At 70.9% G+C, this 41,094-nt stretch carries 35 protein-coding genes; 30 read left to right on the top strand and 5 right to left on the bottom strand.

Going from position 1 to position 41,094, the window contains the following annotated elements; genetic code table 11:
* The 6 genes from AOK17_RS07390 to AOK17_RS07365 all read left to right on the top strand — a co-directional run.
* A partial coding sequence (locus tag AOK17_RS07390) for a zinc-binding dehydrogenase (protein WP_157881279.1) occupies positions 1–490 on the top strand: 490 nt, incomplete at its 5' end.
* 127 nt (positions 491–617) lie between these two features.
* On the top strand, positions 618–1,952 hold the full coding sequence (locus AOK17_RS07385) for an FAD-dependent oxidoreductase (RefSeq protein WP_055611517.1): 1,335 nt from the start codon (positions 618–620) through the stop codon (positions 1,950–1,952).
* A 251-nt stretch (positions 1,953–2,203) separates the two neighbouring features.
* A complete protein-coding gene (locus AOK17_RS07380; protein WP_055611516.1) occupies positions 2,204–3,073 on the top strand; it encodes a branched-chain amino acid ABC transporter permease in 870 nt (289 codons plus the stop codon).
* A gap of 12 nt (positions 3,074–3,085) precedes the next feature.
* Positions 3,086–5,602 carry an ATP-binding cassette domain-containing protein gene (locus AOK17_RS07375; protein ID WP_055611515.1) on the top strand — a complete coding sequence of 839 codons (2,517 nt, stop codon included), beginning with the start codon at positions 3,086–3,088 and terminating at the stop codon, positions 5,600–5,602.
* Positions 5,603–5,675: 73 nt separating this feature from the next.
* A complete protein-coding gene (locus AOK17_RS07370) occupies positions 5,676–6,872 on the top strand; it encodes an ABC transporter substrate-binding protein (protein ID WP_055611514.1) in 1,197 nt (398 codons plus the stop codon).
* Between the two features lie 89 nt (positions 6,873–6,961).
* Positions 6,962–8,581: a serine hydrolase gene (locus AOK17_RS07365; RefSeq protein ID WP_063997178.1), complete on the top strand. Its 1,620-nt coding sequence runs from the start codon at positions 6,962–6,964 to the stop codon at positions 8,579–8,581.
* Here the strand turns inward: AOK17_RS07365 and AOK17_RS07360 are convergent.
* Positions 8,568–9,548: a D-2-hydroxyacid dehydrogenase gene (locus AOK17_RS07360; RefSeq protein WP_055611512.1), complete on the bottom strand. Its 981-nt coding sequence runs from the start codon at positions 9,546–9,548 to the stop codon at positions 8,568–8,570. The two genes, AOK17_RS07365 and AOK17_RS07360, sit on opposite strands and share 14 nt — an antisense overlap.
* A 423-nt stretch (positions 9,549–9,971) precedes the next feature.
* On the opposite strand from AOK17_RS07360, the gene AOK17_RS07355 reads away from it, so the two are divergent.
* The 6 genes from AOK17_RS07355 to AOK17_RS07330 all read left to right on the top strand — a co-directional run bounded on the left by AOK17_RS07355 (position 9,972) and on the right by AOK17_RS07330 (position 16,156).
* A complete protein-coding gene (locus AOK17_RS07355; RefSeq protein WP_055611511.1) occupies positions 9,972–11,327 on the top strand; it encodes an MFS transporter in 1,356 nt (451 codons plus the stop codon).
* Positions 11,328–11,400: 73 nt separating this feature from the next.
* Positions 11,401–12,066, top strand: coding sequence for an HAD-IA family hydrolase (locus AOK17_RS07350; protein WP_055611510.1), 666 nt, complete (start codon positions 11,401–11,403; stop codon positions 12,064–12,066).
* A 58-nt stretch (positions 12,067–12,124) separates the two neighbouring features.
* Positions 12,125–13,519, top strand: coding sequence for an NAD(P)/FAD-dependent oxidoreductase (locus AOK17_RS07345; RefSeq protein ID WP_055611509.1), 1,395 nt, complete (start codon positions 12,125–12,127; stop codon positions 13,517–13,519).
* Positions 13,520–13,744: 225 nt separating this feature from the next.
* Positions 13,745–15,376 (top strand): PucR family transcriptional regulator, encoded by a 1,632-nt coding sequence (locus tag AOK17_RS07340; RefSeq protein WP_055611508.1) that lies wholly within the window; start codon positions 13,745–13,747, stop codon positions 15,374–15,376.
* Positions 15,377–15,475: 99 nt separating this feature from the next.
* The gene (locus AOK17_RS07335) at positions 15,476–15,685 is read left to right on the top strand and encodes a heavy-metal-associated domain-containing protein (protein WP_055611507.1); all 210 of its coding nucleotides are present in this window, start codon (positions 15,476–15,478) and stop codon (positions 15,683–15,685) included.
* 54 nt (positions 15,686–15,739) lie between these two features.
* Complete coding sequence (locus AOK17_RS07330; RefSeq protein WP_055611506.1) at positions 15,740–16,156, top strand: ester cyclase; 417 nt, start codon at positions 15,740–15,742, stop codon at positions 16,154–16,156.
* Between the two features lie 18 nt (positions 16,157–16,174).
* Here AOK17_RS07330 and AOK17_RS07325 read toward each other — a convergent pair whose 3' ends face one another.
* Positions 16,175–17,026, bottom strand: coding sequence for a FadR/GntR family transcriptional regulator (locus AOK17_RS07325; RefSeq protein WP_079052844.1), 852 nt, complete (start codon positions 17,024–17,026; stop codon positions 16,175–16,177).
* 165 nt (positions 17,027–17,191) lie between these two features.
* Between AOK17_RS07325 and AOK17_RS07320 the strand changes: the two genes are divergently transcribed.
* From AOK17_RS07320 to AOK17_RS07280, 9 genes are all read left to right on the top strand, one after another.
* Entirely contained in the window at positions 17,192–18,088 is an 897-nt protein-coding gene (locus AOK17_RS07320) for a proline iminopeptidase-family hydrolase (RefSeq protein ID WP_055611505.1), read from the top strand.
* An 80-nt stretch (positions 18,089–18,168) separates the two neighbouring features.
* The gene (locus AOK17_RS07315; RefSeq protein ID WP_055611504.1) at positions 18,169–19,905 is read left to right on the top strand and encodes an ABC transporter substrate-binding protein; all 1,737 of its coding nucleotides are present in this window, start codon (positions 18,169–18,171) and stop codon (positions 19,903–19,905) included.
* 8 nt (positions 19,906–19,913) lie between these two features.
* On the top strand, positions 19,914–20,930 hold the full coding sequence (locus AOK17_RS07310; protein WP_107102322.1) for an ABC transporter permease: 1,017 nt from the start codon (positions 19,914–19,916) through the stop codon (positions 20,928–20,930).
* Between the two features lie 3 nt (positions 20,931–20,933).
* Positions 20,934–21,902: an ABC transporter permease gene (locus tag AOK17_RS07305; RefSeq protein WP_055611502.1), complete on the top strand. Its 969-nt coding sequence runs from the start codon at positions 20,934–20,936 to the stop codon at positions 21,900–21,902.
* Entirely contained in the window at positions 21,895–22,986 is a 1,092-nt protein-coding gene (locus AOK17_RS07300) for an ABC transporter ATP-binding protein (RefSeq protein WP_107102321.1), read from the top strand. The genes AOK17_RS07305 and AOK17_RS07300 overlap by 8 nt, the downstream gene beginning before the upstream one ends.
* Complete coding sequence (locus AOK17_RS07295) at positions 22,983–24,023, top strand: ABC transporter ATP-binding protein (protein WP_079052843.1); 1,041 nt, start codon at positions 22,983–22,985, stop codon at positions 24,021–24,023. The genes AOK17_RS07300 and AOK17_RS07295 overlap by 4 nt, the downstream gene beginning before the upstream one ends.
* Positions 24,024–24,180: 157 nt before the next feature.
* Entirely contained in the window at positions 24,181–26,022 is a 1,842-nt protein-coding gene (locus tag AOK17_RS07290) for a hypothetical protein (protein ID WP_055611501.1), read from the top strand.
* A gap of 26 nt (positions 26,023–26,048) precedes the next feature.
* Positions 26,049–26,462, top strand: coding sequence for a hypothetical protein (locus AOK17_RS07285; protein WP_055611500.1), 414 nt, complete (start codon positions 26,049–26,051; stop codon positions 26,460–26,462).
* Between the two features lie 73 nt (positions 26,463–26,535).
* Positions 26,536–27,330, top strand: coding sequence for a hypothetical protein (locus tag AOK17_RS07280; protein ID WP_055611499.1), 795 nt, complete (start codon positions 26,536–26,538; stop codon positions 27,328–27,330).
* 25 nt (positions 27,331–27,355) lie between these two features.
* Here the strand turns inward: AOK17_RS07280 and AOK17_RS07275 are convergent, their stop codons facing one another.
* Entirely contained in the window at positions 27,356–28,825 is a 1,470-nt protein-coding gene (locus tag AOK17_RS07275; RefSeq protein ID WP_055611498.1) for an FAD-binding protein, read from the bottom strand.
* Positions 28,826–28,984: 159 nt separating this feature from the next.
* A complete protein-coding gene (locus AOK17_RS07270; protein ID WP_055611497.1) occupies positions 28,985–29,995 on the bottom strand; it encodes a LacI family DNA-binding transcriptional regulator in 1,011 nt (336 codons plus the stop codon).
* Positions 29,996–30,138: 143 nt separating this feature from the next.
* On the opposite strand from AOK17_RS07270, the gene AOK17_RS07265 reads away from it, so the two are divergent.
* The gene (locus AOK17_RS07265; RefSeq protein ID WP_055611496.1) at positions 30,139–31,293 is read left to right on the top strand and encodes a Gfo/Idh/MocA family protein; all 1,155 of its coding nucleotides are present in this window, start codon (positions 30,139–30,141) and stop codon (positions 31,291–31,293) included.
* A gap of 34 nt (positions 31,294–31,327) precedes the next feature.
* Here the strand turns inward: AOK17_RS07265 and AOK17_RS07260 are convergent, their stop codons facing one another.
* The gene (locus AOK17_RS07260; protein WP_107102320.1) at positions 31,328–32,755 is read right to left on the bottom strand and encodes a carotenoid oxygenase family protein; all 1,428 of its coding nucleotides are present in this window, start codon (positions 32,753–32,755) and stop codon (positions 31,328–31,330) included.
* A gap of 84 nt (positions 32,756–32,839) precedes the next feature.
* Between AOK17_RS07260 and AOK17_RS07255 the strand changes: the two genes are divergently transcribed.
* From AOK17_RS07255 to AOK17_RS07220, 8 genes are all read left to right on the top strand, one after another.
* On the top strand, positions 32,840–33,355 hold the full coding sequence (locus AOK17_RS07255) for a PadR family transcriptional regulator (protein WP_055611494.1): 516 nt from the start codon (positions 32,840–32,842) through the stop codon (positions 33,353–33,355).
* A 67-nt stretch (positions 33,356–33,422) separates the two neighbouring features.
* Positions 33,423–33,806, top strand: coding sequence for a cupin domain-containing protein (locus tag AOK17_RS07250; RefSeq protein ID WP_055611493.1), 384 nt, complete (start codon positions 33,423–33,425; stop codon positions 33,804–33,806).
* A 12-nt stretch (positions 33,807–33,818) separates the two neighbouring features.
* Positions 33,819–34,583: a formylglycine-generating enzyme family protein gene (locus AOK17_RS07245; RefSeq protein ID WP_055611492.1), complete on the top strand. Its 765-nt coding sequence runs from the start codon at positions 33,819–33,821 to the stop codon at positions 34,581–34,583.
* 166 nt (positions 34,584–34,749) lie between these two features.
* Positions 34,750–35,352 (top strand): hypothetical protein, encoded by a 603-nt coding sequence (locus AOK17_RS07240; protein ID WP_055611491.1) that lies wholly within the window; start codon positions 34,750–34,752, stop codon positions 35,350–35,352.
* Positions 35,353–35,428: 76 nt separating this feature from the next.
* A complete protein-coding gene (locus AOK17_RS07235) occupies positions 35,429–38,092 on the top strand; it encodes a tetratricopeptide repeat protein (RefSeq protein WP_055611490.1) in 2,664 nt (887 codons plus the stop codon).
* A gap of 64 nt (positions 38,093–38,156) precedes the next feature.
* The gene (gene sthA, locus AOK17_RS07230) at positions 38,157–39,560 is read left to right on the top strand and encodes a Si-specific NAD(P)(+) transhydrogenase (protein WP_055611489.1); all 1,404 of its coding nucleotides are present in this window, start codon (positions 38,157–38,159) and stop codon (positions 39,558–39,560) included.
* A gap of 153 nt (positions 39,561–39,713) precedes the next feature.
* Positions 39,714–40,334, top strand: coding sequence for an L-threonylcarbamoyladenylate synthase (locus AOK17_RS07225; protein WP_055611488.1), 621 nt, complete (start codon positions 39,714–39,716; stop codon positions 40,332–40,334).
* A gap of 217 nt (positions 40,335–40,551) precedes the next feature.
* Positions 40,552–41,094: sulfite exporter TauE/SafE family protein (locus AOK17_RS07220; RefSeq protein WP_055611518.1), on the top strand; the 543-nt coding region annotated here is incomplete at its 3' end.

Here is a 41,094-nt window from a genome sequence, read left to right as displayed (position 1 = left end):
GCATCTGGCGGTGCAGATTCTGCGGGCCACGACGTCGGCGCGGGTCCTCGCCGTGGACGTACGCGAGGAGGCTCTCGCCCTGGCCGACGCGTGCGGTGCTCACTTCGGCACGCTGCTGCGGCCCGACACCGCGGAGGCGCTCCGGCGACGGGCCGGTGGGATCGGTGTGGACGCCGTGCTCGACTTCGTCGGCAACCGCTCCAGCCTGGAACTCGCGGTCGGCGCCCTGCGGTCGGGCGGCGAGCTGGCAGTCGTCGGGAGCGGCGGCGGGGAGCTCACCGTCCGCAAGCCCGGCGCACTGCCTCCCGGGGTGCGGATCTCACTGCCTTTCTGGGGGACGCGGCCGGAGCTCGAAGAGGTCGTCGCCCTGGCACGCAAGGGCGTGGTGAGGGTGGAGACGGAGGAGTTCGCCCTGTCCAGCGCGCCGGAGGCGATCGACAGACTGCGCTCCGGCCACACGCGGGGGCGTACGGTGCTCGTCCCCGACTGACCCGGACCGCCCTGCCCGGCCGAAAGCAGCCCTGCCAAAGCTCGTACCGACACACCTCTCGACTCCAGAAGTGAGTTCAATTAGGGTTCAGGTCACTCAGCGACACGACAAGGCGGTGGGACCCGCTATGGGTGTTGGAACAGTGGATCTGCTGGTGGTGGGCGGCGGAATGGCCGGGCTCTCGGCCGCCGCCCGGGTGGCCGCGGAAGGCGGCTCCGTGGTTCTCGTGGAGAAGGCGGAGCGCCCCGGCGGTTCGGCACGCTTCGCCGGCTTCGTATGGACGACCCCCACCTTCGATGAATTGCGTCGCGTCAATCCCGACGGCGACGCGGAACTCGCCGCGGCCCTGGTGGACGGGTTCGCCGACGCGGTGGACTGGATCCGGTCGCTCGGCGTGGAATGCCGGCCGCCGGTGCCCGTACTCGGCTTCGGCCGGGGACATCAGCTCGACACGAACCACTACCTCGACACCTGCGAGCGGTTGATCCGCGACCGGGGCGGCGAGGTACTGACGGCCACCTCGACGCGCACCCTGCTGACGGAGAACGGCGTGGTCACGGGTGCGGAGTGCATGCTGCCGGACGGATCGACCCGTCGGATCGACGCCACCTGGACCCTGCTCGCCACCGGCGGATTCCAGGGCGATCCGGGCCTGCGCACGGAACACGTACATCCCCAGGCCGCGGACATCGAGCTGCGGGCCAACCCGCACAGCCGGGGCGACGGGCTGTCGCTCGGTCGCGCGGCGGGGGCCGCCTTCGGCAAGAAGGACGCGGGTTTCTACGGGCATCTGATGCCTGCGGGCGTTTCCCTCGCCGACCCGGCCCGATTCGTCGACCTCGCCCTCTACTACAGCGAGCACGCCCTGCTGTTCGACCTCACGGGCGAACGGTTCGTCGACGAGACCGTCGGGGACCATCTGACCACCATGGCGCTGCTGGAGAGACCGCAGGCCCGCGGGCTGCTGGTCGCCGACGCGCGGGTGCACCGCGAGTGGATCTCCGCGTCGTACGTGGAGGGCATCCCGGGCGTGGACAAGTTCCAGCTCTGCCATCGCGCGGGCGCCCGCAGCGCGGTCGCCGACAGCCTGGAGGAGTTCGCGTGGATGCCCGAGGAGTGGGGCTACCCGGGCGCCAGGATCCGTGACCGGGTCGAGGAGTACAACGCCACCGTCGGCGGGGGCGGCGAGCCGGCCCCCGGGCGACTGCTCGACCGGCAACCGCTCGACGAGCCGCCCTTCTACGTGATCGAGGCCGCCCCCGCGATCACCTTCACCTTCGGCGGTCTGCTCATCGACACCGAGGCCCGCGCCCTGGCGGCGGACGGGCGGCACACCGTGCCCGGCCTGCTCGTGGCCGGTGCGGACGCGGGCGGGCTCTACCGGCGCGCCTACGCGGGCGGCCTCGCCCCCGCCCTCGTGTTCGGCCTGGCGGCGGCACGGACCGCGCTGCGCCGGCGCTAGAGCCTGTCGCCGCCTGTCCGCCCGCCTGTCCGGCGGACCGTGCCGGACAGGCGGACCATGCCGGACCCGCACCAGATCACCCGCACTCCGACAAATCCCGTGCACGAGTCTTGCCCGTCCGGCACCGGAGTGCCTAGCTTACTGAATTGAGTTCACTTTACTAAGCGGCGAGTACCGCGCACCCGGCTTTCGAGCACGTGGCGCGAACACGCCGCACGCGCTTCTCGAAGCTCTTCGAAGAAGGAGGGACCGTGAGTCAGTTTCTGCTGGTCCTGGTCAGCGGCGTGGCCAGCGGAGCCGTGTACGGCCTCATCGGACTCGGCCTGGTCATCATCTATCGGGCCACGGACGTCGTGAACTTCGCGATGGCGTCCCTGGCGACCCTGGGCCTGTACGTGGCGGTCTCGCTCCGGGACCAGGGGGTGGCGACGGTGCTCGGCATCGTCGCGGCCGTCACCATCACCGTCGTGGCGGGCCTGCTGGTGCGCGAGACCGTGATCAGGCCGCTGGGCCAGGGACAGTTGTTCTCCGCGCTGGTCGTGACGATGGGCGTGTCCCTGGTGGTCGAGAACATCGCAAGCTCGGTCTGGGGCGACGAGCCGAAGTCGTTCCCCAACCTCGTCAACGGCACGGTGAGTTGGTCGGGCGCGGCACTGCCGGTCCAGAGCCTGGTGACGATCGCCGTCGCCGCGGTGGCGATGGCCGTCGTGGGCTATCTGTTCGCCCGCACGACGCTCGGCTCCGCGATGCGCGCGGTGGCCGAGAACGCGGAAACCGCGCGCGTCGTCGGGCTCGGGGCGCAGCGCCTCGCCCGGATCGCCTGGGCACTCGGCCTCGGCCTCGCCGCACTCGCCGCGTGTCTGTACGCACCGAGGTCGGGGCTGGTCCCGACCGCCCTCGTCGCACCGCTGTTCCGCGCCTTCGCCGGGATCTTCCTGGGCGGCCTGACGAGCATGTACGGCGCTGTCGTCGGCGGACTCACCGTCGGCGTGCTGGACAACCTCGCGGCCAACTACGCCTCCGCCAGCCTCCGGGACACATTCGTCTTCTCGTTCACTGTTCTCGTGCTGCTGATCCGCCCTCAGGGCATCTTCGGCACCCGCACCTTCCAACGGGTCTGAGGGGTCGTATCCATGGTCTTCAACCGTTCCCTCCTCGCGAAGGCCGCGCTCGGGCCGGCCGCCGGCGCGGTACTCATGGCCTTCATGGCCTCCGGCGCGATCCCGGCCTACCAGATGTACTCGGTGGCGCTCGCCGCGATCTACACCATCGTCGTGCTGTCCGTCGGCCTGCTCGCAGGCTGGTCCGGCATCTGGTCGGTGGGCCACCCGGCGTTCTTCGCCATCGGCGCCTACTTCGCCGCGTACGGCAGTGGCCACGGCTGGTCGCTGGAGACGGTGGTCCTGGGAGCAGTGGTCACCGGGACCGTCCTCGGCGCCTTCCTCGGGTACGCGGGTGCCAGGTTCTCGATGCTCTACATCGCCCTGCTGACGCTCGCCTTCACCATGGTGACGCTGGAGCTGGTCAACCGCTGGAGCAGCGTGACCGGCGGCGACCAGGGCGTCGCGGTGCTCCAACTGCGCAGCTCCCTGGGCCTGGGCACCCTCGCGGGCGGCAGCACCGAGTCCCAGTACCTCGCGGTGGGCGCCGCGGCCGTGGTGCTCGCGCTGGCGGTGCCGGCCGCCGCGTCCGGGCTGCGGATGCGGCTGGTGGCCGCGAAATCGCATCCCCTGGCGGCCCGTACGATCGGCATCGCGCCCGAAGCGCAGTCGGCGCTGGCCTTCGCGGTGAGCGCCGCGTTCACCACGTTCGCGGGGGTGCTGCTCGGGCTGATCACCGGTTTCGTCAGCCCGGACCCGTTCTCCCTCAACCTCGGCATCGCGCTCATCGCGGCGTGTGTGCTGGGCGGGGTCGGAACCATCATCGGCGCGGTGGCCGGCGGCGCCTATCTGACCTGGAACCCCTCGCTGTCGTCCGCCGTGGGCCTCCCCCAGCCGGTCGTGCAGGGCCTGGTGCTGGTCGGGGTGCTGCTGTTCCTGCCCGGCGGAGTGGTGCCGTTCCTCAGCGCGCCCCTGCGGTCGGCGCTCCGGCGGGTGTGGCGACGGCCGGCGCCCACGCCCGCGAAGCCAAACCCTGCCGCCGACCTCGCACCGCGGCAACCGGCCACGGCCACCGCCGCCACAGGTGAGGCCGCCGTCGTACTGCGCCTGGAGCACGTGTCGGTCGCGTACGGCGGGCTGAAGGCACTGGAGGACGCCTCGGTGTCGCTGCGGCAGGACGAGGTCCTGGCCGTGATCGGGCCCAATGGGGCGGGAAAGACAACCCTGTTGAACGCGGTGTCGGGCCTGACCGGCAACGGCCGGGTGAGCGGCACGGTCGATTTCGCGGGCGGTTCCCTGCTCAAGGCGCGGGCCACCGCGCGGCGCCGGCTGGGCATCGGCCGTACCTTCCAGCACGCGGAGGTGTTCTCCGAACTCACCGTCGCCGAGAACGTGTTGTGCACGCGCCGCTGGATCACCGCCCGGGACCGGGCCGACGTCGCGCGGCTGCTCGACTCGGTCGGCCTCGCCGACGTGGCCGACCGACGGCCGGGAGAGCTGCCGTTCGGGCTGCAGAAGCGCCTGGACCTCGCCCGTGCGATGGCCGAGGAGCCGAAACTCCTGGTGCTGGACGAGCCGTTCGGCGGCCTCGACGCCGGCGAACGGGCCCTGCTGGCACAGCAGATCAGGCGGCTGCACGCACAGGGCACCGCCGTGCTGGTCATCGACCACGTGCTCGACGACCTGTTCTCCGTCGCACACCGGGTGCTGGCCTTCGACTTCGGCCGCACCATCGGCGAGGGCACCCCCGACACCGTGCTGGACAACCCCGAGGTGCGGTCGTCGTACCTGGGTACGGTCGGCGGCCGGGCCGAGCTTCCCGAGCGGGTCGGTGAGCGGAGCGTGCTGCGGCTGAGCGGGGTCGGTCACACCTACGGCGGGGTGGTCGCCCTGCGGGATGTCGACCTCGACGTACGCGAGGGGGTCGTGCTCGGGATCGCCGGCGCCAACGGCGCCGGGAAGAGCACCCTCGCCGGGATCCTGCACGGCTCGCTGAAGCCCGCGCGCGGGAGCAGGGAGACGGGCGGGACCGTCCGTACGAGCCTGGCGCCCGAGGGACGGGCCCTGTTCAAGACGCTGTCGCTGCGGGAGAACCTCGAGGTCGCGGCCTACGCGGCGGGCATCACCGGGGCCCCGCTGCGCGAGCGCCTTGCGGAGACCACCGAGTGGCTGCCGCCGCGATTGCGCGACCGCATGTCCGTGCCGGCCGCCGGGCTGTCGGGCGGGGAGCAGCAGATGCTCGCCATCGCCCGCGCCCTGATCGTCAAGCCCGACGTCCTGATCGTCGACGAGCCGGCACTCGGGCTCGCGCCCGCGCTGGTCGACGAGGTGTACGACCGGCTGGTGCGGCTGGCCCACGACGGCCTGACGGTCGTTCTGCTGGAGCAGCTGCTCAGCCGTGCCATGTCCGTCTGTCACGAGGTGGCCGTGTTGCACGAGGGGTCGGTCGCCGCTCAGGGGCGGCCCGGGGACCCGTCGTTCGCCGCCCTCGCCGAAGCGGCGTACTTCAGCGGCGCCCGGGAGACCGCCGCGACCACCGCCCGACTGTGAACCAACCCCACTGCGAAACAAACTGAACTCATGTTGTGAACTGTTGTGAACGAGGTGGACCGTGTTCCGGACAATGAGAAAATTCCGCCGCGCCGCGGGAACGACGGCCGTCCTGGCCGTGGTGGCGCTGACCGCCAACGCGTGCGCGGAGCAGGACTCCGCGGGAGCCGGCGGCGACTCGTCGGAGATACACATCGGGGCGTGGCTCCCGACGACCGGTGCCACCGCCTCGTACGGCGTGCCGCAGAAGGCCGGTGCCGAGGCGTACTTCAAGATGATCAACGCATCCGGGGGCATCAACGGCCGCAAGGTCCGGTGGACCGTCAAGGACAACGCGGCCGACCCGCAGCAGACCGTGCAGATCGCCCGCGAACTCGTCGGCCAGGACAAGGTCGTGGCCATCGTGAACGCGAACGGCACCTCCCAGGCGGAGGCGGCCTTCCCGTTCGTCCTCAATCAGTCCAAGGTCCCGATTCTCAACGAGGTGGGCGGCAACGAGTCCTGGTTCAAGCCGCCGCGCCCCGGACTGTTCGGCACCCAGACCCTCTACGAGGACCAGGCCGCGGCGATCGCAGCGTGGACGGTGCAGGACGGTGCGAAGAAGGTCCTCGTCGTGCACAGTGACCCGGCCGCGTTCGTGAACGTGGCCAAGCAGGTCGAGCCCGTCGCGAAGAAGCTGGACCCCTCGGTCGAGGTCGACCGGCTGACGGTCAAGTACCAGACCACCGACTACACCCCGGTGATCAGCAAGGTGAAGGCCGCGAAGACCCAGGCGGTGATCCTGATCCTCACCTCCCCCGAGGCCGCCGCCTTCCTGAAGGAGGCCAAGCTGCAGGGGCTCTCGCTGCCGACGTACGCCTACGCACCGGTCGCCGCGGAGTCGACGGTCTCCCTCGCCAAGGACGCGGCCGAGGGGCTCAAGGCCGTACAGCTGGTCAAGGCGCCCTCCGACTCCGACCCCGCGGTGAAGGAGTTCCGGACCGCGATGGCCAAGTACGAGCCCGGTCAGACCGCCGGATTCCTCGCACTGTGGGGCTGGAGCAACGCGAAGGTGTTCGCCGAGATCGTGAAGACCATCAAGGGGCCCGTCACGGCCGACGCGATCGACAAGGCGTACGAGAAGGCGACGAAGGTGGATACGGGGGTGTCGCCGGTCATGAACTTCAGCCCGAGCAACCACCTCGGCACCCGCAGCGTGCAGCGAGTGGTCGTGAAGGACGGGGTCTGGACGTCCCAGGGCGACTTCTACACGCCTCCGAAGCGCGGCTGAGCCCGGGACCGAAGCGCCGCCGGCCCCTGTTCAGCGGGGCCGGCGGGCTCCGCAGGACAAGGTCCGGTGCCGCGGGTTGAATGGTTGGTATGGGTGTTCGGCGACAGGCGAGGCACCACGGAAGCACGGCGGTGACAGTGGCCGCGGTGGCCTCCCTCCTCGCCGCCGGCTGCACCACCACCGCGTCCGCCGCGGCACCGGCGGCGGACCCACCGCCCCAGCCGCCGCCGCAGCTCACGCAGGCGAAGGTGGACGACGCCGTGGACCGCCTCGACGGGATCGTGCGGGACGGGATGAGGAAGACGGGCGTTCCGGGTGTCGCCGTGGCCGTCGTCTACAAGGACCGGGTCGTCCACCTGAAGGGCTTCGGGGAGCGGCGGGTGGGAGAGTCCGGGAACGTCGGACCGGACACCGTCTTCCAGTTGGCGTCCCTCTCCAAGCCGCTCGCCTCGACCGTCGTCGCGGGCGCGGTCGGCGACAAGGTCATCACCTGGGACGACCCGGTGGCCGAGCACCTGCCCGGCTTCACGCTCAAGGACCGCTGGGTCGGCGACCACGTCACGGTCGCCGATCTCCTCTCGCACCGCAGCGGGCTGCCCGACCACGCCGGGGACCTGCTCGAAGACCTCGGCTACGACAGGGCGTACATCCTGGACCATCTGCGGGAGGAACCGCTGACGCCGTTCCGTGCCAGCTACGCGTACACCAACTACGGAGTCACGGCGGCGGGCCAGGCGGTCGCGAACGCCAAGGACACCACCTGGGAGAAGCTCGCGGAGGACACGCTCTACGCCCCCGCCGGCATGAACTCCACCAGCTCCCTCTTCGCGGACTACGACAAGGCGACGGACAAGGCGGCCACGCATGTGAAGGACGCGGACGGGAGCTGGGAGGCGAAGTACGTACGGGACGCCGACGCCCAGGCGCCCGCGGGCGGCGCGAGTTCCACCGCGAGCGACATGGCCATCTGGCTGCGGCTCCAGCTCGCCGACGGGAAGCTGGACGGGAAGCAGATCGTCCCCGCCGACCAGCTGGAGCACACCCATCTGCCCGAGATCGTCTCCAGCCCGCCGGGGGCTCCCGCGGGCCGTACCGGCTTCTACGGGCTCGGCTGGAACGTCAACTACGACGACCAGGGGCGGCTGCGCCTCAGCCACTCCGGCGCCTTCGAGCTCGGCGCGAACACGAACGTGACGATGCTGCCCGGCGAGGAGCTCGGCATCGCCGTCCTCACCAACGGGGCGCCGGTGGGGCTCGCCGACTCGGTCGCGCTCGACTTCTTCGACATCGCCCAGCAGGGCGAGCCCACCACCGACTGGCTGTCCCTGGTCGACAAGGTGTACCAGCAGCAGCTGGCGGCGGACCGCTCCCCCACCGACTACACCAAGCCGCCGGGGAACGCGGCCTCCGCCCGGTCGGACGACACCTACACGGGCACGTACGAGAACGACTACTACGGTCCGCTGACCGTGACGGCCTCGGACGGCGAGCTCACCATGAGCCTGGGGCCGAAGCCCACGACGTTCCGGCTCACCCACTTCGACGGCGACACGTTCAGCTTCCGCACGGCCGGGGAGAACGCGAGCGGGCTGTCCGGCGTCACGTTCGACGTCGGTTCGGGCTCGGAGAACGCGGGTGGCTCGAAGGCGTCGAAGGTGACCGTCGAGGCCTTCGACGAGAACGGCCTGGGCACCTTCACCCGCCCCTGACCTCCCGCACATAGCCGCGTGCCTTGTCGACCACGTTGCGCAGTTCCCTGCCCTCGGCCCTGCGGGTCAGGTTGTCGAGGAACAGGTCCGCGAGGTCGTCGCGCCAGCCGGTGACCTCGCCGGCCGTGTGCGGGGAGACGATGACGCCGGGCAGGTCCCACAGGGGTGAGGCGGCGGGCAGGGGCTCGTGGGCGAAGACGTCCAGGGCCGCTCCGGCCAGACGGCCGTCGGTGAGGTGCCGGACGAGCGCCTCCTCGTCGACGAGTCCGCCCCGGCCCACGTTCACGAGCCGCGCACCGGGCTTCATCGACGCGAGCACGGACGCGTCGACCATGCCCCGGGTGGCCGCCGTGAGGGGAGCCGCGAGCACCACGTAGTCCGCCCCGGCCAGGGCGGGGCGCAGCCCGGACAGGGCGTGCACGGTGCCGAAGTCGGGGTCGTCCGCGCACTCCGTACGTCCTACGGCGCTCACCCGCATGCCGACGGCGCGCAGCATACGGGCCACGGCACGGCCGATGGGGCCCGTGCCCCACACGAGGACGGTCCGGCCGTCGATGCGTTCGCTGTCGCGGGGCCGCCACTCGCGGCGCCGCTGGTGTTCCCAGGTGCCCGGGAAGTCCTTGGCGAGGGCCAGGATCAGGCCGAGTACGTACTCGGCGATGGGCCGGTCGTAGACGCCGCGCGAGTTGGTGAGCACCACCCGGGGGTTGTCGACCAGGGCCGGGAAGAGGAACGAGTCGACACCGGCGGCGGCCACGTGTACCCAGTTCGGTGCGCTGGACGGGTCCGCGGGCCAGGCCGCCTCGACGGCGGGGGTGATCGAGTGCCAGCAGAGCAGGGCGTCCGCGCCGGGCAGGAGGTGCGGCAGTTCCTCCTCGGTGGCGTACACCGTGTCCGCGAGGCTTTCGATACCGGCGGCGTTGTGCGGCAGGATGCCGCGGTGCAGGACGACGAGTCGGTCGGCCAAGGCGGTTCTCCCACGGCGTGAGACGGTGCGGGGGCAGCTGGTACGAGGTACCGCTCCCACCCTCCGGGGGGTGTGGCGGAAGGGTCAATGACCACGGTGTTCTCCCGGGACGGCCGCTGTGGACGGTGTGTCAACCGGTCGGCGGCCACGGAACACACTGTCCACCCGCCGTCTCCCAAGAGAACACCGTGTTCATTGACGGTGGATCCGCGCTGAACCAGGGTGATGGCCAACCCCGGACCGCTTCGCCCGGCCACCCCGGTGACGACCGGTCCGCACCGCGTACAGCGCTGTGCGCCTTCCCCCCTAAAAAAATCCCCCCACCCCCGCTTTCCAATGCTTGACGTACGAAGCCTCCTTCGCCCGGTCCCCCTGCCGGCGCGCGTCCCCCTCGCCTTCCCGCGTCCCCCAGGAGCCTCAAGCATGTCCCTGACCTCATCAACCACCGGCGGGGCCTCGTCGCTCGACGACGCGCCCGTCAGTTCCTTCCACCGCCGGATCATGGTGGTCGCCATGGGCGGCCCCTTCTGTGACGGCTATCTGCTCGGCGTGATGGGCGTCGCCCTCGGCCTCATCACGCCCGCACTCGCCCTCGACACCCTGTGGACGGGCCTGATAGCCGCCTCCGTCCTGGTCGGCGTGTTCATCGGCGGAGCGGTCTTCGGCCCCATCACCGACCGCGTCGGCCGCCACCTGATGTACGTCCTCAACCTGGCCACCTTCGTCGTCTTCTCGGCGCTCCAGTTCTTCGTCACCGAGGCCTGGCAGCTGCTGGTGCTGCGGCTGCTCATCGGTATCGCGATCGGCGCCGACTACCCCATCGCCTCCGCCCTCACCACCGAGCTGGTGCCCCGCCGGATGCGCGGCCCTGCCTTGTCCGGCCTGGTCCTCGCCTGGTGGGTCGGGTACGGCGTGAGCTACTGGGTGGGCTGGGCTCTGACCGGGCTCGGCGACGACTCCTGGCGCTGGATGCTGGCCTCCGGCACGGTCCCCGCGCTGATCTTCCTGTTCATGCGGGCCGGCATCCCCGAGTCCCCGCGCTGGCTGGCCTCGCGCGGACGCATGGACGAGGCGAAGGCGGTCGTCCGCAAACACCTCGGCCAGGAGGTGAGCGACGAGGAGCTGCTCGCGGAGGGCCGCCAGGAACAGCGGGGCGGCTCCGGACTCGGCAATCTCGTCGAGATCTTCAAACGCGGCTACACCGTCCCCGTCGTCTTCTGTTCCGTGTTCTGGATCTGTCAGGTCGCGCCCGCCTTCGCGGTCCGTTCCTTCCAGCCGCAGATGCTGTCCGCGTTCGGCGTGGGAAGCACGTACGGCGCCAGCGCGCTGATCACCACCATCGCGGTGGCCGGCATCGGGCTCGGCCTGGTGGTCGTCAACCGGATCGGCCGCCGCTCGCTCCTGATCAGCAGCTTCGTGTGCATCAACGTCTCACTGATCGCCCTGGCGGTACTGCCGCTGCACTGGGCCTTCATGGTGGTGGCCCTGTTCGCCGCCTTCCAGTTCTTCGAGGCGGCGGGCAGCGGACTGCAGTTCGTCTACCCGAGCGAGCTGTTCCCGACGGACCTGCGGGCCACGGGCGTGGGCATCGCCACCGCGATGAGCCGCGTGGGCTCCGCCACCTCCACGTTCCTCCTGCCGATCGCCGCCGAGGACCTGGGCGTACGCGGCACGCTGGGCATCGCCGTGGCGATCACGCTGGTGGGACTCGTCGTCTCCTACTTCCTCGCCCCCGAGACCAAGGACCTGGGCCTGACCGAGGCCAGCAGCAGGTCCTGAAAACCCGCTCACCCCGTCACCACCCCGCCTTCATCGCACCTCAACCCCCGTACCACACAGAGGAGTTCACCCCATGCGCAAGGTCGTCAGCTTCGACTGCTACCGGACCCTCATCAACTTCGACACCCGGAGCGCCACGCACGAGATCGTCAAGGACCGCCTTGCCGAGTTCGGCGTCGACCCGGACCAGTTCCACCACGACGCGTACGTCATGCGCTTCCAGGGCGTCGTCGACGACTACCGCCCCTACCGCGAGGTCGTCCGCAGCACCCTGCGCAACGTCATGCTGCTGCACGGCCTGGAGTACCGGGACGAGGACGGCGAGGCGCTGATCGAGGCCATCAAGAAGTTCACGCCGTTCCGCGAGGTCCCGGACGCGCTGCGCCGTCTCAAGGGCGAGTACGACATCGCCATCCTCTCCAACAGCGAGGACGACCTCATCTCGTACGCCGTCGACGAGCTCGGCGTGGAGTGGGACTACGTCCTCACCGCCGAGCAGGCCGGAGCGTACAAGCCGCTGCCGCAGGCCTTCGAGTACCTGATGAAGGCCACCGGGCGCGGCCCCGAGGACATCATCCACACCGCGCAGGGCTGGGAGTACGACATCATGCCGACCAAGCGGTACGCGGGCATGCGGCGGATCTGGGTGAACCGGTACGGCTTCCCGGGGTCGGCCGCCTACCAGCCGTACGAGGAGATCAGCAACCTCTCCGAGCTGCCTCCCCTGCTGGGCGTCTGACCTTCGTCGTCTCCTCGTTCTCTCGTCTCCTCGGCCAGTCGCCGTGAAAGGACATCCCGTGAGCGCCACCACGCTCGGTCAGCCCGGCCCGGTCAACGGCCGGATCTCCCACTGGTTCGCCGAACTGCCCACCCCACGCGCCGCGTTGCCCGGTGACCGCGACGCCGATGTGTGCATCGTCGGCGCCGGACTGACCGGACTGTGGACCGCGTACTACCTCAAACTGGCCGACCCGTCGCTGCGGATCACCATCCTGGAGGCCGAGTTCGCCGGGTTCGGCGCCTCCGGCCGCAACGGCGGCTGGGCGTCGGGGCTCGTGCCCGGCGCCCGCGACCGACTGGCGAAGCAGTACGGGCGGGATGCCGTGCTCGACTACCAGCGCGTGATGAACGAGTCCGTCGACGAGATCGTCGCCGTGGCCGAGCGCGAGGGGATCGACGCCGGCATCGTCAAGGGCGGCACCCTGCGGGTGGCCCGCACCCCCGCACAGGCGACCCGGCTGCGTCACAAGACCGAGGCCGACCACGAGTGGGGTGTACCGGATGCCGTGATGCTCACACCGGAGGAGGCAGCGGACCGCATCCGCATCGACGGCATGACGGCCGCGGCCTGGACCCCGCACTGCGCCCGGCTGCAGCCCGCCGCCCTGGTCAACGGGCTCGCCGAGACGGTCGAACGGCTCGGTGTGACCCTCTACGAGAAGTCCCCGGTCACGGCCATCGAGCCCGGCCGGGCGGTCACCGCGCACGGCACGGTCACCGCGCCCGTCGTCCTGCGTGCGACGGAGGGGTTCACGGCATCGTTCAAGGGGCTGCGCCGCGCCTGGCTGCCGATGAACAGCTCGATGATCGCCACCGAGCCGCTGCCGAAGGAGGTGTGGGAGGAGATCGGCTGGGCGGGCCGCGAGACGCTGGGCGACACCGCGCACGGGCACATGTACGCGCAGCGCACCCCGGACGACCGGATAGCGATCGGCGGCCGAGGTGTCCCGTACCGCTTCGGCTCCCGCACGGACGACGCGGGGCAGGTGGACGCCCGGACCATCGGCCAGCTCACCGACACGCTCTACGGGATGCTGCCGCAGACCGCCGGCGCCCGGGTCGATCACGCCTGGTGCGGTGTCCTCGCCGTGCCCCGCGACTGGTCCGCCACCGTGGGACTCGACCGCGCCACGGGGCTCGGCTGGGCCGGCGGTTATGTCGGACACGGTGTGACCTCCACGAACCTCGCCGCCCGCACCCTCACCGATCTGGTGCTCCGGCGCGAGTCCCGGCTGACCCGGCTGCCGTGGACCGGGCACCGGCCCGGCACCTGGGAGCCGGAACCGCTGCGCTGGCTGGGCGTGCGCGGGCTGTACGTGGCCTACCGGTGGGCGGACCGGCACGAGGCGGGTGGGCGGGCCCGTACGTCTCCGATCGCCACGGTCGCGGATCTGATCGCGCGGCGGCCCTGACGCGTACCACTCCACTGGTCATGGTCGCCTTCTCTCCTCGGGGCGTGTGGTGCGTTCGCGGGTGCGGGTTCTCCGTGGTTGCTCGCGCCGTTCCCCGCGCCCCTACGGGGCGCAGGGCGGCGCTGAGCTGGGCAATCGGGCCTTGCGCCGGTCTGTCTCACCCTTCAGAGTGGTCCGGACATCGTGCCGGGTCGGTCGGCACGTCGTCGGACTGGAGCTGCCCCCATGCCGTTCCTCACGGTCGCGGACGTGCTGCGGCTGCCCGTCATCGCCGCCGGTCTGCCCCGGGTGGCGGCAGGCGAGGACCAGCTGTCACGCACGGTCCGCTGGGTCCATGTCACCGAGCTGCTCGACCCGGCCTCCTTCCTGGAGGGCGGCGAACTCGTCCTCACCACGGGCATGCCGCACCCGGCCGATCCCACCCAACTGCGCGGCTACGTCGACTCGTTGGCGGATGTGGGTGTGGCCGGGCTGGTCGTCGAGCTGGGGCGCCGCTACCAGCACGCGCCGCAGGAGCTGGTCACCGCCTGCCGGGAGAGGGACCTGCCGCTGATCGTGCTGGCGCGCGGGGTGCGGTTCATCGAGGTCACCCAGACCGTCCACGCGCTGATCCTGGACGCGCAGGGCGAGCTGCTGCGCCGCGCCCAGCAGGTGCGCGAGCTGTTCACCTCGCTCACCCTGCGTGGAGCGGACCCGGAGGAGTTCGTGCAGGCCGCCGCGGACCTCACGGGGTGTCCGGTGGTCCTGGAGAACCTGATCCACCACGCGGTGATCTGCCGGACGGCCGGTCCGCGGGACGGACAGGTCCTGGAGGCCTGGCCACGACGCTCGCGCACCGCCCCGACGCCGGACCGGGCGGCGGCGAGCGGGCCCGAGGGCTGGCTCGTGGCGCCGGTGGAGGACCGGGGCAGACCGTGGGGGCGGCTGATCATGCTGCCCCACGCGTCCGGCCCGCCGATCGGCCCCGAGCAGACGATGATCCTCGAACAGGCCGCCACCGCCCTCACCCTGGCGCGGCTGACCGGCAGACCCGAGTGGGACCGGCGCGCGCACAGTTCCGTCCTGCTCGATCTGCTCCACTGGCGCTACCGGAGCCGTACCGAGGCACGTCTGAGGGCCGAGGCGCTCGGGCTGCCCACGACCGGCCACCGCCTCGTCCCGGTCGTCATCGACCACGGGGGCACGGCCGACGGCGACACCACGGTGACCGGGGACACCACGGTCACCGGGCACCTCGCCGCGGAACTGCCCATCTCGGGCGTCAAGGCCCTGGTGGGAGACCTGTCCGAACACCGGACCGGACTGCTGCTCGCGCTGGCCCGCGCCTCGGCCTGGCAGCCGGTGGTGGAACGCGTCGGACGGGATCTGCGCGGCACCTTCGGGGAAGGGCTCGTCGTGGCGGTCGGCCCCGGAGTCACCGAGCTCAGCCAGGTCACCCGGTCGTTCCGCGAGGCCGAGCAGATCGCCGACGCGATCGGCCCCGGGACGCTCGACCGCCCCTTCCATGTCGTCTCGGACATCGGACTGCCGGAACTTCTGTACTCACTTCGCGATGACGTGCGCGTCCAGCGGTACGTGGAACAGCAGTTGGGACGCCTCGTCCAGCACGACGCACGACACGGCAGCGACCTCCTGTCGACCCTGCGCGAATATCTCGTCGCCGCCGGCAACAAGTCGATCGCCGCCAAGCACGTCGGGCTCTCCCGGCAGGCCTTCTACCAACGGCTGCGGACCATCGAGCGGCTCCTGGGCAACGACCTGGAGTCCGGCGCACATCGCACCCAACTGCACGTGGCGGTCACCGCGTTGGACGTACTCGGCGGTGCGGGTGGGACCGCCCGACCTGCTTCCCTGTGAGTCGCCGGCGGGGGTGAACACCGCTGTCGGCGGACGCGTATCTGATCCCGGAGCGGCTCCCACAGCGTGCGCGCGCACGTCGGGAAGAGACGAGGGATCATGACTGAACAGCGGTACCACGTCATCGGAATGACCTGCGGCCGCTGTGCCGACGCCCTGGAGAGCAAAGTCTGCGGGGTGCTGGGCGTCGACCGGGTGGGTGTCGACCTCGACACCGGTTCGGTGACCGTGACGGGCGAGGCGCTCGACGGTTCGAAGGTGTGCGCCGCGATCACCGAGGCGGGCTTCGAGGTGGCCGCCGTGCTCTGACAACCGGCCGGCACACCTCTGGTGGCGGTCGGCCCCGCTGGATACGTTCCTCCCATGCCCGCCGAGCCGACCGCCCTGAGCAAGCTCAACGCCGAGGTCGTCCTCCGCTACCTGCGCGTGTTCGAGACACGGGACCTCGACGAACTCGCGGAACTCGTCGCCGAGGACGTGGCGGTCCATGGCGCCGGGCAGCATGTGCGGGGGCGGCGCTATCCGGAAGGGGCGATATTGAGCCCGGGTCTGTCCAACTGCCGCGTACGAGTGGACGATCTGTTCGCCGCCGAGGACCGGGTGGTCACCGCTTTCACCCTGACGTACACGCACGACCGCACCGGGCGTGACCTGACCATGTCGGGCATCAAGTCCTACCGCCTGAGCGAGGGGCGGATCGTCGAGTTCTGGGGCGAGACCGACCTCTACAGCCTCCTGCGGCAGCTCGGGCTCGTTCCGGAGGAGATCCCGCCCTTCTGACGGTGGGCTCGCAGCGCGTCAGGCCGGTTCGCCGGCACGCACCCGGGCCAGTACCTCGCGGATCATGTCGGCGCTGATGGTGAAGTGGTCGCGGGCGATCTCCTCGGCCTTGGCGGGCTCACCGGCCGCGATCGCCTCGTAGAGCGCCTTGTGGTCCCTGCTGGCCCGGTGGAAGTGGGACCGTTCCCCCTTGCCCCAGGGTTCCGCCGGGAAGCCGAGGCTGATCCGGGTCAGCAGGTCCCGGCTGAGCGTGGCGATCTGCGGGTTGTGCGTGGCCCGGCAGATGCTCTCGTGGAACGCGCTGTCGGCGATCTGTTCCTCGCGGGGTGTCGTCGCGGAGAGGTACGCGCCGAGGGCCTCGCGTATCGGTTCGAGGTCCTCGGGCCGTCGGCGCCGGGCGGCCGTGGCGGCCACCATGCCCTCCACCAGCCCTCGTAGATCGAAGAGTTGCTCGAACTCCTCCCAGCGGGGCAGCAGCGTCCGGCGGACCGCGGCCGCCGAGGACTCGCTCCAGCTTTCGCGCACGAACGCGCCGCCGTTGCGGCCACGGCGGATCTCGATGACACCCACGGCCTGGAGGCGGCCGACGGCCTCGCGCACGGTGGGACGGCTCACCCGCAGGAGCTGGGTGAGCTCGCGTTCGGCCGGCAGCCGCTCCCCCGGCAGGAAGTCCCCGACGGCGATCGCCGTGAGCAGCCGGTCGGAGACCTCGTCGACCGCGGACGTCACACGGACCGGGCGCAGGGACGGTGAAGGGGCACCGCCGAGGAGGACACGGTCGAGCACCCTGGCGAACTCGTCCCCCGGCTCGGGCGGCTGCGGTGCGGATGTCAGCTGGTCCTCCTCAGGTCGGTCGCGGATGCCGGGCATGTAAACGCGCGCTGGACACGTAAACACGCAGTTACGTCTTGCCCTGCCCCCGCTAAAAGGTCTTGTGTCCTGACCATTTGCCCAATCAGTATCGCAGCCACCCGTCACACCCATCTCGTTCCAGACAGGGACCGACCGATTCTCGGCCGGTCCGGGAGGCTCCCAGTGGCGATCCCCGAACCGAACCACACCGGAACCGTCGACTTCAACGGCTGGTCCACCTGGTACCGGATCACGGGCGAACCGGGCAAGACCCCTCTGGTGGTCCTGCACGGCGGACCCGGCGCCGGTCACGACTACACGCTGCGCATCGCGGGCATCGGCCGACAGGGCCGGCCCGTGGTGCACTACGACCAGCTCGGCGTCGGACGGTCCACCCATCTGCCCGACCGGGGCGCCGACTTCTGGACCGTCCAGCTCTTCCTCGACGAACTCGACAACCTCCTCAAGACGTTGGGCATCTCCGACGCCTACCACGTCCTCGGCCAGTCCTGGGGCGGCATGCTCGCCGCCGAACACGCCGTACGACGCCCGCCGGGACTGCGGGGCCTGGTCATCGCCAACTCCCCCGCGTCCATGGAGCTGTGGCTGTCGGGCGCGGCCGACCTGCGCGCCGCCCTCCCGCCCGAGGTGCAGCGGACCCTGCTCGCCCACGAGGACGCCGGGACCACCGACCACCCCGACTACCACGCGGCGGAGCAGGTCTTCTACGAGCGCCATGTCTGCCGCCTGGTCCCGACCCCGCCCGAGGTCCAGGCCACCTGGGACAACATCGAGGCCGACCCGACCGTGTACCACACGATGAACGGGCCGAACGAGTTCCACGTCGTCGGAACCCTCAAGGACTGGTCGGTCATCGACCGGCTGCATCTCGTCGACGTGCCGACCCTGCTGGTGTCCGGGCGGTACGACGAGGCGACTCCCGAGACGGTCCGTCCCTTCGCCGACCACATCCCCGATGTGCGCTGGCACTTCTTCGAGCACTCCAGCCATATGCCGCACGTCGAGGAGGAGGAGCTCTACCTCCAGGTCGTCGGCGCGTTCCTCGACTCGACCGACTGACTCGGCCAGATCCAAAGGCCGACTCGACTCGCCGCCCCGCCCCGCTGTCTCCACCGTTCGATCCACCCACGGGAGTTCGGATGTCCCGCAGCACCAGACTCAGCACCAGACGCAGCGCCCTCGTCGCCGCCACCGCCGCCCTCGCCCTCAGCGCCGCCGCCTGCTCGTCCTCCGACGACGGCAGCGCCTCCGGCCCGACCTCGTCCTCCTCCGGCTCCGGGTCCTCCGCCTTCCGGCCGGAGCACAAGGGAGGCACTCTGCGGATGGTCGCCCACGCGGCGGCCGGCAGCCTGGACCCGCAGGTGAACTACACCCTTCAGTACTGGCAGCTGTACCAGTCGATGTACGACGGTCTGCTGGCGTTCAAGAAGACCGGCGGCCAGCAGTCGTTCACCGTCGTACCGGACCTGGCCACGGCCATGCCCAAGGTGACCAACAGCGGCAAGACGTACACCTTCACCCTGCGCAAGGGCATCAAGTTCTCCAACGGGAAGGCCCTGACCACCGACGACGTGGTGGCGTCCTTCCAGCGCATCTTCAAGGTCTCCAGCCCCACCGCGGGCACCTTCTACAACGGGATCGTCGGCGCGGACGCCTGTATCAAGAAGCCCGCGGACTGCACGCTCGACAAGGGCGTCGTCGGCGACGCGTCGGCAGGCACCGTCACCGTCAACCTCACCGCCGCGGACCCGGAGTTCCCGTACAAGCTGGCCGTCCCGCATGCCAGCGTGGTGCCGAAGGGTTCGCCGGCCAAGGACGCGGGCACAAAGCCACTGCCGACCACCGGTCCGTACATGGCGGCCTCGTACGATCCGAACCGGGCGCTCAAGCTGGTCCGCAACCCGCACTTCAAGGAGTGGTCGCGGGAAGGCCAGCCCCAGGGCTATCCCGACAAGATCGACTACACCTTCGGGCAGACCGTCGAGTCCGAGGTCACCGCCGTCCAGAACGGCCAGGCGGACTGGATGTACGACCCGCCGCCCGCCGACCGCCTGAACGAGATAGGCACCAAGTACGCCTCGCAGGCGCACGTCAACCCGCTGACCGCGTTCTGGTATCTGACGCTCAACGTCAACTCGGCGCCGTTCGACAACAAGTTGGCGCGCCAGGCCATCAACTGGGCCGTGGACCGCGAGGCCGTGGTCCGGCTGTACGGCGGCAAGAACCTCGCCTCTCCCGCGTGCACCATCCTGCCGCCGGGCTTCCCCGGGCACGTCGACTCCTGCGACTACACCAAGGGCGGCGGGAAGACCTGGTCGGCCCCGGACCTGGCCAAGGCCAAGGAACTGGTCAAGAAGTCCGGTACGGCGGGGCAGGAGGTCGGCATCGTCGTTCAGGACGACGAGGTCAACAAGTCGATCGGCCAGTACCTGCAGAGCCTGCTCACCCAGCTCGGCTACAAGGCCACCCTCAAACCGCTGTCGGGCAACATCCAGTTCACGTACATCCAGAACACCAAGAACAAGGTGCAGCTCGCCCTGACGTCCTGGTACCAGGACTATCCGGCGGCCTCCGACTTCCTCAACGTGCTGCTGTCCTGCGCCTCGTTCCACCCGGGCAGCGACTCCAGCATCAACATCTCCGGCTTCTGCGACAAGGGCATCGACGCGCGGATGCGGACCGCGCTGAAGACCGGGCAGACCGATCAGAAGAGCGCCGACCAACAGTGGGGCACGATCGACCAGGACATCATGAAGGAGTCCCCGGTCGTCCCGGTGATCAACCCGAAGATCATCGACTTCACGTCGAAGCGCGTCGGCAACTACCGGTTCAGCAAGCAGTTCTACATGCTCGTCGGGCAGTTGTGGGTCAAGTGAGCCGCGCCGTGGCCCCGTTGCCCACCACCGAGGCCCGGCGCTCGCCGGGCCCCTGGCGGACCGCCGTCGCCGACCTGTCCTGCAACAGGCCGGCGACGGCCGCGGCCGTCGTCCTGCTGATCGTCGTCGTGGTGTGCCTGTGCGCCCCGCTGTACGCGGACCACATCGCCCACACCGACCCGTTCCAGTCCCATGTCTCCGGCACCACGGTCGTCGACGGAAAGACCGTGCCGGTACTCACCCCGAGCAGTACCGGCCTCGGTCTCGGCGTCACGCCCATTGGGCCCACCTGGGACACCGCCCACTACTTCCTCGGCTCCGACAACCAGGGCCGCGACGTCATGGCACGGCTGCTTTACGGCGGCCGTACCAGCCTGTTCATCGGGGTCACCGCCGCCCTGCTGACCGTCGTGATCGGTACGGCCGTCGGCGTCCTCGCCGGCTACGCGGGCGGTGCCGTGGACGCCGTCATCTCCCGGATCCTCGACGTCATCTGGGCGTTCCCGGTGTATCTGCTGGCCATCTGTCTGTCGGTGGTGCTGCTCACCGACGGACTGCGGCTCGGTCCGCTCACGGTGGATGCGGGGAGCCTGTGGCTGCCCGTCGTGATCATCGCGGCGATCTACGTCCCGTACGTCGCCCGGCCCCTGCGCGGCCAGGTACTGGTGCTGCGCAACAAGGAGTTCATCCAGGCGGCCATCGGCTCGGGCGCTCCCGCCCTGCGTGTCATGCGCCGGGAGGTGCTGCCGAACGTCGTGCCCACGGCGATCGTCTTCCTGCCTCTGATGACCGCGCTCGCCATGCTCACCGAGTCGGCGCTGTCGTTCCTGTCCGTCGGGGTCCAGCCGCCCGACGCCAGCTGGGGCACGATCATCGAGGACGGCCTGGGGCTCCTCTACACGCGGCCCGCCGTGACGATCGCTCCGGGACTGCTCATCGCGCTGACCACGGTGGCGCTCAACGTCCTGGGCGACGGCGTGCGTGACGCGCTCGATCCGAGCGCCCGGCTGCGCGGAGGGGTGTGACCCATGCTGTACTTCGCCCTCCGGCGCTTCCTGTCCGCCCTGTTCGTCATGTTCGCGATCAGCGTGCTGGTGTTCCTGATCTTCTTCGCGACCCCCGGCGTGGACCCGGCCGCGCGGATCGCGGGCCGCAACGCCGATCCGGCCACGCTCGCCCAGGTGCGGCACTCCTTCGGGCTGGACCGGCCGATGCCCGTCCGCTACCTGCTGATGATGCAACACCTGCTGATCGACCGGGACTTGGAGTCGTTCGTCAACCGCGGTTCCCGCGTCGTCCCGCAGATCGTCCAGGCGATGCCCGTGACCCTGTCGCTCGTGGTGGGGGCGGCCGTCATCTGGATGACCGTGGGCATCGTGATGGGCACCGCCGCGGCGGCCCTGCGCGGCACGCTCGCCGACCCACTGATCATGCTGGTCGGCGTGGTCGGCGTGTCCCTGCCGGCCTACTGGCTCGGCGAAGTCGTCAACCTGGTCACCCAGAACCGGCTGCACGACACGGTGTTCTCCTGGGTGCCGCCACCCGGTTACGTCGAACTGGGCCATGACCCCGGCCAGTGGGCGCTGCACATGCTCTTCCCCTGGCTGACCCTGGCGCTGCTGTACGCCGGGATCTACGCCCGGCTGCTGCGCGGCGAGGTCGTCACCGCGCTGGGCGAGGACTACGTACGCACCGCCCGTGCCAAGGGTCTGTCCGAGCGGCGCATCCTGGTCCGGCACGCCCTGCGCTGCTCCCTCATCCCGATCGTCTCCCTGTTCGGCCTGGACTTCGGCGCGCTCGTGGGCGGCGCCGCCCTGCTCACCGAGGTGGTCTTCGGACTGCCGGGCGTCGGCAAGCTCACGTTCGACGCCCTGCAGAACCTGGATCTGCCCGTGATCATGGGCACGGTCCTGTACGCGGCCTTCTTCGTCGTCCTCGCCAACGCCCTGGTGGACATCCTGTACGCGCGACTCGACCCGAGGGCCCGCCATGCCTGATCAGCCAGTCAAGGAACTGCCCGACCAACCCCTGCTGGACGTACGCGACTTGAGGGTGACCTTCCGTACCCGCCGAGGCTCTGTCACGGCGGTCGACGGTCTCTCCCTCTCGGTGGCTCCCGGCGAAATCCTGGGCGTGGTGGGCGAGTCGGGCTCCGGCAAGAGCGTGTCGATGCTGGCCGTCCTGCGCCTGCTGACCAACCCGAACGTCACCGTCTCGGGTCAAGTCCTCTTCCGTGGCCGCGACCTGCTCGCTCTCCCCGACAAGGAGATGCGCGCGGTGCGGGGCCGGGAGATCGCCATGGTCTTCCAGGACCCGATGACCGCGCTGACCCCCGTCTACACCGTGGGCTGGCAGATCGCCGAGCAGATACGGGCCCACGAGCAGGTGTCCCGCAAGGCCGCACGGGCCCGCGCGGTGGAGCTGCTGTCCGACGTCGGCATCCCCGACGCGGCCTCGCGGGTGAACGCCTACCCGCACGAGTTCTCCGGCGGTATGCGGCAGCGCGCGGTCATCGCGATGGCCCTCGCCTGCGGCCCCTCACTGCTGATCGCCGACGAACCGACCACGGCCCTGGACGTGACCATCCAGGCGCAGATCCTGGACCTGATGCGGGAGTTGAACGCACGCGGCTCCGCCGTGGTGCTCATCACGCACGACATGGGTGTGGTCTCCGAGATCGCCGACCGGGTCCTCGTCATGTACGGCGGACGCGCGGCCGAGGAAGGCCCTAGCCAGGCGGTGTTCCACGGCCCCCGCCATCCGTACACCTGGGGACTGCTCGACTCGGTCCCGCGCGTCGGCGGAACCCGGCTGCGACGGCTGCCCACCATCGCGGGCATGCCGGTATCGCCGGACAGCCTCCCCGAGGGCTGCGCGTTCGCGCCGCGCTGTCCGGCACGTCACGATCGTTGCGAGGAGCGCCCCGAACTCGCCGCGGGCAACGCCAACACCGCACACCGCGACGCCTGTTGGCTGCCACCGGACGACCGCGCGGCGCAGCGTCTCGCGGCCCGGGCAGGCCCAGAGGCCGGCGCAGGAGCACAGAGGACGGACGAGACGGACAGGGAGATGGCGCCGTGACAGCCCTCGACACAGCGGCAGCGGACGACGACACCCGGCCCGGCGGCGACGTACTGCTGCGCGCCACGGACGTCACCAAGCACTACACCCTGCGCGCCGACTCGCTCGCCCGGCACCGCAAGGTGCTGCGAGCCGTGGACGGAGTCTCGCTGGAGGTACGTACCGGGGAGACACTCGGCATCGTCGGCGAATCGGGCTGCGGCAAGTCCACCCTCGGCCGCTGCCTGGTCAGGCTCACCGACCTCACGAGCGGCCGGGTCGAGTTCGACGGCCAGGACATCAGCACGCTGTCCGCACGCCGCCTGCGTCCCGTACGCCCCGGCATGCAGCTGGTCTTCCAGGACCCGCAGGCCTCGCTCAACCCCCGGCGCCGTGCCGGTGACATCGTCGCCGAACCGCTGCTCATCCACCGTTACGGGGACGCCGGCGCCGTCCGGAAGCGGGTCGCCGAGCTGTTCGACGTCGTGGGGCTCGCCACGGCACACCTGGACCGGTACCCGCACGAGTTCTCCGGCGGCCAGCGCCAGCGCATCGGCATCGCACGCGCGCTCGCCACCGACCCGAAACTGATCGTCGCCGACGAACCGGTATCCGCCCTCGACGTGTCGATCCAGGCCCAGGTGCTGAACCTCTTCGCCGATCTCCAGGACGAGTTCGGGCTGACGTACGTCTTCATCGCCCACGACCTCGGAGTGGTCCGGCACGTGTCGGACCGGATCGCCGTCATGTATCTCGGCGAGATCGTCGAACTCGCCGAAACCGAGGAGCTGTACGCGGCCCCGGCCCATCCCTACACCGAGGCCCTGATGTCCGCGGTCCCGGAGATCGACGACGGCACCGACGCGGCGGCGGCCGGATCGCGCCGGGAACGCATCGTCCTCAGCGGTGATGTGCCCAACCCGGTGGCCAAGCCGACCGGTTGCACGTTCCACACCCGCTGCCCGTACGCCCGGGAGCGCTGCGCGGTGGAACGTCCGCCGCTCACCCGGACCGCTTCGGGCCGTCAGGCCGCCTGTCACTATCCGCTGGTGGGCTGAGGCTTCGAATGGTGGGCCGAGATTTCGAACCTCGCGGCCCTGTCCAGCGGAAACGGCGCCTTTCACCCTAACGAAGTGCCGGTGCCCGAGGACCGGACGGACGGGGCCGATCGTCCACTAGCTTCCTTCCCCTGACACCAGGGGACATAGGAGCGACGTGGCCGGAGTGAGCCTCCCGGAACATCCGTACAGCCGCACGGAGGCGACCCGGCTGTTGTGCGCCGGCGTCTATCAGGACGCCGGCTTCCGACGCCGGGTCATCGATGAACTCGTCGACCACCAGGAGCGGCCCGTGGCCCCTCCGCTGGGGGTCGACGTCCTGCCCGTGCTGGCGCATGCCGTGCGTGTCACCCGGCAAGAGGCGCGCACGGCAGGGCTGATGCTCGTCGCCTGGCTCGGCTTCTTCCTGTCCGACGTCGTGATGTTCTGGGACCGCCTCGCCGACAGCTGGGGCGACGGGGCCGAGGTCGGCTTCGGCGACGTGTTCACGGCGTTCTACACCGGCGACGAGAAGCTCACGGCCGGAATGCCCCTGCCGTGGTTCCAGTTCTACGCGTTCGTCACCCTCGGCCTCTGGTTCGCCCATGCCGTGAGGACGCAGAGCTCCGAGGGGCGTCAGGCGGGTCTCCCCGACCCGGTGGCCAAGGCGGCCCAGGGCTTCGGCCGCACGGTGACGTGGTGTGCGGCGATGTTCGCCCTCTTCTACTGGTACTGGTACGTGGCCGGGGTGCTCCAAGGCACCGTACAGACGCCGTATCCGCTGCTGTTCCCGCTGCTCATCGCGTTGATCGCATGGTGGCACCAGGCCACTCAGCGCCGGTCCCTGTGCCGCTGGCTGTCGCGCTGGACCTTCCAGAAGACGACTCAACCGGCCCTGCCGGCAGGGCCGTTGTACGAGGATCTGCTCGCCAACATCGAGCGCGAGCAGAAGGCCGCCCTGACGCTCTACGAATCGGACAGCCCCTTCGTCGGAATGGGCACACGGCGTCGGGCCTGGTCCTTCGCGATGGAACTGCGCAAGCGCTCCGGGCCGCCGACCGGGTCCGCCGCCCCGGCCGACGCCACCACGAACGGGGCCCTGATCCCGCAGCAGGACAAGGGACCGCTCACCGCCGAGCGCGCACTCGCCATGATCGAGCCCCAGTTGCTGCGACTGCGCGACTCGGCCGCACGCACCGGGAAGGACCGGCTCCGCGAACTGGAGATCGACCGGTTCGTCTATCTGCCGGGCGGTGTCGGCCGTGACGAGGAACTGCACGTCGGCGGCAGCCCGGACGCGAGCGCCACGGCGGCGGGCGGAGCCGGCCGGGACGGTCTGACGGTTTACGACCCCGTCCAGGTCGCCGCCCACTTGAAGGAAGCCGTCGACGAGGGCGGCGAGGGGCGGCGCGTGTTCCTGCGTGTCCGCATCGGCGCCTGGCACGAACAGGTCGTGGTGACGGTCCTGGTCCGCGTCCACACCCAGGGCGGCATGCTCGTACTGGAGGTCTCGCCGTACGTACTCGGCCCGGTCCGCAAGGACTTCAGGAACGTGGACGCTCTGGTGGACCAGCTGCCCGAGGGCTGGGCGCGCGGCGCGGTGCGTGCCCTCGGCCACGGTCCCGCGACCGGTGTCAGCGCGGGCATCAGCGCCCTCAAGACCGTCTCCAGGGAGCTCAGCACCGGCTGGTCCACCCGTGAACCGGCCCCCGACGTGCCCCGGGTCTCGCTGCGTCAGCTGACGTCGACCTCCGGGCTTTCGCCCTATCAGGAGATGGACGTCACCCGGTACATCAAGACCGTCGAGGAGCGCATCGTGAACGGCGTGCGCCAGGCGCTCCACACCCACGGCTACCAGACCGAGCAGTTCGAGCAGCACGTCTACCAGGTCAGCGGTGGCAGCGTCTTCGTCCAGGCGATGTCCGGCGGCTCCGTCGCCACCGGCCCCCACGGCAGCGCCACCTCCCACAACGCCGCCCCCGCACCGGCGCACGGCACACCGAGCACCGACCCCAGCTAGGCACCGGACCCCAAGGACCCCAGCACATGAGCGACACAGGACACCCCACCCCCGGCCGGCCGACGCAGGACGGCGGTGCCGGCAGCGTGCACATCGGCTCCATGAGCGGCGGCTCGATCGCCACCGGCAGCCACGGCAGCGCGTACTCCGTCAACCAGACGGCGGCGGAGCCGGACCCCCGGCACGCGGAACTGCTCCAGGCGATTCGAGCCCTCCGCGACGCCCTGCCCGCGCGGGAGCGAAGCGCCGAGGACACCACCCTCGACGGTGAACTGGCCGACGCCGAGGCGGAGATCACGCGCACCGGAGCCGCCGGGCCGGAACGCCTCACCCGCCTGCTGACGGGCGTACGCGGCTGGCTGGGATCGCAGGCCGCTGCCGTCGGAGCCGTCGCCTCGGCGACAGCCGTCGTCCAGGGCATCGCCCAACTCCTCGGATGACCGACGCGATGACGACGGACGGCGGCAGGCAGCCGATGACGGGCACGGGACGGCGACACGGAGGGCCGCGGCGATGAGGGTGTTCGACACCGAGCGGCAGGAGTGGGGCGGTTCCCGGCGCGAACGCCTCTTCCACACCGACCAGTACCTGGACGTGCCGCGGCAGAAGACCGTCCGGCAGCAGACGGGGATCGTACTCGCGGTCGCCGGGCTCGCCTTCGGCATCTGGGCACTGGCCTGGAAGGACGAGCCGGAACCGTACAAGGAACCCGCCGCCACCGGGCAGGAGTCCTCGGAGACGACCTCGGGCGGGACCGGCGACGGCGTCCCTTCGGAGGGTTCGCCCTCGCAGGACACCACCTTCGAGTCGTCGACGGCCCTCCCCGAGGACTACGAGTCCTTCCAGGACGTCGCGGGGTATCGGGTGGCGCTGCCGAAGGGCTGGGAGCGCAAGAGCCGGTCGTCGCAGTACGGCATCGACATCGTCGACTACCGCAGTCCGGACGGCACCCGACGGCTTCAGGTGTTCCAGGTGATGGAGACCTCCCCGTACTCCTCGCTGCAGACCGCGCAGATCGAGGCCGAGAAGCTCGACGGCTACGAACCGATCGCCATGGAGGAGGTCCCGAGCGCCGTGGGGCAGGCGGCCGAGCACGAGTACCGCGCCGACGAGATCGCGGGCGAGCTGGGCGGCGGCGGCACCCGGCACGTCATCGACCATCGCTTCGAGGCAACGGACGGCGAACGGTACGCACTCGTCGCGTACGGCTCCGAGGCAGACGGGACCGAGGACGAACGGGAGCTCGTGGACACGGCCCTGCTCTGGTTCTGCCCGCCGGGTACGCAGTGCGACGACCCGGTCGGCTGACCGGGTCGTCGGCCGACCGGCCCGGTCAGAAGATTCCCTGTCCGGGGACGAGGTTCCCGCGCGGGTCGTACGTCTTCCGCGCGGCGGCGAACCGGGGCCAGGCGGACCCGAAGTGCCGTCGCCAGTCGGCCCGTTCGAAGGGCACGGAACCGACCGGGTACTGGGTGCCGCCGGCCGCGCGGACGAGGTCGTACGCGGACCGGTTGGCCGCCAGCAGTCGCCGGACCGACGCCGTGTCGTCGGGAGGAGTGGTCCGCAGGATCGCGAAGAGGTAGGGCACGGGGTCGTCGGGCATGCGCAGCAGCGGGGTTTTCAGGTGCTCGCGCACCAGCGGGTACAGCAGCACCACGCCGCCCGGACCCACGTCGTCCGGGGTGAGCGCGTCCAGGAGCCGGCCTGTCACCTCGGCAACCCTCCGGCCGGGCACGAGAAGGTTGAGCCATGGATGGGCGTACGCCCACAGCCCGGCTTCCTTGAGTGCGGCGACGGCCGGGGCGAGCCGGTCGAGGAAGGTGTAGTACGGCATGTCGGTGATCTCGGCGCCGGACGGGTCGTGCCGCAGACCCCGTAGGAGCGCGGTGTCGTCGGGAACGTCTCCCGCGGGAGGACCATAGGCGACGGCCTCGATGACGTACCCGCGGAAGGCACCCGTGGCATCCGGAACGATCTGCCCCTCGACGTAGGAGAACCGTCGGTCGCCGACGAGCAGGCGCTGGTCCTCCACGAAGGTCCGCAGATCGTCGTACGGCAGGAGGTAGTGGCGTACGGTCTCGGGCGCGCGGACCAGTCGTACGGTCGCACCGACGACCACGGCGCACTGGCCGAGGCCGGCGAGTACGGCGAGGAACAGGTCGCGGTGGCGGGTCGGGGAGCAGCGCAGCAACTCCCCTGCGCCGGTGACGACTTCGAGCTCCAGGACGTTGTCGACCTGCGCGCCGTGGCGGTGGGTCTGGCCGCCGAGGCCGCCGACGGACAGTGTTCCGCCGACGGAGAGTTCGAGGTAGTCGGTGAAGACGGGTGGGGTCAGGCCGTGGACGAGGGTGGCCTTGGCGACGTCGCTCCACTTCGCGCCCGCGCCGACCCGGACGCCGGCGCTGCCGGGTCCGAGGGGATGGATGGCGTCGAGCGGAGTGGTCTCGACGACCAGGCCGCCGGAGACCTGTGCCTGGCCGTTCGTGGCGTGGCCCTGTCCGCGCGGGGCGACCGGGATTCCGCGCCTGTCGCAGAACCGCACCATCGCCACGACGTCCGCGACGGAGCCCGGCCGCAGTACAGCGGCCGGGCGGCGGTGCACGATGTGGCCGAAGTCGTCGGCGGCGGCGCTCAGCGAGGCCTCGTCGGTGTGGAGGGTCCCGTCCAGGTCGGGGATGCCGTGCAGTGGCCGGTCGGAGGGGGCCACCGCCCAGCTCCGGGTGAAGGGGTCGAAGCCGATCACCGCGGTTCCTGCGGCGGCCAGGCCACGCAGCACGGAACGTCGGGGCGGTCTGCGGGACATGCGCTCCTCCAGGGAAGGACACGGTGAACCGGTCAGAAACCGCCCACTCTAGAGCCGTTGGCGCACGAGGACACGGCCCCGCGCCGGTGCTCCCCGGGCTTCGTTCGGGTCGGGCGTCCATCCGCGTCGCCCGCCGTCGGTGCTCGTGGCGTACGCGACTCAGGCGCGGGTCTCGCGCGGCGCGGCCGTCGTGCCCCGTACCTCCAGCACGGGTGTGCTGAGGACGACCTCGGCGGGACGGGCGGGGTCGGCGATCCGGTCGAGCAGGCACTGTGCGGCACGGCGGCCGACGTCGTGGCCGGCGCTGTCCACGGTGGTGAGCCACAGGTGGCGCAGGCGCGCGAGGTAGGTGTTGTCGTAGCCGACGAGGGAGAGGTCGTGCGGCACGCGGAGGCCGAGTTCCTCGGCGGCCGACAGGGCGCCGACACAGGCGATGTCGTTGAAGGCGAAGACGGCGGTGGGCCGTTCGCCGGCACTCAGCAGCCGGACCGTGGCCCGGTAGCCGCCCTCCTCGGTCAGGTCGCCCTGTTCCACGACGGCCGTGTCGGCCAGTCCGTGTTCGCGCATGACCGTCTCGAAGCTTCGGCGGCGCAGTTCGCCGACCATGCCCTGTCCCGCGATGTGGGCGATGCGCCGGTGGCCGAGGGCGATGAGGTGCTCGGTGGCGAGCCGGGCGCCGAGCTGGTCGTCGTTGGCGACGAGGTCGACATGCGGCAGTACGGGTTCGCGGGCGCCGGCGACGACGGTGGGCACCCGCGTCGCGGCTGTGCGCAGCGCCTCGGGGCCCGGCAGCGTGCCGACCGCGATCAGGCCGTCGACCCGCAGGTCCGTGAAGGCGCGGGTGAGGTCCTCGCCCAGGCGCAGGTTGAGGTGGCCGTCGGCGAGGAGCATGCGCAGGCCGTGGGCGTGCAGCAGGGAGTTGAGGCCGTCGAGCAGTTCCACGAACCAGGGGTTGCGCATGTCGTTGAGGAGCACACCGACCGTGCGGGTGCGTCGCTCGCTGAGGCTGCGTGCGGCGGCGTTGGGCCGGTAGCCGAGCTCCTCGACGGCGGCCAGCACGGCCTGCCGCTTCTCGGGGCGCACCTGGTCGGATCCGCGCAGCACGAGCGAGACCAGGGATTTCGACACTCCGGCCCGTTCGGCGACGTCACGGATCGTCGGTGGTCTCATGAAATGGACCGTTCCATAAGGATCGATGGCTTGTCAAAGGGTTCCGACGAGGCTCTGAGGGGCTTGACACGTGCGGGAACGGGCCTTCAGTGTGAACCGGAAGAGTTCTGGACCGGTCCAAAGAAGTCCGAAGAAGGGCAGTCATGGTGAGTACGCTCGGCGTCGCCGTCGTGGGGTTCGGCTGGATGGGGCGGGTGCACACCCAGGCGTACGCCCGTGTGCCGCACCACTTCCCCCAGCTGCCCGTGCGGCCCGAACTGGTCGCCGTGGCCGACGAGGTGCCCGGCCGGGCCGAGGAGGCCGCCGGGCAGTACGGCTTCGCGACGGCGGCCCGGGACTGGCGCGAGGTCGCCGCCGACCCCCGGGTCCAGGCGGTGAGCATCGCCGCCCCGAACTTCCTGCACCGCGAGATCGGCGTCGCGATGGCCGAGGCGGGCAAGCACATCTGGATCGAGAAGCCGGTCGGTCTCACCGCCGAGGACGCGCGGGCCGTGGCCGGCGCCGTCACGAAGGCGGGCGTGCAGGGCACGGTCGGCTTCAACTACCGCAACGCGCCTGCCGTGGCGGCGGCCCGCGAACTGATCGCCGCCGGCGAGATCGGCACGGTCACACACGTCCGTATCCGCCTCTTCAGTGACTACGCAGCCCACCCCGAGGGCGCGCTGACCTGGCGGTACGAGCGTGAGCGCGGCGGCAGCGGGGTGCTGGGCGACCTCGCCTCGCACGGTGTGGACCTGGCCCGCTTCCTGCTCGGCGAGATCGCGTCCCTGGCCGCCGACACGGCCGTCTTCGTCCCCGAGCGCGCCCGCCCCACCGGCGCCACCGCGGGCCACACCCGCTCGACGGGCGGCGAACTGGGCCCGGTGGAGAACGAGGACTACGTGTCCTGCCTGCTGCGCTTCGCCTCCGGCGCCCGCGGTGTCCTGGAGGCCTGCCGGGTCTCGGTCGGCGAGCAGAACAACTACGGCTTCGAGATCCACGGCACCAAGGGCGCGGTCTCCTGGGACTTCCGCCGCATGGGCGAGCTGGCCGTCAGCCGGGGCACGTCGTACCAGGACCAGCCGGTCAGCACGCTGTACGTGGGCCCCGGGCACGGTGAGTACGCGGCCTTCCAGCCGGGCTCGGCCAACAGCATGGGCTACGACGACCTCAAGGTCATCGAGGCCTACAACTTCCTGCGCTCGATCGCCGAGGGCACGGCGTACGGCGCCACGGTCGAGGACGCCGTCCACAGCGCGGCAGCCCTGGACGCGATGTCCCGCTCCGCGGAGAGCGGGACCTGGGCGAGTCCCGCGTAAGGCCCGAAACTCGCGTGGGGACCGAGGCCCGTACCTACGACGCGTGCCGGGTGAACAGCCCGTGGAAGCCGAAGGGGATGGCGTGCGGCACGTCCGCGCGCGCCAGCACCTCGTACGTGCGGGCGTCCAGCACGAGCAGGAACGACGAGCCCCGCGCCGAGTCGAGGACCACCGACAGCACGACGCCGTCGTCCTCGCCCTCCGCGCCGGGCGCGGCCGTCGGTGCCGCCACGAAGACCGGCTCGCCCGGATAGCAGCCCTCCTCGGACCACTTCAGCGCGTGCCCCGTCGTCACGTCGACCTTCACGAGCTGGTTGAGGAAGTCGTCACCGCTGCGGTCGCGGGCGCCCACACCGTACGCGTAGCGGTAGTCGACGCCGTTGTGCCGCTCGTACGCGATGCGCGGCAGCTCCAGTGACTCCTCGGACAGCCGCCGCACCTCGACGTCGCCGGTGCCGAGGCCGATGCGGTAGCGGGTGGGCAGCGCGAACGGAACCGCGTCGCCCGCGCGCAGTCGGTCCAGGTACAGCGTGTCGATGATGGAGGCGTCCTCGTACGAGCACATGTCGAGGACGATGTCGTCGCCGTCGTCGAAGGCGTTGATGTGGTGGAACGCGAAGAACGCCGGCCCCTCGTACACACCGCGCACCGAGCCGTCGCGCAGGTCCATGACCGTGAAGCGGGTGCCGCGCTCCGGCCCCCAGCGGTAGTTCTCGATGAACGGCCGGCCGCTGAGCACGATGCTCATCGGGTTCACCACGAGCGGGAACTCCGCGAGGACCGCGTACCGGCGCGTGATCGCGAAGCTGTGCATGTAGGAGGGGCGGGCGATCCGACGGCTGCCGATCAGCTCGCGGGCCGTGCCCGTGGCCTTCTGCCGGTAGACGCGGTACTCGCTGGTGCGCGAGAAGTGCAGCAGGTAGTTGACCAGGTCGCCGGTGGTGGGGTCCTGATGCGGGTGGGCCGTGGTCAGCTGGCCGCTCAACTCGTCCTCGTAGCCGACCACTCCCGCGGTCGCGAGCGTGTCCCGGTCGAAGGCGACCGGTATCGGCGTCTCGGTCAGCGCGACGAAGCGGTCGCCGAAGCGGGTGATGTTGACGTTCGCGTTCAGGGTGGGCCTGCGCGAGAAGCGGGTGAAGAAACGGGCGAACAGTGAGCGGCACGGGTCGGTCGCGAACTCGGGGTAGGCGATCGTCCCCGACTCGACGGCGCGTCGGGAGGCGGTGTCGAGGAACCTGTTGGCGTAGGAGACCTTCCCGCCGTCGATGGTGAAACGGTGCAGCATCGCCTGTCCGTCGAACCAGTGCCGCAGGGAGCGCTCCCCCGCGTCGTAGCGCGCGGGGCCGTTGCGCAGCAGGCTCCCCTCCAGCCAGCCGGGCAGCGCCCCTTTGACCGGAAGCTCTGCGACTTCGGCCTCGTCGTGCAGCCCCTGAAACCCGGCCGCGAAACCCGGTGTACTCATGGTCGCCTCCCGACATGCCACAGTGGACTGTGCTCTTCATTTCATGGCACACCGTCCACAGTGGAATGTCAAGGGGAGAACGGAATGGCCGACCTCAACCCCACCGCGGCTTCGCTGCTCGGTTTCCTGCACGGCGGGGAAGCCAGCGGGTACGAGCTGGTGCACACCGCCGAGCAGCTCATCGGCGACTTCTGGACCCTCACCCGGAGCCAGGTCTACCGCGAGCTCGCGGCCCTCGCCGGCCGCGGGCTCGTCGAGGCGGGGCCTGCGGGTCCCCGGTCGCGGCAGCCCTACCGGCTGACCGACGAGGGCCGGGCCGCCTTCGCCGCGTGGCTCGCCGAGCCGCCGGGCTCCGAGCAGATCCGCTACCCGCTGCTGCTCACCATCGCCTTCGGCTCCGCGCTGGACCGGGACCGGCTGACGGAGTTCATCGACGGGCACCGCGCGGACCACGAGAAGCGGCTCGCGGACTACCGGGAGAGGGTGGCCGCGGGCGCCCCCGACCGCTTCACGGAGGCCACGCTGGCCTTCGGCATCCGCTACGAGGAGGCGGTGCTGGCCTGGATGGACGAGCTGCCCGCGATCCTGGACGGACGGTAGGGCTTCGGCCCGCCCGAACCACCCTCGGCACGGCACCGGACGCGGGCAACTGCTAGCGTCCGGGCGCGTGAACGACAGTGTGTATGTGGGAAACGCGGGCAAGGACGCGGCGCTGGACCGGGGCTGGTTGCTCGGGCACTTCAAGGACGCCGACGATCCGCGCCACAGCGAGGCCCTGGAGATCAAGTGGGGCATGCACCCCAAGGGCGACGAGCGGGCGCAGTGGGTCGAGGGCGAGGAACGAACGGCCCTCCAGGTCCTGGTGAGCGGCCGGTTCCGCGTGGAGTTCCCCGGCCGCAGCGTCACGTTGCAACAGCAGGGTGACTACGTGGTGTGGGGGCCCGGAGTCGACCACTCGTGGTTCGCGGAGGAGGAGTCGGTCGTGCTGACCGTCCGCTGGCCGTCCGTGCCCGGCTACGCGGTCCCGGAGACGGACCACGACCCTCAGTAGGATCGACAGCTCATGGACACGAGCACGGTGAACGAGATGATCGCTGTCCCGCCGGGGCAGGTCACGCTGTCGGACCGGCGGACGCAACGCAGTTGGCAGGTCGACCTCGCGCCCTACCGGCTCGGGGCGTTCCCGGTCACGCAGGCGCTGTACGCACAGGTCACGGGTGCGCGGCCGAGCAACGCCGAGGGCGACCGGCTGCCCGTCGAGGGCGTGTCCTGGTGGGACGCGGTCCGGTTCTGCAACTCCCTGTCCCGGCATGAGGGGTTGACCCCTGCCTACCTCCTCCACGCCGACTCCGAAGGCGTGGAAGGGCTGGCCGGGACGGACGGGGTGGCCACGACGGACGGCGTCGAGTGGGACACGGCCGCGGACGGGTACCGGCTGCCCACCGAGGCCGAGTGGGAGCACGCCTGCCGCGCCGGAACGACCGGGCCCCGCTACGGGCCGCTCGACGACATCGCCTGGTACCGCGGCAACTCGGACGAGCGCATCCACGACGTGGGCGGCAAGCAGCCCAACCCCTGGGGCCTGCACGACATGCTCGGCAACGTCTGGGACTGGTGCTGGGACGTCTACGACGCCGAGGTCTACGGGACCTACCGGGTCCTGCGCGGCGGCGGCTGGTTCGACGAGCACTGGAGCTGCCGGGCCTCCGCACGGCGCCGCAGCCACCCCAGTTACCAGGTCGACGACGTGGGGTTCCGCGTCGCGCGGAGCTCAACGCGTCCTCCACACCAGGGCGACCGCACCTCACACAACGTTCACATTTGTTGACGCAGCGCATTGGGTTGCACCAAGATCTTCAACGGATCAGTGATCGCGCCCTCGGCGAGGAGCGCGAATTCCCCCATGTCCCGCCCGTGTTGACCGCGGCCCGCCAGGCCGCGCCGCCACCGGCAGCCGGGGCCTCCCCCACGCCTTTCATCTCAAGGAGTCTGTCTTGCTGCGCCACAATTCCGCGCTGCGCGCCGTCGCGCCCGTCGCCGTCCTCGCGCTCACCCTCAGCGCCTGCGGCGGTGGCGACGACGCCGGCACGGACGCGAAGAAGTCCTCCCAGCCCAAGGCCACCGCTTCGCAGTCCAAGGCGGCTTCCGGGGGCGAGCTGGCCACCGGCGAGAGCGCCACGGGGAAGGTCGAGGAGGAGGACGGCAAGGTCACGTACGAGATCACCGCCCAGAAGGTCGATCTCGGAACCGAGGCCGAGGCCGAGAAGCTGGTCCAGGACAAGGCCGACGCCAAGGGCATGGCCCTCGCGGTCGCCCATGTGAAGTACACCCACAAGGCGGGCCCGGCCCTCACGAGCGACTCCGACGCGGGCGACGGCACCACCATCTGGGCGGACGGACAGCGCGGCACCCTGCTCCTCGGCTCCGCCGACGACGCCCCCGGCTGCGAGGACCCGTACGACGTCACGAGCTGGAAGTCCGGCGAGAGCCACGTCTTCTGCGAGTCGTACCTGGTCCCCTCGAACGCGAAGTCCCTCGAGGTGCACTGGTCGGAGGAGGACGGCGAGCCGTACATCTGGAAGTTCCCCAACGAGTAGGCGGAACGCCCGCGGCATGGCTACACCGGCCCCCGAGCGGGAAAAGGAGGGTCAACAGCCGCACGGGGGTGGTGTCATGGCGTGGCGGACGGGGTGGTTCGCGTCGGCGGCGGCCGGGGTGGTGCGCCTGGTGGCGGCCTTGGCCCGGCCGGTGCTCGTGGCGGTTCTCGGGCCGCCCGGTGCTGCCGTCGCAGGGCCCGCGGGGGCCGTGACCGCATCGGGCGGGCAGGCGTTGGACCGGGTCGCGGCGCGGCAGCAGGCGTTACCCGGGCTGCTGAGGATCTCGCGGCGGGGGCGGGTGCCGACCGTGGCCGACGCGCGGGATCCGATCTGGCTCGGCGTGCATCCTGCACCGCCGGGCGGTGGTGGGGCGGCGGGTCTCGGCCGGGTGCCCGCGTTCATCGACCGGGACACGATGCCGCAGGTGGAGGCCGCGCTCAGTGCGGGTGAGGGGTTCGTCCTGCTGGTCGGCGAGTCGACGGCGGGCAAGTCGCGGCTCGCGTACGAGGTGATGCGCAAGCATTTCGCCAAGTACCACCTCATCGTGCCCGACAGCCGGGAGTCGGCCGTTCCCCTGGTCGACCTCGTCGTGCGGACGCGCCGGGCTGTCGTGTGGCTCGACGAGCTTGACGTCTTTCTGGGGGTCGGCGGGCTGACCGCGGGTCATGTGCAGCGGATGCTGGGCTCCGAGGACTCCCGTGTGGTGATCCTGGCGACGATGAGCGCCCAGCAGCACGGCAAGTTCGGGGCCAGGTCGGGGGCCGACAACGAGCCCGGGTTCGACGTCCTGCGCAGCGGCCGTGAGGTGATCCGGCTGGCCACGACGGTGCGGGTCGACCGTACGTGGAGCGCGGCCGAGATCGCCCGTGCCGAGCGGCACACCGAGGACCCCCGGATCAGGGCGGCGGTCAAGGGCGCCGGCCGGGACGGGCACGGGGTGGCCGAATACCTGGCCGCCGCACCGCAGTTGCTGGACGAGTGGCACAACGCCTGGTCGCCCGGCACCCATCCGCGCGCCGCGGCGCTGGTGACGGCCGCCGCGGACGCCCGCCGTACGGGCTTCCACCAGCCGCTGCCGCAGGAGGTCCTGCGCCGGCTGCACGAGGTGTATCTGGAGCGGCGCGGCGGGACCGCTCTGCGGCCGGAGCCCTGGGAGGAGGCGCTGACCTGGGCGACGGAACCCCTGCACGCCACCTCCAGCCTGCTGCTGCCGCACGACGGGGACCGCTTCCAGGCCTTCGACTACCTCCACCACACCCTCGACGAGCAGGTCCCGCCGCCGCGTATCCCGGACACCGTCTGGGAGACCCTCATCGGCCACGCGAACGCCGCGGGAGCACTCGACATCGGCACCACCGCCTACCAGCGCGGCGACCTCTCGCACGCCATGGCCGCGTTCGAGAAGGCGGGCCTGGGCCGCGGACGGCTGCCCCGCCAGTGGTACGCGACCTGTGTGGGCGAGGCCGGCAACCCGGCGCGGGCCGTCGAGCTGTACGGGGAGCTGGTGACCGAGTCGACGGACGAACTGGGCCCGGACGCCCGCGAGTCACTGGAGAACCGCAACGCCTATGCCCGGTACGTCGGCATGGCCGGCCACCCCGCCGAAGCGGCGGACCTGCTGCGGGACGTCGTCGCCGACCGCGCACGGGTGCTGGGTGCCGGGCACTCCCACACTCTCAACAGCCGCAACAACCTTGCACTGTTCCTCGGTGAGTCCGGCCGGATCGGCCCGGCGCTGGCCGAGTTCGAGGCGGTGCTCGCCGACCGCACCCGGCTGCTGGGCGCCGACCATCCGCACACCCTCAGCACCCGCTACGGGCGCGCCTATTTGCTGGGCGACGCGGGCCGCCCCGCGCATGCGGCCCGGCTCTTCGAGAGCCTGGTCGCCGACCGCACTCGTACGCAGGGCCCGTACCACCCGTACACGCTCAACAACCGGCGCCACCATGCCCACTTCCTGGGTGAGGCCGGGCACGCGGCGCAGGCGGCCGAGCTGTTCGAGGAGCTGATCCGGGACTGCCTCCAGGTCCTCGACCCGGACCATCCCGACACCGTCGCGGCACGTCATGGGCACGCACGCTTCCTCGGCGAGTCCGGGGACCCCGCCAGGGCGGCGGCGCTGCTCACCGCGCTGCTGGCCGACGCGAACGGGGACGGCGCACGGGACGGTGGAACGCACGGCTCCCGCAGCCCGGTCGCCCTGGTGTGGCGGCGCTACCGGGCGTTCTTCACCGGGGAGGCGGGCGATCCCGACCAGGCCGCCCGGCTGCTCGACGAGCTGCTCACCGACAGCCTCGCCGTACTGGACGACGGCCACCCGCATCTGTTCGCGATCCGCGCCGCCCACGCCCGCAGCACGAGCCGCCGCGGCCGGACGCGGGAAGCCGCGGAGCTGTACGAGCGCCTGGTCGACGACTGCCGGTCCGCGCTCGGCGACGACCACCCGCACACGCTCGCCGCCCGCAGCGGTCACGCGCGCGGCCTTGGCGCCGTCGGCCGCGCCGCGGAAGCCGCCGACCTGCTGGAGATCCTCGTACAGGACCGCACCCGGATCCTCGGCGACGACCACCCCGCCACCCTCGGCAGCCGAAACGCCCACGCCCGCTGTGTCGGTGAGGCGGGCGACCGGGCGCGCGCCGCACGGCTGCTGCGGCAGATACTCCAGGACCGTGTCCGGCACCTCGGCGAGGAGCACTCCTGGACCCTGCGCACCCGGCAGGAGCTCGCCGGATTCCAGTGAGCGGGAAGAACCGACACCCGTTCACCCTTTCGGGCGAGAGCCTCGGCCTGACAGACTCCGGAGGGTGCGCGACTTCGACTTGCTCGTCATCGGATCCGGCCCGGGCGGCCAGAAGGCCGCCATCGCCGCGGCCAAGCTCGGCCGCCGGGTCGCCGTCGTCGACCGCCCCGACATGGTCGGTGGGGTCTCCATCCATACCGGGACCATCCCCTCGAAAACATTGCGCGAGGCGGTCCTCTATCTCACCGGTCTCACCCAGCGCGATCTGTACGGCCAGAGTTACCGTCTGAAGGAGGACATCACCGTCGCCGACCTGACCGCGCGCACCTCGCACGTGGTCAGCCGTGAGGTCGACGTCATCCGCAACCAACTCTCCCGCAACCACGTCTCGCTCTTCGCCGGCACCGGCCGCTTCGTCGACGACCACACCGTCGCCCTGCGCGAAGTGACCGGTCACGACCGGATGTTGAGCGCCGACAACATCGTCATCGCCACCGGCACCCGCCCGGCCAGGCCCGCGACCGTCGAGTTCGACGAGCGGACGATCCTGGACTCCGACAACGTTCTCAACCTGGAGCAGGTACCGCGCTCCATGGTCATCGTCGGGGCCGGCGTGATCGGCATGGAGTACGCCTCCATGTTCGCCGCCCTCGGCAGCAAGATCACCGTGGTCGAACAGCGGCCCGGGATGCTCGACTTCTGCGACGTCGAGGTGATCGAGTCGCTCAAGTACCACCTGCGGGACCTCGCGGTCACGTTCCGCTTCGGCGAGACCGTCGCCGCGGTCGAAAAGCACCCCAAGGGCACGCTCACCATCCTGGAGAGCGGCAAGAAGATCCCCGCCGACTCCGTCATGTACTCCGCCGGCCGGCAGGGGCTCACCGACGAGCTCGACCTGGACAAGGCGGGGCTGTCCGCCGACCGGCGCGGGCGGATCACGGTCGACGAGCACTACCGCACCGAGGTGCCGCACATCTACGCCGTCGGCGACGTCATCGGCTTCCCGGCGCTGGCCGCGACCTCGATGGAGCAGGGGCGTACGGCGGCGTACCACGCGTGCGGTGAACCGGTGAACCGGATGCACGACCTCCAGCCGATCGGCATCTACACCATCCCGGAGATCAGTTTCATCGGGAAGACCGAGGACCAACTCACCGAGGACTGCGTGCCGTTCGAGGTGGGCATCTCCCGCTACCGCGAACTGGCCCGGGGCCAGATCATCGGCGACTCGCACGGCATGCTCAAGCTGCTGGTCTCCCCCGAGACCCGCAAGCTGCTCGGCGTGCACTGCTTCGGCACGGGCGCCACCGAGCTCATCCACATCGGGCAGTCGGTGATGGGCTGCGGCGGAACCGTCGACTACCTGGTCGACGCCGTCTTCAACTACCCGACGCTCGCCGAGTCGTACAAGGTGGCCGCCCTGGACGCGACCAACAAGATCCGGCAGATCGACCGCCTCAGGGACTGACGGCCCGCCACGCCGAACCCGCTCGCGGCGCTGGTGGGCCCAGCCCACCAGCGCCGCGCGGACACCCACCCCGGACTCCGCGTAGGACCTCCTCACCGGACCTCCGCACGGGGCCTGCGTCGGCCGCGAGGGCCGAGAGCATAAGCTCGGCACGTGGCCAAGTACTTCGACGTTCATCCCGAGAATCCTCAGCAGCGGACGATCAGCCAGGTCGCCGACTCCATCCGCGCGGGCGCGCTCGTCGTGTACCCCACGGACTCCTGCTTCGCGCTGGGCTGTCAGCTGGGCAGCCGTGACGGCATCGACCGGATCCGTTCGATCCGCCGGCTCGACGACCGGCACCACTTCACCCTGGTGTGCCAGAACTTCGCGCAGCTCGGCCAGTTCGTGCAGGTCGACAACGACGTGTTCCGCGCGATCAAGGCATCGACCCCCGGCAGCTACACGTTCATCCTGCCCGCGACGAGGGAGGTGCCGCGCAAGCTGCTCCACCCGAAGAAGAAGACGGTCGGGGTCCGTATTCCCGACCACGTGGTCGCCCAGGCGCTGCTCGCCGAGCTCGGCGAGCCCCTCCTGTCCAGCACCCTGCTCCTGCCCGACGAGGAGGAGCCGATGACCCAGGGCTGGGAGATCAAGGAACAGCTCGACCACGTCGTCGACGCGGTGATCGACTCCGGGGACTGCGGCACCGAGCCGACCACGGTCATCGACTTCTCCAGCGGCGAGGCCGAGATCGTGCGCAAGGGAGCGGGCGACACGGCACGGTTCGAGTGATACGCCGCTCGGCGGTCCGGCCGGTGGCAGAGCCGCGCTGTGCGGCGGCGCACGGCCGGGCCGGGGGCCTGGTGGGAACAGCCGGGACACTTCGGCGTGGGCCGAAGCGTTCGCCGCATAGCGTCGGCTCCATGAACGTCTCCCGGCGCCTCGTCCGCCGTACTGCTTCTGCCGTCCGGCCGACCACGGGCAGCGATCACGCCGGGCGGGTCACCGCGTGACTCCGCTGGAGGGTCTCGCCGTGTTCGCCGCCGGGGTGGGCGCGGGCGGCATCAACACCGCGGTCGGCTCGGGGACGCTCATCACCTTTCCGGTTCTGCTGGCCACCGGCCTGCCGCCCGTCACCGCCACGGTCTCCAACGCGCTGGGGCTGATCCCGGGCAACATCAGCGGGGCCTTCGGCTACCGGGAGGAACTGCGCGGCCAGCGCCGGCGCATCCTGAAACTGGGCGTCGGCGCCCTGCTGGGTGGCCTGACGGGCGCCACGCTCCTGCTGGCCCTCCCGGCGACGGCGTTCGAGCGGATCGTGCCGGTGATGGTGGGGCTCGCGCTCGTTCTGGTCGCGTTCCAGCCGCTGATCGGCAAGTTCCTGCGTGGCCGCCGCGCACGGACCGGAGTCCCGGCCCGCAGCGACGGCGACCCTCTGCTGTTCACCGGCATGACCCTGGCCAGCGTCTACGGCGGCTACTTCGCCGCCGCGCAGGGAATCATCTACGTGGCGGTGATGGGGACGTTCCTGGACGAGTCGCTGCAGCGACTC

Source organism: Streptomyces phaeochromogenes, assembly GCF_001418655.1.
In the GTDB taxonomy this organism is placed as follows: domain Bacteria; phylum Actinomycetota; class Actinomycetes; order Streptomycetales; family Streptomycetaceae; genus Streptomyces; species Streptomyces phaeochromogenes.
The sequence above is the reverse complement of the archived record's forward strand: the minus strand, read 5'-3'. Positions and strand labels throughout refer to the sequence as shown.

Coding starts and splice junctions, on each gene's coding strand:
- AOK17_RS07260 (WP_107102320.1), bottom strand. CDS start 32,755: ATGAGTACACCGGGTTTCGCGGCCGGGTTTCAGGGGCTGCACGACGAG.
- AOK17_RS07340 (WP_055611508.1), top strand. CDS start 13,745: ATGCCGTTCCTCACGGTCGCGGACGTGCTGCGGCTGCCCGTCATCGCC.
- AOK17_RS07255 (WP_055611494.1), top strand. CDS start 32,840: ATGGCCGACCTCAACCCCACCGCGGCTTCGCTGCTCGGTTTCCTGCAC.
- AOK17_RS07315 (WP_055611504.1), top strand. CDS start 18,169: ATGTCCCGCAGCACCAGACTCAGCACCAGACGCAGCGCCCTCGTCGCC.
- AOK17_RS07335 (WP_055611507.1), top strand. CDS start 15,476: ATGACTGAACAGCGGTACCACGTCATCGGAATGACCTGCGGCCGCTGT.
- AOK17_RS07265 (WP_055611496.1), top strand. CDS start 30,139: ATGGTGAGTACGCTCGGCGTCGCCGTCGTGGGGTTCGGCTGGATGGGG.
- AOK17_RS07365 (WP_063997178.1), top strand. CDS start 6,962: ATGGGTGTTCGGCGACAGGCGAGGCACCACGGAAGCACGGCGGTGACA.
- AOK17_RS07355 (WP_055611511.1), top strand. CDS start 9,972: ATGTCCCTGACCTCATCAACCACCGGCGGGGCCTCGTCGCTCGACGAC.
- AOK17_RS07235 (WP_055611490.1), top strand. CDS start 35,429: ATGGCGTGGCGGACGGGGTGGTTCGCGTCGGCGGCGGCCGGGGTGGTG.
- AOK17_RS07375 (WP_055611515.1), top strand. CDS start 3,086: ATGGTCTTCAACCGTTCCCTCCTCGCGAAGGCCGCGCTCGGGCCGGCC.
- AOK17_RS07280 (WP_055611499.1), top strand. CDS start 26,536: ATGAGGGTGTTCGACACCGAGCGGCAGGAGTGGGGCGGTTCCCGGCGC.
- AOK17_RS07305 (WP_055611502.1), top strand. CDS start 20,934: ATGCTGTACTTCGCCCTCCGGCGCTTCCTGTCCGCCCTGTTCGTCATG.
- AOK17_RS07285 (WP_055611500.1), top strand. CDS start 26,049: ATGAGCGACACAGGACACCCCACCCCCGGCCGGCCGACGCAGGACGGC.
- AOK17_RS07275 (WP_055611498.1), bottom strand. CDS start 28,825: ATGTCCCGCAGACCGCCCCGACGTTCCGTGCTGCGTGGCCTGGCCGCC.
- AOK17_RS07370 (WP_055611514.1), top strand. CDS start 5,676: ATGAGAAAATTCCGCCGCGCCGCGGGAACGACGGCCGTCCTGGCCGTG.
- AOK17_RS07270 (WP_055611497.1), bottom strand. CDS start 29,995: ATGAGACCACCGACGATCCGTGACGTCGCCGAACGGGCCGGAGTGTCG.
- AOK17_RS07245 (WP_055611492.1), top strand. CDS start 33,819: ATGGACACGAGCACGGTGAACGAGATGATCGCTGTCCCGCCGGGGCAG.
- AOK17_RS07350 (WP_055611510.1), top strand. CDS start 11,401: ATGCGCAAGGTCGTCAGCTTCGACTGCTACCGGACCCTCATCAACTTC.
- AOK17_RS07330 (WP_055611506.1), top strand. CDS start 15,740: ATGCCCGCCGAGCCGACCGCCCTGAGCAAGCTCAACGCCGAGGTCGTC.
- AOK17_RS07300 (WP_107102321.1), top strand. CDS start 21,895: ATGCCTGATCAGCCAGTCAAGGAACTGCCCGACCAACCCCTGCTGGAC.
- AOK17_RS07325 (WP_079052844.1), bottom strand. CDS start 17,026: ATGCCCGGCATCCGCGACCGACCTGAGGAGGACCAGCTGACATCCGCA.
- AOK17_RS07385 (WP_055611517.1), top strand. CDS start 618: ATGGGTGTTGGAACAGTGGATCTGCTGGTGGTGGGCGGCGGAATGGCC.